This window comes from Metabacillus litoralis (assembly GCF_007994985.1).
GTDB lineage: Bacteria > Bacillota > Bacilli > Bacillales > Bacillaceae > Metabacillus > Metabacillus litoralis.
The window spans coordinates 57,672-115,342 of sequence record NZ_VOQF01000003.1 but is presented as its reverse complement, the minus strand read 5'-3'; the positions used below and the strand labels follow the sequence as shown (position 1 = coordinate 115,342).

63 protein-coding genes (2 of these 63 cut by a window edge) are annotated in these 57,671 nt (G+C 31.7%); 42 read left to right on the top strand and 21 right to left on the bottom strand.

Annotation, left to right across the window (positions count from 1 at the left end; genetic code table 11):
- Positions 1-558: the end of a type I glutamate--ammonia ligase gene (gene glnA, locus FS935_RS05605; RefSeq protein ID WP_146946602.1), read on the top strand. It extends 777 nt beyond the left edge of the window; only the last 558 of its 1,335 coding nucleotides appear in the window; its start codon lies beyond the left edge, outside the window; the stop codon is at positions 556-558.
- A 207-nt stretch (positions 559-765) separates the two neighbouring features.
- Here glnA and lexA read toward each other — a convergent pair whose 3' ends face one another.
- Positions 766-1,386, bottom strand: coding sequence for a transcriptional repressor LexA (lexA, locus tag FS935_RS05600; RefSeq protein WP_146946601.1), 621 nt, complete (start codon positions 1,384-1,386; stop codon positions 766-768).
- Positions 1,387-1,543: 157 nt separating this feature from the next.
- On the opposite strand from lexA, the gene yneA reads away from it, so the two are divergent.
- The 5 genes from yneA to FS935_RS05575 all read left to right on the top strand — a co-directional run bounded on the left by yneA (position 1,544) and on the right by FS935_RS05575 (position 4,164).
- On the top strand, positions 1,544-1,852 hold the full coding sequence (gene yneA / locus FS935_RS05595) for a cell division suppressor protein YneA (RefSeq protein WP_158638549.1): 309 nt from the start codon (positions 1,544-1,546) through the stop codon (positions 1,850-1,852).
- A 54-nt stretch (positions 1,853-1,906) separates the two neighbouring features.
- Positions 1,907-2,572, top strand: coding sequence for a YneB family resolvase-like protein (locus tag FS935_RS05590; RefSeq protein ID WP_146946599.1), 666 nt, complete (start codon positions 1,907-1,909; stop codon positions 2,570-2,572).
- 195 nt (positions 2,573-2,767) lie between these two features.
- On the top strand, positions 2,768-2,998 hold the full coding sequence (locus tag FS935_RS05585) for a DUF896 domain-containing protein (RefSeq protein ID WP_146946598.1): 231 nt from the start codon (positions 2,768-2,770) through the stop codon (positions 2,996-2,998).
- 412 nt (positions 2,999-3,410) lie between these two features.
- The gene (gene sirA, locus FS935_RS05580; RefSeq protein WP_146946597.1) at positions 3,411-3,860 is read left to right on the top strand and encodes a sporulation inhibitor of replication protein SirA; all 450 of its coding nucleotides are present in this window, start codon (positions 3,411-3,413) and stop codon (positions 3,858-3,860) included.
- 85 nt (positions 3,861-3,945) lie between these two features.
- Positions 3,946-4,164: a YneF family protein gene (locus tag FS935_RS05575; RefSeq protein WP_146946596.1), complete on the top strand. Its 219-nt coding sequence runs from the start codon at positions 3,946-3,948 to the stop codon at positions 4,162-4,164.
- A 103-nt stretch (positions 4,165-4,267) separates the two neighbouring features.
- Here FS935_RS05575 and FS935_RS05570 read toward each other — a convergent pair whose 3' ends face one another.
- A complete protein-coding gene (locus tag FS935_RS05570) occupies positions 4,268-4,456 on the bottom strand; it encodes an aspartyl-phosphate phosphatase Spo0E family protein (protein ID WP_146946595.1) in 189 nt (62 codons plus the stop codon).
- A 237-nt stretch (positions 4,457-4,693) separates the two neighbouring features.
- Here FS935_RS05570 and FS935_RS05565 point away from each other — a divergent pair, with 237 nt between their 5' ends.
- The 3 genes from FS935_RS05565 to FS935_RS05555 all read left to right on the top strand — a co-directional run bounded on the left by FS935_RS05565 (position 4,694) and on the right by FS935_RS05555 (position 6,661).
- Positions 4,694-5,401, top strand: coding sequence for a cytochrome c biogenesis protein CcdA (locus FS935_RS05565; RefSeq protein WP_146946594.1), 708 nt, complete (start codon positions 4,694-4,696; stop codon positions 5,399-5,401).
- 201 nt (positions 5,402-5,602) lie between these two features.
- A complete protein-coding gene (locus FS935_RS05560) occupies positions 5,603-5,962 on the top strand; it encodes a response regulator (RefSeq protein WP_146946593.1) in 360 nt (119 codons plus the stop codon).
- A gap of 213 nt (positions 5,963-6,175) precedes the next feature.
- Entirely contained in the window at positions 6,176-6,661 is a 486-nt protein-coding gene (locus FS935_RS05555) for a CcdC family protein (RefSeq protein WP_146946592.1), read from the top strand.
- A 393-nt stretch (positions 6,662-7,054) separates the two neighbouring features.
- Here FS935_RS05555 and FS935_RS05550 read toward each other — a convergent pair whose 3' ends face one another.
- The 4 genes from FS935_RS05550 to FS935_RS24385 form a co-directional block, all read right to left on the bottom strand.
- On the bottom strand, positions 7,055-7,480 hold the full coding sequence (locus FS935_RS05550) for a DUF2621 domain-containing protein (RefSeq protein ID WP_146946591.1): 426 nt from the start codon (positions 7,478-7,480) through the stop codon (positions 7,055-7,057).
- 117 nt (positions 7,481-7,597) lie between these two features.
- Positions 7,598-7,804: a hypothetical protein gene (locus FS935_RS05545; protein WP_146946590.1), complete on the bottom strand. Its 207-nt coding sequence runs from the start codon at positions 7,802-7,804 to the stop codon at positions 7,598-7,600.
- 339 nt (positions 7,805-8,143) lie between these two features.
- Positions 8,144-8,365 (bottom strand): spore coat protein, encoded by a 222-nt coding sequence (locus FS935_RS24390; protein WP_338036901.1) that lies wholly within the window; start codon positions 8,363-8,365, stop codon positions 8,144-8,146.
- A 106-nt stretch (positions 8,366-8,471) separates the two neighbouring features.
- A complete protein-coding gene (locus FS935_RS24385) occupies positions 8,472-8,627 on the bottom strand; it encodes a hypothetical protein (protein ID WP_338036900.1) in 156 nt (51 codons plus the stop codon).
- Positions 8,628-8,778: 151 nt separating this feature from the next.
- On the opposite strand from FS935_RS24385, the gene FS935_RS05535 reads away from it, so the two are divergent.
- Positions 8,779-9,543 carry a DUF3891 family protein gene (locus FS935_RS05535; RefSeq protein WP_146946589.1) on the top strand — a complete coding sequence of 255 codons (765 nt, stop codon included), beginning with the start codon at positions 8,779-8,781 and terminating at the stop codon, positions 9,541-9,543.
- A 73-nt stretch (positions 9,544-9,616) separates the two neighbouring features.
- Here FS935_RS05535 and FS935_RS05530 read toward each other — a convergent pair whose 3' ends face one another.
- The gene (locus FS935_RS05530; RefSeq protein ID WP_146946588.1) at positions 9,617-11,362 is read right to left on the bottom strand and encodes a sensor histidine kinase; all 1,746 of its coding nucleotides are present in this window, start codon (positions 11,360-11,362) and stop codon (positions 9,617-9,619) included.
- Positions 11,362-12,066, bottom strand: a complete 705-nt coding sequence (locus tag FS935_RS05525) for a response regulator transcription factor (protein WP_146946587.1) — start codon at positions 12,064-12,066, stop codon at positions 11,362-11,364. Before FS935_RS05525 ends, FS935_RS05530 begins: the two co-directional genes overlap by 1 nt.
- 149 nt (positions 12,067-12,215) lie before the next feature.
- Here FS935_RS05525 and FS935_RS05520 point away from each other — a divergent pair, with 149 nt between their 5' ends.
- Both FS935_RS05520 and FS935_RS23385 read left to right on the top strand, forming a co-directional pair.
- Positions 12,216-13,397, top strand: coding sequence for a DUF418 domain-containing protein (locus FS935_RS05520; protein ID WP_240050830.1), 1,182 nt, complete (start codon positions 12,216-12,218; stop codon positions 13,395-13,397).
- Between the two features lie 15 nt (positions 13,398-13,412).
- Positions 13,413-13,583, top strand: coding sequence for a hypothetical protein (locus FS935_RS23385; RefSeq protein ID WP_158638548.1), 171 nt, complete (start codon positions 13,413-13,415; stop codon positions 13,581-13,583).
- A gap of 373 nt (positions 13,584-13,956) precedes the next feature.
- On the opposite strand, the gene FS935_RS05515 is transcribed toward FS935_RS23385, so the two are convergent.
- On the bottom strand, positions 13,957-15,726 hold the full coding sequence (locus FS935_RS05515) for an ABC transporter substrate-binding protein (protein WP_158638547.1): 1,770 nt from the start codon (positions 15,724-15,726) through the stop codon (positions 13,957-13,959).
- 155 nt (positions 15,727-15,881) lie between these two features.
- Here FS935_RS05515 and FS935_RS05510 point away from each other — a divergent pair, with 155 nt between their 5' ends.
- From FS935_RS05510 to FS935_RS05465, 10 genes are all read left to right on the top strand, one after another.
- Positions 15,882-17,126 (top strand): MFS transporter, encoded by a 1,245-nt coding sequence (locus FS935_RS05510; protein WP_146946584.1) that lies wholly within the window; start codon positions 15,882-15,884, stop codon positions 17,124-17,126.
- A gap of 88 nt (positions 17,127-17,214) precedes the next feature.
- Positions 17,215-18,411: an EAL domain-containing protein gene (locus FS935_RS05505; RefSeq protein WP_146946583.1), complete on the top strand. Its 1,197-nt coding sequence runs from the start codon at positions 17,215-17,217 to the stop codon at positions 18,409-18,411.
- A gap of 245 nt (positions 18,412-18,656) precedes the next feature.
- The gene (locus FS935_RS05500) at positions 18,657-19,646 is read left to right on the top strand and encodes a beta-ketoacyl-ACP synthase III (RefSeq protein WP_146946582.1); all 990 of its coding nucleotides are present in this window, start codon (positions 18,657-18,659) and stop codon (positions 19,644-19,646) included.
- Positions 19,636-20,802, top strand: a complete 1,167-nt coding sequence (locus FS935_RS05495) for an ATP-grasp domain-containing protein (RefSeq protein ID WP_240050829.1) — start codon at positions 19,636-19,638, stop codon at positions 20,800-20,802. Before FS935_RS05500 ends, FS935_RS05495 begins: the two co-directional genes overlap by 11 nt.
- On the top strand, positions 20,799-21,791 hold the full coding sequence (locus tag FS935_RS05490; RefSeq protein WP_146946581.1) for an NAD-dependent epimerase/dehydratase family protein: 993 nt from the start codon (positions 20,799-20,801) through the stop codon (positions 21,789-21,791). Before FS935_RS05495 ends, FS935_RS05490 begins: the two co-directional genes overlap by 4 nt.
- Positions 21,781-22,632, top strand: a complete 852-nt coding sequence (locus FS935_RS05485) for an MBL fold metallo-hydrolase (RefSeq protein ID WP_146946580.1) — start codon at positions 21,781-21,783, stop codon at positions 22,630-22,632. The genes FS935_RS05490 and FS935_RS05485 overlap by 11 nt, the downstream gene beginning before the upstream one ends.
- Complete coding sequence (locus FS935_RS05480; RefSeq protein ID WP_146946579.1) at positions 22,625-23,965, top strand: F390 synthetase-related protein; 1,341 nt, start codon at positions 22,625-22,627, stop codon at positions 23,963-23,965. The genes FS935_RS05485 and FS935_RS05480 overlap by 8 nt, the downstream gene beginning before the upstream one ends.
- Positions 23,949-25,088, top strand: coding sequence for a hypothetical protein (locus FS935_RS05475; RefSeq protein WP_146946578.1), 1,140 nt, complete (start codon positions 23,949-23,951; stop codon positions 25,086-25,088). The genes FS935_RS05480 and FS935_RS05475 overlap by 17 nt, the downstream gene beginning before the upstream one ends.
- 38 nt (positions 25,089-25,126) lie before the next feature.
- Entirely contained in the window at positions 25,127-26,224 is a 1,098-nt protein-coding gene (locus FS935_RS05470; RefSeq protein ID WP_146946577.1) for a glycoside hydrolase family 18 protein, read from the top strand.
- 128 nt (positions 26,225-26,352) lie between these two features.
- Complete coding sequence (locus FS935_RS05465; protein WP_146946576.1) at positions 26,353-27,333, top strand: aldo/keto reductase; 981 nt, start codon at positions 26,353-26,355, stop codon at positions 27,331-27,333.
- Between the two features lie 44 nt (positions 27,334-27,377).
- Here the strand turns inward: FS935_RS05465 and FS935_RS23380 are convergent, their stop codons facing one another.
- On the bottom strand, positions 27,378-27,524 hold the full coding sequence (locus FS935_RS23380; protein WP_158638546.1) for a hypothetical protein: 147 nt from the start codon (positions 27,522-27,524) through the stop codon (positions 27,378-27,380).
- 177 nt (positions 27,525-27,701) lie between these two features.
- On the bottom strand, positions 27,702-27,860 hold the full coding sequence (locus FS935_RS05460) for a Fur-regulated basic protein FbpA (RefSeq protein ID WP_146946575.1): 159 nt from the start codon (positions 27,858-27,860) through the stop codon (positions 27,702-27,704).
- A gap of 430 nt (positions 27,861-28,290) precedes the next feature.
- On the opposite strand from FS935_RS05460, the gene FS935_RS05455 reads away from it, so the two are divergent.
- Both FS935_RS05455 and FS935_RS05450 read left to right on the top strand, forming a co-directional pair.
- Positions 28,291-28,488: a hypothetical protein gene (locus FS935_RS05455; RefSeq protein WP_146946574.1), complete on the top strand. Its 198-nt coding sequence runs from the start codon at positions 28,291-28,293 to the stop codon at positions 28,486-28,488.
- Between the two features lie 237 nt (positions 28,489-28,725).
- Positions 28,726-30,294 carry a fatty acid--CoA ligase gene (locus FS935_RS05450; protein ID WP_146946573.1) on the top strand — a complete coding sequence of 523 codons (1,569 nt, stop codon included), beginning with the start codon at positions 28,726-28,728 and terminating at the stop codon, positions 30,292-30,294.
- Between the two features lie 138 nt (positions 30,295-30,432).
- Here FS935_RS05450 and FS935_RS05445 read toward each other — a convergent pair whose 3' ends face one another.
- Positions 30,433-30,705, bottom strand: a complete 273-nt coding sequence (locus FS935_RS05445; protein ID WP_146946572.1) for a hypothetical protein — start codon at positions 30,703-30,705, stop codon at positions 30,433-30,435.
- Positions 30,706-30,964: 259 nt separating this feature from the next.
- On the opposite strand from FS935_RS05445, the gene FS935_RS05440 reads away from it, so the two are divergent.
- Positions 30,965-32,296, top strand: coding sequence for a DEAD/DEAH box helicase (locus tag FS935_RS05440; RefSeq protein WP_146946571.1), 1,332 nt, complete (start codon positions 30,965-30,967; stop codon positions 32,294-32,296).
- A gap of 223 nt (positions 32,297-32,519) precedes the next feature.
- Here FS935_RS05440 and FS935_RS24160 read toward each other — a convergent pair whose 3' ends face one another.
- A complete protein-coding gene (locus FS935_RS24160) occupies positions 32,520-32,645 on the bottom strand; it encodes a hypothetical protein (protein ID WP_275669572.1) in 126 nt (41 codons plus the stop codon).
- A 194-nt stretch (positions 32,646-32,839) separates the two neighbouring features.
- On the opposite strand from FS935_RS24160, the gene FS935_RS05435 reads away from it, so the two are divergent.
- Positions 32,840-33,340 carry a phosphatase PAP2 family protein gene (locus FS935_RS05435; RefSeq protein ID WP_146946570.1) on the top strand — a complete coding sequence of 167 codons (501 nt, stop codon included), beginning with the start codon at positions 32,840-32,842 and terminating at the stop codon, positions 33,338-33,340.
- A 275-nt stretch (positions 33,341-33,615) separates the two neighbouring features.
- Here the strand turns inward: FS935_RS05435 and FS935_RS05430 are convergent, their stop codons facing one another.
- Complete coding sequence (locus FS935_RS05430) at positions 33,616-34,179, bottom strand: DUF2179 domain-containing protein (protein ID WP_146946569.1); 564 nt, start codon at positions 34,177-34,179, stop codon at positions 33,616-33,618.
- Positions 34,180-34,703: 524 nt separating this feature from the next.
- Entirely contained in the window at positions 34,704-35,210 is a 507-nt protein-coding gene (locus tag FS935_RS05425; protein WP_193559349.1) for an acyl-CoA thioesterase, read from the bottom strand.
- Between the two features lie 257 nt (positions 35,211-35,467).
- Between FS935_RS05425 and FS935_RS05420 the strand changes: the two genes are divergently transcribed.
- Positions 35,468-35,935 (top strand): SRPBCC family protein, encoded by a 468-nt coding sequence (locus FS935_RS05420; protein WP_146946567.1) that lies wholly within the window; start codon positions 35,468-35,470, stop codon positions 35,933-35,935.
- A 52-nt stretch (positions 35,936-35,987) separates the two neighbouring features.
- Here the strand turns inward: FS935_RS05420 and FS935_RS05415 are convergent, their stop codons facing one another.
- From FS935_RS05415 to FS935_RS05405, 3 genes are all read right to left on the bottom strand, one after another.
- Positions 35,988-36,413 carry an SET domain-containing protein gene (locus tag FS935_RS05415; protein WP_146946566.1) on the bottom strand — a complete coding sequence of 142 codons (426 nt, stop codon included), beginning with the start codon at positions 36,411-36,413 and terminating at the stop codon, positions 35,988-35,990.
- A gap of 101 nt (positions 36,414-36,514) precedes the next feature.
- Positions 36,515-37,288, bottom strand: coding sequence for a YibE/F family protein (locus FS935_RS05410; RefSeq protein ID WP_146946565.1), 774 nt, complete (start codon positions 37,286-37,288; stop codon positions 36,515-36,517).
- Positions 37,285-38,448 (bottom strand): YibE/F family protein, encoded by a 1,164-nt coding sequence (locus tag FS935_RS05405; RefSeq protein WP_146946564.1) that lies wholly within the window; start codon positions 38,446-38,448, stop codon positions 37,285-37,287. The genes FS935_RS05410 and FS935_RS05405 overlap by 4 nt, the downstream gene beginning before the upstream one ends.
- Positions 38,449-38,687: 239 nt before the next feature.
- On the opposite strand from FS935_RS05405, the gene FS935_RS05400 reads away from it, so the two are divergent.
- The 5 genes from FS935_RS05400 (at position 38,688) to FS935_RS05380 (ending at position 43,386) form a co-directional block, all read left to right on the top strand.
- Complete coding sequence (locus FS935_RS05400) at positions 38,688-39,665, top strand: NAD(P)H-quinone oxidoreductase (RefSeq protein ID WP_146946563.1); 978 nt, start codon at positions 38,688-38,690, stop codon at positions 39,663-39,665.
- A gap of 101 nt (positions 39,666-39,766) precedes the next feature.
- On the top strand, positions 39,767-40,675 hold the full coding sequence (locus FS935_RS05395; RefSeq protein ID WP_146946562.1) for a GNAT family N-acetyltransferase: 909 nt from the start codon (positions 39,767-39,769) through the stop codon (positions 40,673-40,675).
- A gap of 346 nt (positions 40,676-41,021) precedes the next feature.
- Positions 41,022-41,408 carry a hypothetical protein gene (locus FS935_RS05390; RefSeq protein ID WP_146946561.1) on the top strand — a complete coding sequence of 129 codons (387 nt, stop codon included), beginning with the start codon at positions 41,022-41,024 and terminating at the stop codon, positions 41,406-41,408.
- On the top strand, positions 41,395-42,033 hold the full coding sequence (locus tag FS935_RS05385) for an O-methyltransferase (protein ID WP_146946560.1): 639 nt from the start codon (positions 41,395-41,397) through the stop codon (positions 42,031-42,033). Before FS935_RS05390 ends, FS935_RS05385 begins: the two co-directional genes overlap by 14 nt.
- Before the next feature lie 414 nt (positions 42,034-42,447).
- Complete coding sequence (locus FS935_RS05380; protein WP_146946559.1) at positions 42,448-43,386, top strand: magnesium transporter CorA family protein; 939 nt, start codon at positions 42,448-42,450, stop codon at positions 43,384-43,386.
- Between the two features lie 417 nt (positions 43,387-43,803).
- Here FS935_RS05380 and FS935_RS05375 read toward each other — a convergent pair whose 3' ends face one another.
- Positions 43,804-43,917, bottom strand: coding sequence for a YjcZ family sporulation protein (locus FS935_RS05375; protein ID WP_146946557.1), 114 nt, complete (start codon positions 43,915-43,917; stop codon positions 43,804-43,806).
- A gap of 562 nt (positions 43,918-44,479) precedes the next feature.
- On the opposite strand from FS935_RS05375, the gene FS935_RS05370 reads away from it, so the two are divergent.
- Entirely contained in the window at positions 44,480-45,130 is a 651-nt protein-coding gene (locus FS935_RS05370; protein ID WP_146946555.1) for a 2OG-Fe(II) oxygenase, read from the top strand.
- A gap of 149 nt (positions 45,131-45,279) precedes the next feature.
- On the opposite strand, the gene FS935_RS05365 is transcribed toward FS935_RS05370, so the two are convergent.
- Together FS935_RS05365 and FS935_RS05360 are read right to left on the bottom strand one after the other, a co-directional pair.
- Positions 45,280-47,814, bottom strand: coding sequence for a heavy metal translocating P-type ATPase (locus FS935_RS05365; protein ID WP_439116621.1), 2,535 nt, complete (start codon positions 47,812-47,814; stop codon positions 45,280-45,282).
- 15 nt (positions 47,815-47,829) lie between these two features.
- Complete coding sequence (locus tag FS935_RS05360; RefSeq protein ID WP_146946551.1) at positions 47,830-48,150, bottom strand: ArsR/SmtB family transcription factor; 321 nt, start codon at positions 48,148-48,150, stop codon at positions 47,830-47,832.
- Between the two features lie 222 nt (positions 48,151-48,372).
- Between FS935_RS05360 and FS935_RS23375 the strand changes: the two genes are divergently transcribed.
- The 9 genes from FS935_RS23375 to FS935_RS05320 form a co-directional block, all read left to right on the top strand.
- Positions 48,373-48,522 (top strand): hypothetical protein, encoded by a 150-nt coding sequence (locus tag FS935_RS23375; RefSeq protein ID WP_158638545.1) that lies wholly within the window; start codon positions 48,373-48,375, stop codon positions 48,520-48,522.
- 139 nt (positions 48,523-48,661) lie between these two features.
- On the top strand, positions 48,662-49,105 hold the full coding sequence (locus FS935_RS05355; RefSeq protein ID WP_146946550.1) for a pentapeptide repeat-containing protein: 444 nt from the start codon (positions 48,662-48,664) through the stop codon (positions 49,103-49,105).
- Between the two features lie 281 nt (positions 49,106-49,386).
- Positions 49,387-50,787: a glucuronate isomerase gene (gene uxaC, locus FS935_RS05350; protein WP_193559352.1), complete on the top strand. Its 1,401-nt coding sequence runs from the start codon at positions 49,387-49,389 to the stop codon at positions 50,785-50,787.
- Positions 50,788-50,844: 57 nt separating this feature from the next.
- Positions 50,845-51,852, top strand: coding sequence for a LacI family DNA-binding transcriptional regulator (locus FS935_RS05345; RefSeq protein ID WP_146946546.1), 1,008 nt, complete (start codon positions 50,845-50,847; stop codon positions 51,850-51,852).
- Positions 51,853-51,908: 56 nt separating this feature from the next.
- Positions 51,909-53,393, top strand: coding sequence for a tagaturonate reductase (locus FS935_RS05340; protein WP_146946544.1), 1,485 nt, complete (start codon positions 51,909-51,911; stop codon positions 53,391-53,393).
- Positions 53,377-54,867 carry a UxaA family hydrolase gene (locus FS935_RS05335; protein WP_146946542.1) on the top strand — a complete coding sequence of 497 codons (1,491 nt, stop codon included), beginning with the start codon at positions 53,377-53,379 and terminating at the stop codon, positions 54,865-54,867. Before FS935_RS05340 ends, FS935_RS05335 begins: the two co-directional genes overlap by 17 nt.
- 412 nt (positions 54,868-55,279) lie before the next feature.
- Complete coding sequence (locus FS935_RS05330; RefSeq protein ID WP_146946540.1) at positions 55,280-56,227, top strand: carbohydrate ABC transporter permease; 948 nt, start codon at positions 55,280-55,282, stop codon at positions 56,225-56,227.
- 1 nt (position 56,228) lies between these two features.
- Entirely contained in the window at positions 56,229-57,065 is an 837-nt protein-coding gene (locus FS935_RS05325; RefSeq protein WP_146946538.1) for a carbohydrate ABC transporter permease, read from the top strand.
- Between the two features lie 187 nt (positions 57,066-57,252).
- Positions 57,253-57,671, top strand: partial view of an ABC transporter substrate-binding protein gene (locus FS935_RS05320; RefSeq protein ID WP_240050827.1) — the start only. 925 nt of this gene lie beyond the right edge of the window; only the first 419 of its 1,344 coding nucleotides appear in the window; the start codon lies at positions 57,253-57,255; its stop codon lies off the right edge, out of view.

Genomic DNA, 57,671 nt, shown 5'->3' with positions numbered 1-57,671 from the left:
GATACAAATGCTGATCTTCAACTAAGTGATACTGCTAGACAATTTATTGCAGGTATTATTAAACACGCACCAGCATTTACAGCAGTTACAAATCCGACAGTTAATTCATACAAACGTTTAGTACCAGGCTATGAAGCACCATGCTATGTTGCTTGGTCTGCACAAAACAGAAGTCCACTTATTCGTATTCCAGCATCTCGTGGTTTAAGTACTCGTGTTGAAGTACGTAGTGTTGATCCTGCAGCAAACCCTTACTTAGCAATGAGTGTACTTTTAGCAGCTGGTCTTGATGGAATTAAAAATAATTTAGAAGCTCCTAAACCAATAGATCGTAACATTTATGTAATGTCTAAAGAAGAGCGTGTTGAAAATGGTATTGTTGATTTACCAGCAACACTTGCTCAAGCATTAGATTTATTAAAAGCTGATAGCACGATGAAAAATGCACTTGGAGAACATTTATTTGAGCATTTCATCGAAGCTAAAGAAATTGAGTGGGATATGTTCCGTACGCAAGTTCACCCATGGGAAAGAGAACAATATTTATCAATGTATTAAAAAGAAAAGACCTTTCGTTTATTTAACGAAAGGTCTTTTCTATGTCAGTAAACTTTTTCTATCGGTTACTAGGTTTTATAATTATAAAATAGTATAAATATTATATTTTTAAAGTGTTGGTGAGCTATAAACCATTATTTTAATATTGAGTGCAAAAAGTATATAATTTATGTTACTAAAAAAGCTTACCCTTTGGGGTAAGCTTTTTTAGTGTATTGAGCGATAAACTCCAATAACTTTTCCTAGTATACTTATATTACGTAGAATAATAGGTTCCATTGTAGAGTTTTCAGGTTGAAGTCGAATATAATCTTTTTCTTTGAAAAATCGTTTGCAAGTTGCTTCATCATCCTCTGTCATTGCGACAACAATATCCCCATTATTAGCTGTTTGTTGTTGTTTGACAATTACTAGATCTCCATCAAGAATTCCAGCTTCAATCATACTTTCACCCATGATCTCCAGCATGAATATCTGTTCTTCTGGTGTTACATATCGATCTGGCAGAGGGAAATATTCTTCAACATTTTCGATAGCTGTTATAGGTAAACCTGCTGTTACTTTTCCGATTATAGGAACGTTAATGACATTGCTCTTAGGAATTATATGTTTATCTTCTTCTAGTATTTCAATTGCACGCGGTTTTGTAGGATCTCTTCTAATTAGACCTTTAGACTCTAGTCTAGCCAAATGACCATGAACAGTTGAACTTGAAGCTAGTCCTACTGCTTCCCCAATTTCACGAACGGATGGTGGATAGCCTTTTTTCTGAACTTCATCTTTTATAAATGTTAATATATCTTGTTGTCTTTTTGATAGTTTCGTCATCCTTTGTGACACCTCGGATCCATGTAATATATGTGTATTATAGCATCATTTACCTATGAGTACAAACATAAGTTCGAGAAAAGCCTTGACTAGAACGTTTGTTCCTATTATAATAAAAGTATCAAAAGGCGAACAAATATTCTATGAGGTGATTATAATGAATAAATTATCAGTATGTTATATCCTAACTTTTATTGTATCTATACTAGCAATTACTTTAATTGTTTCATATACGGGAGCAGACAGTCTGGAAAACTATCATAAAGTTGAAATTAAGGAAGGCGATAGTCTATGGAGTATAGCAGATGAATTTCAGAAAAAGACGGAGATTTCGAAACAGGATTTTGTAAAATGGGTACAAGAAAAAAATAATATTCATTCTACATTAATTAAACCGGGAGATTTGGTAGTTGTTCCAATTGAAAAAACTGATTTTTATCATATTGAGCAAATAGCAAGTGAATAAATGTGAAAGATATAAATGAGAAATAAAGTCTGAATAGTTTGGCGGTGATTGATATTGAAAGCTGTTGTGTATTGCAGAGTAAGTACTAATAAAGAATCTCAAGAATCCTCAATAGAAAGACAAAAAGAAGAATTAAAGAATCTAGCATTATTACATAATATTGAGGTTATTAAAATAATAGAAGAATATCATAGCGGGTATGATGTCGATCGAGACGGAATAATAGAAGCACTTTCAATACTTAAAGACAAGAAAGCAGAAATTCTTCTTGTTCAAGATGATACAAGATTAGGTCGTGGTCATGCTAAAATCGCATTATTACATGAAATTAGGAAGCTTAATGCAAAAGTATTAACTCTTAACGAAAAGGGTGAACCAGAGCTTTCTGAAACTGATATTATGATATTAAGTATACTTTCTACTGTTGAGGAATTTCAACGTAAATTAGTTAACTATAAAATTAGTCGTGGAATGAATCGTGCAATTAGGGATGGATATAAACCACAAAGAAATTTAGGTAATCTAGGACATGGTGGCGGAAAAGAGAAGATACAAGTACCAATTGAAGAAATTATAAATCTCCGTAACAAAAAGCTTACATTTCATGAGATTGCAGCAACATTAAGAGGTGTAGGATATGATGTTAGTAAAGCCACCGTACATAGAAGATATAAGGAGTATACTGAAAGTCAGGTCGTGAGTAGTGAAGAATTTAATTGAAGTTATGTGACTTCAATTTAGCTTATATCAATAAGTTGTTTTTTTTCTCTTCTTTTAGTATTATGACTTGTATGTTCTAGTAATGAGCTAACTTTTATAATCTTTAAGGTTCCATCTACTAGCAGAAGTGATATTACGAATAAGTATTACTTTATACTTTTACTTTAAAAGTATAAAGAAGGGAGAGATATATTGATGTTACCTAAATTAAAAATTGATCGTATAAATGAGTTATCCAAAAAAGCAAAATCAAGTGGATTATCGGAAGAGGAAAAGGTAGAGCAGAAGTCACTTCGAGAAGAATATTTACAAGTATTTCGCTCTTCTATGAAAAATACATTAAAAGGTGTAACTGTTGTAGATCCGAATGGGAATGATGTGACCCCTCAGAAGTTGAAAAATGAGAAAAATAAAAACTTACATTAAAAAGAATGGGATCTAAGTATTTAAGCTAATGATAGACCCGAATTATTTGGTGATTTTCAATTATTTCTTCGCCTAATAGTTCGGGTCTTTTTTTTGCTGTCTGCAATAGATTTTTAAATTTTGCATACTATTGGTCAAATTTTTAAAAACCTACAATTTAGTGGGACAATACTATAATTAAGAACTTACTACTTATTATATACTTCGGAAAAGCTCTTACTAGAGATCAAAAGATTATATTGAAAAACTCAAACAAAATTTCTTTTTTTAACCAAAATAATATAATGTTTTAGTATTAATTTACTAGATATATTATTTCGACAAAACTAGTGGCTTCTTTCTCCGCTTTCAGACAATTATTGCTTTCAATTTCTTTTATAATAATTGTATTAGAATGGATGAGGTGAGAGAAATGGTGAGGCACTATTATATTTATTTAATAGAAGAAGAATTTGCAAGTCACTACTTTGGTCGAGAATCAAAAATCTATCATCTGTTTCAGGACTTTCACTGGACAACAGTTCGATCTAACCATGTAGATACACTTGAAAAACAAGTGAATTATATAACAAAACCTATACCAATATTATTTATTCATCAATTACTTAGTACTCATTTATCGGCTAGACAAGACTATCAGAATTTACATCATATACATAAAATTGAAATTCGTGGTAATAGAGGTAATGCAACGCTAATTGTTAAGGACTCGCATTTAGAGCTTTCTTCTGATGGAAGTTATGAGGCAGAAACTATTTTCTTTGAAGTATTAAGAAAATTTGATCCTTGTTTTTTAGCGATGGATTTACAAGGTGAACGGTATGGATGGTTAAATCCTATTAAAGAAAGAAATTTTGTATAAAAGTGAGGAAATTATACTGCAAATGTTGTATAATGTCATAGGGTTTAGTACACTGTAAGATAGACAACATGAAGGAGGAAATATAATGGAATTATGGGTTGTTATTCTAGTAGGCATCCTAGCATTACTTGCTGGTGTTGCTCTAGGATTTTTCATCGCGCGTAAATATATGATGACTTATCTAAAGAAAAATCCACCAATTAATGAGCAAATGTTAAAAATGATGATGATGCAAATGGGTATGAAGCCATCTCAAAAGAAAATTAATCAAATGCTAAAATCTATGAATGGCCAAATGAAATAAAATCCCGTTTTACGGGCTTTTATTTTTGATATACGAGAGATAGATCGGGTATCGAAAAATAAATGCATAGTAAAAGCACGCAATTATAGCGTGCTTTTACTTTTTAGGAACAAGCTTGTTTGTTTTTTGTTTTTGACGAATTATGGTCATCTCTAATATATTGTGTTAGTAGTTTATCAAGTTCTTGACTATATTTTAATGATATAGTTGAATTTAGCCCATTTTTTAGGACAATGTCAATTAGTTCAGCTCGTTTCTTTTCAATTATTTGGAGTAATTCTTGTTTAGACACGAGAACTTGTCCTTTCTGTAAATAATTTATTGTACATTAATTATACCCTTTATTTGGAATTGGTTCAAAGGAAGATAATGTAACAACAATGAATCTATTATAATGCCTATTTAGTATGTATGAAAAGAGAATATGTAAGTTGTTATTAAATTGACATAAAAGTGTCACAACTTTTAATTATTGATTTATTGGTTAATTTGCTAGAATAGAGAAGACACTCTCTATAGGAGGAATACCATGGCTGATGTAAATGTTTTTTTAGCTTTCGGAGCTGGATTTTTATCTTTTATTTCTCCGTGTTGCTTACCACTATATCCTGCTTTCCTATCGTATATAACAGGAGTTTCTGTTACTGAAATAAAATCAGAAAATGCTCTCTTGCAAAAAAGGAGTTTACTACATACTATCTTTTTCTTGATAGGTTTTTCAGCAATTTTTATTGCCTTAGGTTTTGGTACGTCATTCATTGGAGAGATTTTTCAAAATTATCAGGACCTTATCAGACAAATAGGAGCAATACTAATTGTTGTTTTTGGTTTAATGACTATTGGAATTTTCACACCAAGTTTTTTAATGAAAGAACGTCGATTTGAATTTAAGAATCGTCCAGCTGGATATCTTGGTTCATCTTTAATTGGAATGGCATTTGCTGCTGGATGGACACCGTGTACTGGGCCGATTTTATCTGCTGTTATTTGGATGGCAGCTTCAAATCCAAATTCTGCAATGATTTATATGATTGCTTATATTTTAGGTTTTGCTGTTCCGTTCCTTGTCTTATCGTTTTTTATTGGCAAACTGGGGTGGATTAAAAAGCATAATTTCAAAATAATGAAAGTTGGAGGATACATTATGATCATTATGGGAATTCTCCTATTTTTTGATATAATGACCTCGATCATCATTTTCTTAACGCGAATTTTTGGAGGTTTTACAGGATTTTAGTCCTGAGATAAAAATATTATAAAAAACAATTTTATGCCATATTTACTATACCAAGTGAATATATTTGTTATAATATAAGTATGCGTGATAGATTTTGCTTGTTAGGCTTTTGCTTAATTTGCAACGATCAATCGCCTTCACAAGAAGAAGTTTGACTATAATCATCAGGCTTCCTTTATCATGTTTGAGGAGGAACTAGGCGTGGCTAGAATATTAATTGTTGATGATGCCAAGTTTATGAGAATGACTTTATCAAATATATTAATAAAGGCGAATCATGAGGTCGTCGGAGAGGCTGAAAACGGCTTGCAAGCTGTTGAGCTGTTTGAAAAAGAGAAACCTGACTTAGTTACTATGGATATTACGATGCCTGAGCAGAATGGTATCGAAGCACTGAGGGAAATTAAAAGTCAATACCCAGATGCGAAAATTATAATGTGTTCAGCAATGGGGCAGCAAAAAATGGTTGTTGAAGCGATTGAGTCAGGTGCAAAGGATTTTATTGTAAAACCTTTTGATGAGAATCGTGTATTAGAAGCTATTACTCGTGTTCTAGGTTAATAATAGAGCAAACCATTTAAGTCATACCTTAAATGGTTTTTTATTTTTATTAGTTTTTGAACTATGTTGATTGAGATTAGTAACTTTTTTAGTTGAAGTTTTACTTAATATTATTGTACTACAAAGTGAAAATGCTTAAAGAAGATTATAGGTAATTTAGTAATTTTCGTTTATACTAAGACTATTAGCTGTCTAGTAAAGGAATTGATATATTTGACCACAGTTATTTCATCTATTTTTGCAGTTTTTATGGCCTTGTTTGTCTTATTTATTAGAATGAGGTCAGCTAAAAAGCCTGCGACCGCAAAAAAAATTATACTTCCACCTATTTTTATGAGTACTGGCGCACTTATGTTTATTCATCCATTTTTCCGAGTTTCAGGCTTTCAAGTTATTGAAGCTTTATTAGTTGGTATGTTTTTTTCAATATTCTTAATTAAAACATCTTCCTTCGAAGTTAGGGATGATAAAATTTATCTAAAACGTTCTAAAGCGTTCGTATTTATTTTAATAGGATTATTAATTGTTCGTATTATTATGAAATCAGTTTTAAGTAGTCATATTGATATTGGAGAATTAAGTGGGATGTTTTGGATTCTAGCTTTTGGTATGATTGTTCCATGGCGAATTTCTATGTATCGCTCATTTCAGAAGGTTCAACAAAAGCTGAATGGATCAAATAATAATGTTCTTACTTGAAATATTAAAAGATGCTGGGACATAATTAAGGAAGTCAACCAAAAGACGAATAAATCTAAATTCAGTTAAGCTGAAAGAAACAAGTTCGTTCCATTGCGCTGCAGACACTCGCTTTCCACGGGGAGGAAGCTGAGCCTCCTCGGCATGCCTGCGGGGTCTCAGCCTTTCCTCAATTCCCGTAGGAGTCGAGTGTCTTCCGCTCCATTCCACTAGTTCTTAGAATTAGTATGCAAAATCAAATAATCTATTAATGACAGCAAATAAAATCCCGAACTATTAGGCGAATGATTAATTGATATATCACCTGATAATTCGGGTTTATCATCAGCTTTACCACTTATGTCCCAGCCTCTTTTATTATTAACTAAAATAGATACTATACTATACCCGTAATTAAAATAAGGCTTTGTAAGGAGAGTAATCTATTTGTTTTTCTTTTAATCTTTTCATTAAGAATTTATGATCTCTCTTAGGGGTAGCCATTATATATCCGCGTATAATTAAGTCTAATGTAATTGTTGATGAGTTTTCTTTCAAAGCAAGCTGACCAATTCTGCCTGCTATTTTAGCACGGGCCACATCTCGGAATAACTCTGGAACTGGTTCTACTAAATCCTCTAATAAATCTTTCTCTTGTTGCTTCCATAGATGTTTCGTTTTTTCTAGATAATAGTCTTGCCAGTCTAAATCTGATTTCCCATCTTCTTTAGGTAGTCTTTGTAAAAATTTTCGGAACATGAAAAAACCACCGATTGCAAACATTGAAATAAGGAATACGACCCAAAATAATATAAACCACATAAACCAACCATCTAACATTTTTTATCACCTCAAACAAAAACAGTTTAATAAATCGGTATGGACAGTAAAACATATTTATATTAATAACATAATGATTACTGTTGTAATGAGTAATTGTTTTAAATTAATTAATGTTTATTCGTGATGCCCGAAAGCATGATGTTCTTTAGCTAAAAGGAGTAAGGATTTCTTTACGGCTTCAACTTTCTTTCGGTCGTAAGAAGATGACATTAAACCATTCAACTCGGCCTGAACATGGAAAATAGCGTGCTTGTAATAAATATCTACACGAATGGTACCGACGTCTGTTGGTAAATACAAAAATTCATTTGTATGTAACATAGTAGCTCCTCCTAGAAATACACCATTAATCGTCGTCATTTCAAAACTCAATAATATAATTCATACATACTTTTATAATATCAGAAAAAGTGCAATATCACTATTATTTTAGGAGAAAAACTAAATCTATCATCGTATCTCAAAAAAATTTCAAATAAAAAAGTGACTACACTTAACGTGTAGTCACTTATTATCCCCTTCGACCCGTACATGGTTAAGTGTCCCGCAACAAGCGAATGTTTCGAAGGGGATAATGTTTTAAATCTTAACATGTACAAATCTCTTTGTAAAGCAATAGTCAAGACTAAATAATGGAATTTCCTCAATTTATGTTTTAATCTATTGCATATATTTAGGTTTTTGATTCATTGCTCCACTATTAGATGATGTAGTATATGCATTTAACATTTGGTTCATATCCTGTTGTTGTAATTGTGGAACTTGGTAGTAGTTGTGTTTGTTTTGATATAAGAATATTTCGTGTGCCATTTCAATAAAGTTAGGTACACTCTCAGCTACTACACCACGTAATACAGGGTTAGTAATTTCACACGCTGCCATAGTTAATGATCCTGACATCCTGACATTGACTTACATTGACAAAGCATAAAACCTGAAATGCATTGTTCTGTAAGTTCATTAACAGCTTGGACTGGTTTTTTGGTTGTTAAGGCTTTAAGCCATAGATAATATCATTGCTTTGTTGCATTTTATAGCTTTGGGTTGGATGTGTAGGATCATTACCAGTAGTAAATGCTTCTACCATCACATTGTAACAGTCATTCATAAATGTATGCTGACGTTGTTGGGTTATTTGGTACATAAATATAGTGCGCCTTATATAATAAAATCATGTACACTTAAAATGAATATAAAAAGGGAAAATTACCATTTATTGAAAGTTTTTTTGCAGATTTTATTGATTGGAGATCATAATCTTTATTTTACAAATATAAAAGAGGGAGCTTTAATAGATGATCGTATATGAAACAGCAACATCTTTTGTAATGACTGAGCAACATGAACATGCACTTTTATCAGAAACATTTGCAAAGCATTGGAAAGATGAATTATCTATTTACAACGAGAAGAAAGAAGATGCACTTTTTGCTATTGCACAACATGATAGGTCATGGATTGATATGGATGCATCACCAGTGTGGAATGACAAATCTTCACAACCATATAGCTTTATTGATTTTCCTGAATCAATAAAATTATCATTTTATACAAAAGGTTTGAATGAAATTCAAAATAGCAGTTTATATGCTGCATTAATTTGTAGTATTCATTACGTGAATTTCTTCGATGACTTAGAAGCAGATTTGAGGATAACGAACTTTCTTAATCATGAACATAAAAGGCAGAAGTATATTAAATCAACGATTCAATGTGATGATAATGGAATGAAATTTTATTATGATTTATTAAAATTATGTGATTCTCTTTCTTTATTTGTATGTATGCAGGAAGCTGGTGCAACAGGAAATAAAATTCATAAGTGGTTTCAGCAGGGGATCTCACAACCATTTTCTTTTTTACCAGAGAATAAATTTCAGGTTGTTTGGCATAATCAAAATGAAATAAGTGTAAAACCTTTTCCTTTTAAAAAGGATTTCATAGTTAGAATTCCAATGAGATTTGTACTTAAAAAACATATACAAGAACTCGGAATTATTGAAGCGTTTGCTAAAACACCTATAAGCATTCGCCAAGTTCGAGTTCTTTATGAGCAATAGTTTTTATAAATTTACGTGTTGGAACATTGGTAAATAAACTATTCCAACACGTATGTAATGAAATGGTCTTTTTTTAAGACGGAGGGAAACTTATTTTAACAATTGTTCCTTTATTTAATTCTGTTTCTACATCGATTGTGGCTTTATGTAATTCTGCAATTCCTTTAGCGATGTTCATTCCCAAGCCAGTACCATCGACTTTTTCTTCTGTACTAGTTCCTCTATGATAGCGACTAAATAATTGTTCACGTGTGTTATTATCCATTCCTATTCCATTATCCTTTATAGATAAAATTGTACAGTTTGTAGCAGATTCATACTTTACGGTTACTGTAATCAGAACACCTGGAGGGTTGTGTTTAATACTATTAAATATTAAGTTATCCACCATTCTTTCGAACCATTTTTTATCAATTGCTACATAGGTTGCTTCACAGCTTTGTTGAAAATAAAAAGATGTATTGGTAATAGTTCTATCTTTCTGAAATTTAGTTACTATATTATTTGTTATACAATTTATGTTAGTAAGCTCGATTGTGAGGGGAAGTGCTTTATTTTTTAACTGAAATGTTAGCATAAAATCCTCTACAAGAGTATGCATATAGTCACTTTTTTCAATAATGGTATTTCCAATCTCAATTAATTCCTCTTTAGACCAATCATAATGACCACTTTCAAGGATATGGCCATAACCTTTCATTGAAGAAAGGGGAGTTCTTAAATCATGTGAAATTCCGGTTATCCATTCTTCTCTCGTTTTTTCTAATTGTTGTTTTTCTTTTTCTGAAGCTGATAGTCTTTCTGTCATTTCATAAAATGCGTTTATTACTTCTCGATATAAACGGTACCTTACACGTACTTTACCATTTCTACGGAATATTTTTTTGCGTTCCTTTTCAGTTAATACTTCGTCATACTGTCTGTTACCCATTCGTTCTAGCCAGCTTGTGAAAATTAATAAAGGCTGTCCATAACGAAACCCGTTCCATATAGAAAGTGAGATTGTAAGGGTAAAAACTGTAGCGCCTACTATAACAGTTGCAATAACAAATTGTTCTAAGGTAGTTAACTTAGACGGTTCTTCTTTTTCTTTTGGAGTTATGTGTAACCATATTAAATCTGAAATAGGATCGTGATAAAAAGAGGTTCCTGATAAGTAAAGACCAGGTACTTTTTCTCTAACTAATAAATCTAAAGGTAGGTATTGATCAATATGATCATCCTTGTTCCCGACAGATTGGATAATATCTCCATTACCATTTATAACATGAATTGTTTCATTATTTTTTAGTAATGTTTTATCTATCTCTTGCAGATCCTTTTGTGGAATTTTGCCATTAACACTATAGGTAGAGAAAAGATTTTTTAGTTTTTTTGTTTGTAAATCATCAAAACCGAGTATAAAGTAATAAGGCTCCGCATATGTAGTATCAAGATCAGAAACAGTAGTATATTCATTTACCATTTTTGTTTGATTGATTGTATGAATTTCACTAATTGAATAATATTTTGGAATGTCAGAGGGGGTATTATAACTTTCAATGACACGACCGTTTTTATTAATAATTTGAACCCACATCTTTTTTTTCTTAAGCAATCCTCTCCAATTTTGGGGAATAACAGCTTGATCATTTTTAATTTCTGTTTCAGTTATGATTCCTTCGAGTGAACCTTCAGTAAGATTCATTTTTAACTCTTCGTTTACAATATGTGTTAAAAGTAACATAAATAAAATAACGACAATTAATGCAATAGCAATAGAAATGCAAATGAATTGTAATGAAAAATGAAAGATTAATCTATTTCTAAGTGATTTCATTAGGAAGTCCTCACTAATTTATAACCTAAACCCCTTACTGTAATGAGTAGTTTTGGGTTACTAGGATCTTGCTCAATTCTTTCTCTAATTCTGCGAATATGCACGGCCACAGTATTATCATCACCATAATGATCAAATCCCCAAACAGCTTCAAGTAATTCTGTTTTTGATAAAATTTTATTAGGATGTTTACAAAAATATAATAACAACATATACACTTGTGCAGGACAAAGGACAGGTTGATTCTCAACAAATAATTCTCCTGATTCGGAAAAAAGAATAAAACGACCAAAATCATATTTAGTAATGGCATATTCTTGTAACTGAGTCATTTTTGTTGTTCTTCTTAAGAAAGCTTTTAATCTAGCTACAATTTCTAACGGATTAAATGGCTTTGTTACATAATCATCGCCACCGATTGCAAAACCAGTTAAAACATCCAAATCAGAAGTTTTTGCAGTTAAAAACAAGACATATGCTTGTGATAGTTGTCTTATTTTTGGTAAAGCATCAAATCCACTTTGATCTGGTAGCATGACATCTAAAATAATAATGTCAACAGTATGATTCTGTAAAATTTGTAATGCATCTTTTATACAAAAAGCTTTATTTATTAGTTGAAAACCTTCCTTTCTCAATACTGTTTCCAACATTTTTACGATGGCTTTCTCGTCATCAACAATTAGTATTCTTTTATCTTCCATCTTGTGTCACCTCACAACAATCCTAGCATATGAACCTTACCAGAAGTTAAACAAAATTGTAAAAATTTAACCGCTCGTAATATGGTGGTTTCTTTTACGAAAGCTTGAGAAAGTAAAGTAAATGTATCAATGTGAGAAGAGGGTTGAAAATGAAAACTTCAAGAGTTAAAGCAATAGATGCTTTGAGAGGTTTTAGTTTGTTAGGTATTTTGCTGGCAAATATGTTGATCTTTCAATATGGAATATGGGGAAAAGATGAGCTTCAATATTATTCTGTTTCACCCAACGATAAAGTGTTTTATTATGTTATAAAGATTTTTGTTGAAAGTAGCTTTATGCCAATTTTCACATTTCTTTTTGGTTATTCCATGATAAAGATGAATGAGAGCTTACAGATGAAAGGAATGAAAATAAAAAGGACCTTTATAAAAAGAGCAATCATCTTAGTGGTTCTTGGTTTCCTTCATTCAGAGTTTTTATGGGAAGGAGATATATTACTTTTTTATGGATGTATGATGATCTTTCTTTTAATGTTTTTAAATAGAAAGCCAAAAACCTTATTAATATGGGGGATGCTATTACTTTTTCTCACTTCATTAATAGGTTATGGAGGTGTTATTGAAGAAACTCCTTCAGAAAAAAATCAAATGAAAGAGTATGTTCTTCAAACAATTGATGTTTATGGAAACGGCAGCTATTCAGAGATTAGGCATCATCGAATAACTGAAATGCCACTTGATCTTTCAGATGAGTTATTTTTCATTATTGTTTTACTTATGCCTATATTCTCCGCATCATTATTTTTAATTGGTATGTATGCTGCTAAAAGAAACTGGTTCATGAATTTAGAAAGAGAGAAGATCTATTATTGTGTTGGAGCCTCTGTTTTGTTGCCTATTGGCATTATTTTCAAAAGTGTTTATTTATTTGTTCCAGATGGTTCATGGAGTGGGGTAATGGGGATGCTTGGAGGAAATCTCTTAGCTTTAGGATATATCTGTTTGTTTGCATTATTATATACCATTACTCAAAACTACAAATTAGTTAAAAAGTTTGAAGATATTGGGGTACTCTCACTAAGTAATTATCTACTTCAAACAATAATCTTTACATTTATTTTCTATGGCTATGGACTTGGACAATTTGGAAAGCTTGGACTAATAAATGCTAGTTTGATAGCTCTAGGAGTATTTACGCTACAACTGTATGTTAGCTCGTGGTATCTTAAATATTTTAAAATGGGTCCTGTGGAAAAAGTGTTAAGGTTTGGTACTAATATTACTCTTAAACGAAAAAAAGATCATAATCACGAAAATTCTGTTCAATTATAAAGGGATGGTATTAAAATGAAAAGAATAATAGTAGGCATCATGATCGCATTAATTGGGATGTTTATCACTATTTTTGGTTTGTATATAACATCTAATTTAGATGATAATCGAATTTATCGTATGAGTGGATATGGACTGGTGTTAATAGGAATATTAATTGCTCCTGACTATCAATCAAGAAAATAACAGTTCTCATCGTAATGATTAGAAAATTGCCACTAAATAATTAATGAAAAGAGGCTACCAATTAAATTGCTTTGGATAGCTTCTTTTTGTTTAAGGCTGTTTTCGCAAACTTTGTTGCTATTATATACTCGAGAAATCAGCACAGTAGTCAGTCTAGTTGCATCTTTTCTTCATCAAATGTTAGCTTTATATGTGAAAATACACTGTAACTACTGTAAATTTTGGTTACATAGCAACAATCTTTCAGAAAAGAGCCTTGATTAATCAAATGAAATTGTTCTACGCATTTCATTTTAAAATACATTTTTGCTTTTGCTCTTATTATTCTTCCAATTAATGCAGTTTATTATCTAAATGTTCTCAAAAAAACTTATCATAAAAAATCAGGTTGAATCCAAATCTTTTTGAAATCTATTAAACCATATGAATTAAATTCCATTCCTTTTACATGAGATTGATAATTTAGTGTATTAGTTGAATGGTACAAAAAATGAAGAACTAAGTTTTCCTTTAAATAACTTTCGATTTTCAGTAATGATTGATATCTTTCGTTTGTATCTTCACTTCGCTTAAAAAATCTTAATTGGTTGTCAATATATTTCTTTACTTCTTTTGGTAAATAAGGTCTTATAAAAGAGAACTCACTTTCGAAAAGCGTTAATAAGCTTAATTCAGTGTCTTTACTTAATATAGATGAAAAAAGGATAAAATCAGCATGACTGTTCACCTGAAGCTTAGGAATTGCTTCAGGTGAAATTGGATTAATATTGATTGATAAACCAATGTATTCTGCTTGCTTTTTTATCCATGAAGCAGTTTCATGACCTTCGTTTAAATGAAAATAAAATAGTTGTAGGGTTTCCCCAGAATAATTACTTTCCTTTAGAAAATTCTTAGCTCTTTCTATAGAGAAGTTCTTCGTTTTACTATTTACACTAATCTTTGGTAGAAAACTATTCGCTATTGAGATGCGATTGCCACCTAGTTCTTTAATCATTGTTGTAGGATTGACTAAGTTTATGAGTGATAGACGAAGATTTTTATCTAGAACTGGACATTTTTTCACAGAATTAAAAATCAAAAATCTACTACCTAATAGTTGTTGGTGATGTGTTATGTCTTCTGTCTTAGATTCAATAGCTGTTGTTTCTAATTGCGACATATTATTAGGTATCTGTTGTGAAAATTTATCCATCCAAATGTCTACTTGGTCTATTAGTGCTCTTTCTTGGAAATAAAACTGAAATGCTTCTAATTGAATAAATTGCTGATCATGTTTTTTTACAAAAAAAGGACCTGTGCCATTTGGCTTATCTCTATGATCATAGAGATGATGTAAAATGGCACATTGAAAAGACGAAATGACTCTTGGGAAAAAGTAATTTACTTCTGTTAGATGAAACCTAATAATATGATCACTTAGAATTTCTACTTCCTTAATATCTTTAATTAAGGAATGAATAGTAGAACAGGGAGTATTAAGTAGTTTATTAAAAGTAAAAGCTATATCCTTTGACGTAAGAAAATCACCACTATGAAACTGCACTGACTTTCTTAAAAGAAAAGTCCACTTCTTTCCACCTTCCTTTGGTTGCCAATCATAAGCTAGTGAAGGCAACAGTTTCTCTTGCTTTTCATCGAATATAACAAGGGTATTGTATATTTGACTTATTAGATGTGCCTCTGAGTACAATTGCACATTTATGGGATCCAAAGTTGATATTTCTTGTGGAATCAACAGTTTTATTCTGCTAGTAAGCTCTGAATCTTTTATTTCTATTTGTGGTCCAAGTGATTGATGTAGGAGGCGGTAAATCTCGTGTAGTCCGTCTTCTGATAAATATGAATTGGCAAAATTGATGACATCTTTTACTTTATTTTCAGTTACCATTTCCTTAACATACAAGCTAGCAACCTCTGTAAAGGTCAGAGAAAATATAAGTGAAGACCGATTTCCTCTACCTTTTCCAGGAATCCATTTAAGATAATTCATGAACATGAAATTTTTTATCAAGTAAATTGTATTTCTGTCTGAAGTAGATAAAATACTTGATAGTTCCTTAGAAGTAACCTTAATTTCTTCGTTATTTTTCCTCATGATAAACTCATTTCTTAATAACAATAAATACTCAATTTTTTTCATGATTTTCTCCATTCAAATAAAAGGTGCAAAAACTATAAATTTTTTTCACTTTTATTCATTTTATTTCAGTATTACATTTAATACAACGGATATCTGAAATGCGATAGAAACTGCAAATATGTTTGCTAGTAAAATCCTAATAAGGAGGTAAATACATGCTAACACTTTTAAAGGATAAAATTTATATACGCTATTGGTTGGCGGTTGTCGTTTCTTTTTTAGGAGATGTTATGACTTTAACTGCTGTGTTATTTTTAATTGGAACAACAACAGCTAGTCCGTTTTTGATCAGCTTAGTGTTCGTAGCGCAATTGTTACCAGGTGTTATTCTTGGACCTTTTGTTGGACCGCTCATTGATAAATTTTCAAGAGGATGGGTGATGTTTTATGCTGATATTTTCAGGTGTTTTATTGTGTTTTGTATGATGGCTTTTATTGAAAGTCCAACTTTATTGATTGTGCTTGTTTGTCTTCAGGGAGTCGGTACCGCTATCTTTGAGCCTGCAAGGATGGCTTCTATCCCTACTATCGTAGGATTTCACCGTATACCTGAGAGTATTGCGTTGTTTCAAACAACACTAGCTGTTATAAAGCTAGCAGGACCAATTATTGCCGGTGTTTTACTAGCTTTTCAATCTATTACAATCGTATTATTTCTTGATGCGATCTCTTATATCGTTTCAGCAACATTAATCTTGAGCCTAACTGTTATTAGAAAGCAAGAAGTTTCCACCCAGAACCATTCTTATGTGAAACAGTTACTCATAGGTGTTTCTGAAATGTTCAGAGTACCAATTTTGCTCTTTTTAATGATTTTATTATTACCAGTTTTGATTTCAGTAGGAATGTTTTTAACGAATTATAAAGCGGTACTTCTACAAGTATTTCAACTTACAAATCTTGAGTTTGGCTTAATGGAGGGTGTATATGCTTTCGGAACTGTAGTAGGAGCAATAATTAGTTCTGTTTTAATAAAAAAATACACTCATTATAAATTTTTATATGCTTCAATTGTTGCTCTAGGTCTATGTAATATGTTCGTGTTCGTTGTTGAGAAAGTCTTCTTTTTAGAATTGCAAATATATCTTGGGATATTGATAGTTTGGTGCTTGTTCCTTGGACTTACCAATGCACTATTAATAATTCCGACTAGCACTATATTTCTGCAGAATATACCTGAGATGATTAGGGGGAGAGGAACGGCAATCTTTTATTCCTTTTTTAATTTATATATATTAACAGGAACACTAATAGGTGGATTAGTTGGTACTAAATTAAATGTCATTTTAACAATGGAATTATCTGGTATTATATTACTTTTGACAGCTATAACGTATCCGTTTTTCGCAAGAAGTACTTTTATGAAAAAGATCCAAGCACAACCTGCATATAATAGATAAAAAATAGCATTCTATTCATTAACGTTGACATTATATGTTATAATTACTGACATGTGAATGAGTTTATTATTTTGTCGGAGATGATTAGGTGAATGCATTAGATATCATAACAGATTTGAGTAAAGTAAAGCCTTATTATCAGGCCATTTTTAGTGCAGACAGTCATATGGTTATAGGCTATGAAGTTTTAGGGAGAATTGAAACAAATAATGGAATAAAGAGTCTTGGAGCATTTTTCCATGATCCAACTGTACCTATAGAATTTAGTTTGCAAGTGGATGGATATATACAAACAGTAGCATTAGAATATCTTTTAAAGCACAATGAGAAAACACTTTTATTTATTAATGTTAATGTTAATCATATTTTAATAGATCAAGATGAGAGTCTCCTATCTAGACTGATCACATATAAAAATAAGGGCTTAGATCTTTCTCAAATTGTCATAGAAGTGACAGAGCATAATGTTAAAGGGGTTATGCACAAGGTTGTAACTCTTTGTAAAAAGCTTAAATCGATGGGTGTGAAAATTGCGATTGATGATGTAGGAATTGGGGCTAGCAATCTTGATCGAATAGCAATGCTTGAACCAGATATTCTTAAAGTTGATATTCAGGCACTTAAAAATCATGAACATTCAACCTCATATGATGGTGTTTTATACTCATTAGCATTATTATCCCGAAAAATTGGTGCTGAATTGCTGTTTGAAGCAGTAGAAGATCGTGAACAGTTTCACTATTCTTGGAAAAATAATGGTCGTTATTACCAGGGATATTTCTTAGCAAAACCAGATTCTTCATTCTTAGAGAAAAAAACCTTTAAAGATCGCTTTAAAAAGGATATTTATAATTTCATCCAGTTAGAAAGGAAGAAATATCAATCTGAGTATCGTCTTGCTTATCATTTAAACTTTGAAGTAGAGAAATTAATTAAGGAATTACCAATGGAAGATGTATTTGATTTGGATAGTTGGACTATAAATGTTGCTGGAAAATTAGATTCCTTTTGTATAAGAATATATATTACAGATGATCATGGCTATCAAATTTCTTCAAACGTAACGAGAAATAATGACGTTTGGATTCTGAACAATGATTATAAAGGAAGAAATTGGAGTTGGAGACCATTCTTTATTGAAAACTTAGTGCGAATGGACGAAGAATCAAAAGGTATTCTATCTGATACGTATAGTGATATTGAATCAGGTGAGGCTGTTCAGACCTTCTCTTATCCAATTACTGAAAATGCCTATCTTTTTATTGATATTCTTGTAAGTGAATAAATTTCTACATCCTAGGGTTTTAATTAACTCTAGGATTTTTATTTTATTATAGCTAAAAGATAGTATTTTCCAAATTAGAAATAAGAGGTAAAATAACATATGAATATCTTCCTATTACATTTTCACTGTTTGATAGCTTAAGATCAGGGGTTTTTAAAAGTAAATCTTATTTCAAAGGATTTATCTTACAGGTTCAAAAGAGCTAATATAATAATAGAATAAGAAATATTTCTGAGGTGCTAGTAATGAAACGTCATATAAAAATAATTGGTATTGGTTCGTATGTTCCAAAGAGAACGGTCCATTCCGACGAGATAGATCGCAAAATCTCTGCTCCTAATGGTTGGTCCGAAAAAAAGTCAGGTGTAAAGAAACGGTATTTTATAGAAGAAGAAACAGCTTCATATATGGGGGCTCATGCAGCAATTAATGCATTAGATCAGGCAGGTCTTACATTTTCTGATATTGATTGTATAATCAGTGCGAGTGGGACGGTTGAACAGGCAATTCCTTGTAATGCTTCATTAATACAAAAACAGCTAGGTCTTGAGCAATCTGGCATTCCTTGTTTTGATGTAAACTCTACATGTTTAAGCTTTGTAACTGCTTTGGATATGATCTCATACCCAATTGACGCAGGCAAATATAAAAATGTGTTACTAATCTCTTCAGAAATATCTTCTGTTGGCTTGGATTGGTCTCAAAAGGAAAGTAGTATTTTGTTTGGGGATGGTGCAGTTGCTGTTGTTTTAACGAAATCCACTACTCAATCTGGAATAATTAGTTCGCATATGGAAACGTATAGTGAAGGTGCACATTTATCGGAAATAAGAGGAGGAGGAACTAAAATCCATCCGAGACTTTATGATGAAAATACAGCTGGGGATTTTCTTTTTAATATGAATGGCAGAGGGATCTTTAAATTGTCATATAAATATTTACCAGCTTTTTTAGAGCGTTTATTTAAAAATACAAGTTTATCAATGTCTGATATAAACCTTGTTATTCCTCATCAAGCGAGTGCATCCGCAATGAAAATCATTCGAAAAAAACTGGAAGTTCCAGAAGAGCGATTTATGAGTATTATTGAGAACTATGGAAACATGATTGCAGCGTCAATTCCTATGGCTTTATATGAAGCGGTAAAGCAAGATAAAATTAAAAGAGGAGATTATGTCTTATTACTAGGAACGTCTGCTGGTTTATCTATTGGAGGAATAATTCTTGAGTATTGAATTATCAAAGCCAAAAAAGATATTAATTACAGGTGTAAGAGCTCCAGTAAGTCTTCATTTATGCAGAATGTTCAAAAAAGCAGGATATGAAGTATATGCAGCAGATAGTGTTTCATATGCAATATCGAAAAAGTCGAATAGTATTTTGGAATTCTACCTTTTACCGTCACCTAAATATAAAACGTTAGAATTTATTAAAGCATTGAAGAAAATTATTAAACAAAACAATATTAATCTACTCCTACCAACATGTGAGGAAATTTTTTATATAGCACAATATCGGAAGGTGCTTAGTGAAGATTGTGAAGTTTTTGTTGATGATATTCAAAAGCTACTAGTGCTCCATAATAAATATAAGTGTATCAGTTTGCTCAAGAACCTAGGATACAAGGTTCCTGAAACCTGGTTACTAACAAATAAAACGATTTTGAAAGATTTGGAGAATAAAGTAAAAGGAGAATTAGTTGCAAAAAGGGTTTTTTCAAGGTTTGGAGATTCTGTTTTATTTATAAACTCTATTAACGAATTACCAGACGATGTTTCTTTTGATTCAACATGGCTTCTTCAAGAAAAAATAACGGGAGAGCAATATTGTTCTTATTCAATTGTGAAGCAAGGGATAATTGTAGCACATACTGTTTATAAAACTGAATTTCCTGCTGGTATAGGTGCCGCACTTTCTTTTGAACACCATGATAGAAATGATATTGAATTGTTAGTTGCAGCTATCGTGAAAAAACTTTATTTTACCGGGCAGATTTCATTTGATTTTATTATTGATGAATATGACCGTGCTATTCCAATTGAATGTAATCCGAGAGCAACCAGTGGTTTACACTTATTCGATCATGAATTAACTGATGTTATCACAAACGAAAATAAACAATTGATATATCCCAAAAAGAATAGTAAGGAAGCAATAAAGCTAGGCTTACTTCTGTACGGAACAAAACAAATAAAATCTCTAAAAACATTTAAACGCTGGATGTATATTCTGATTTTCTATAAAGATATCACTTATCGAAGTTATGATAAGACCCCCTTTTTTTATCAATTCGTTAGTATTTTCCAACTGTGGACAGAAAGTAGAAGAAATAAACAAAACATACTTACACAATCAACAAGTGATATCAGCTGGGATGGTGAAATTCTTTGAACGTTTTAGTAACAGGTGCTACCGGTTTTCTAGGTCAAAAATTAGCACTGCGACTTGTATCATTAGGCTATCATGTTACAGGAGTTGGTCGTAATTCTGATATTGGTAGATTTCTATCAACTAAGGGTATACATTTTAAAAAGGCAGCCTTAGAAAATAAAGAACAAATTCTTCAGTTGTGTCAGAACCAACAATTTGTTTTCCATTGTGGTGCTCTTTCATCACCTTGGGGAAGATATAAAGATTTTTATTTAGCGAATGTTGAGGGAACCAAAAATGTGATTGAAGGTTGTAAACAAGCAAATGTAAAACGACTTATTCATGTTTCAACACCAAGTATTTCATTTTATTATGATGAAAGAGTAAATGTGAAGGAAACAGATTCCTTGCCAGAGAGGTTTGTGAATCATTATGCAAAAACAAAATATCTTGCAGAAATTGAAGTGGACAAAGCATTTCAAGAAGGACTTCCAACAATCATCATTCGACCTAGGGCAATATTTGGACCAGGTGATAACGCAATATTACCAAGGTTAATTAAAGTTTGTGAAAAAGGTATGTTTCCAAAGATCGGTAGTGGCAATGTAGAGATTGACTTAACGTATGTTGAAAATGTTGTCGATGCATTGCTTTTATGTATGAATTCGAGTAATGAAACATTAGGAGAAAAATACAATATAACAAATGGAGAACGAGTGAATTTATATAGCATTTTAGAAGATGTTATGAAACAGCTAGAAAAGGAATTTACATATAAAGAGATTTCCTACAAACAGGCTTTTCTTATTGCACAATTGTTAGAATATAGCTCAATGATTTTCTTAGGTGGAAAAGAACCAATTCTCACAAGATATACAGTTAGTGTGCTTTCACAATCGCAAACACTAGACATTCAAAAAGCGAAAGAAGAATTAGGTTATAAACCAGCAGTAACGATAGAAAAAGGCACACAGAAATTTACCGAATGGTGGAAACGATATGCCAATTAATTCATTAAAAATATATGAGTGCGGATATTGTACACATCCAGAAAAAGTCGTAAATCCGAGAAAGTCTCTCAAAACAATTACATTTTCAGCTACTGCTGCATTATTAAAACATCCTAAAAAAGGATATATATTGTTTGATACAGGATATGCTTCTTATTTTTTACAAGAAACAAAAAAATTTCCTTATTCCATTTATTCGAAATTAACACCTGTATACTTTGGGGAGCAACAGTCGTTAAAAAATCAATTGGAGTCTGATGGGATAAGTGCTGACGAAATTTCAACGGTTATCTTGTCGCATTTTCATGGTGATCATACAGCAGGCTTAAAGGATTTTCCTAAGGCAAATATTCTAACATCTAAAGAAGCGTTTACAAATATCAGTGGATTAACAAACCTACAGGCTCTGATGAAGGGCTGTTTATTAGAGATATTACCAAAAGATATTGAAAAACGAATAAAGTTCATTAATGATTGTGATCTAATAAAGTTAGACAATAGCTATGGACCTTTTTATGAAGGAAGAGATCTTTTTGGTGACAATTCAGTGATTGCAATTGATTTAACTGGACACGCAATTGGTCAATGTGGACTTTTTGTTCAGCTTGATAGTGGTAAAAAAGTATTACTTTGTGCTGATGCCGTTTGGGTAAGTGAAGCATACGAAAACGCTATTTTTCCTCATAAAATTGCAAATTTATTAATTGAAGATGTCAATTCTTATAAGAATAATGTATTGAAGCTTCATGAATTATCAAAACAAGCACCAGAAATTGATATCTTACCTACTCATTGTAAAAAAACTGCGAATCTTGCAAAAGAAGGATATATTTATGAATAAAATAGAAATAATGAAGCATTATTTTAAAACAAAATATCTAAGAAAATTTAAGACGCGTAAACAATTAGAGCATTACCAAAAAATACAAATAAAAAGGCATATGGCTTTTGTTTTTAAGCATTCAGCTTTTTATAGGGAGTTTTATCAAGCTAAGATAACGCATTTTGATGGTAACTTGGAGCATCTCCCGATTATTTCTAAACGTGAAATGATGGAAAATTTCAATACGTTAAATACGGCTAATATCAATAAAGATCAAGCCTATCACCTTGCATTAGAAGCTGAAAAGACAAGGGATTTCTCACCAAAGCTTAACGGTATTTCAATGGGTCTTTCATCAGGTACTAGTGGAAACAGAGGGATATTTCTTATCAGTGATAAAGAATCAGCAAAGTGGGTTGGAACAGTATTAGCTAAATTACTTCCAGGACATTTATTTGAGCATCATAAAATAGCTTTTTTTTTAAGAGCAAATAATAATTTGTACTCATCAACAGAGAATGGAAGAATAACATTCCACTATTTTGATTTACTAGATGAGTTTATAGCACATCAAAAAAAGCTAAATGATCTTCAACCTACAATAATCATAGGTCCTCCTTCTTTTTTAAGATTACTTGCAGAGTGGCAGGAGCAAAAAATAATTAACGTAAGTCCAAGTAAAATTGTTTCAGTTGCAGAAGTGTTAGAGGATATAGATAAATATTATATTGAAAAGATTTATAATCAAAAGCTTCATCAAGTTTATCAAAGTACAGAAGGATTTTTAGCGGCTACTTGTTCACATGGAACTCTTCATATGAATGAAGATATTGTCATGATACATAAAGAATATTTAGATGAAGAAAAAGGAATATTTGTACCGATAATATCTGATTTTACCAGAACAACACAGCCTATTATTAGATATCGCTTAAATGATATTTTAATTGAAAGCAAAGCACCATGTCCCTGTGGATCTCCTTTTCTTGCCTTGCAAAGAATTGATGGTCGTTGTGATGATCTTTTTTTAGGGTTAAAAAATACAAGTACTGATAGATGTACTCTTTTTCCAGATTTTATTAGAAGAGCTATAATGTTTGCTTCAGATAAGATTGTTGAATATAAAGTAATACAAGTTGATATGCTGAAAATTAATATTCACTTAAAAGTGAATGGACAACTAGAGGAAGTGAAAGAGGAAGTGAGGGCAGAAATGGTCAAGCTTTGGAAATCATATGAATTAATTATACCTTCTTTTTCTTTTCTTCCTTACGACCTAAAACCTTCTGATCGGAAATTAAAGCGAATTGAAAGTCTTTTAAAGGAAAATCATCATGATCAAAATGTATGATGAGCTCACAATGGATGAAATTGATTGGGGAAGTATAAAAGATGGTAGGTTGATAAAACAATATTTCGAGCCATTAATGAAAAATGGGGTATCTAAATTCATTGAAAATGTTAAAGCTGATCTTTACTTAGTTGAGATTGATGATATTATCCTTCCACTTTCAGTTAACGATACTGAGTTTACCAATTCATATGTAGCGTCACCTTTTACTCACTATATAAGCTATGCAAAGGAAGAGCTATGGGAGCTTCATAATAAACCCCTTGAAAAGCTTTTAGGAGCTATTATTGACGGTTTGGGTTTTGTTTTACAAAAAAGTAATATCAATAAAGTAGTTGTTGTGAATAATTGGTTTTTATCAACAAATTTACTAGAACCTTCACTTTCCTTTGACCAATTGCAGAGGTTAACGCTCTTTTTAACGGAGAAATTTAAACAACATACAATTCTTTTTCGATCTATAAACAATAGTTTACACCATAACTTAAGTAAGTTTCTACAAGAAATAGGTTATCAAAACGTAATGTCACGCTCCATCTATTTATTTAATCTAAATCAAGACAACCAGCTTACTGCTAAACAAAAAAAACTTCTCAAACAAGATGAAAAGATAATTTTAAATAAGAACTATCAAGTGAAACAAGTAGCTGAAGTGGATATTGAAAGAATTCGAGAGCTATATAATTCATTATATATACAAAAATACTCTGCTAATAATCCTCAGTTTACATTGGACTTTTATCGAAATATCTATTTAAATCAATTATTTAGCTTTAAGCTTATCTGTAAAAATGACATTGTCTTAGGAATTGTAGGCATGTTAATCAGAGGTAATGTATTAACAACACCTATTTTAGGGTACGAAACAACAAGAGAGAAAAGCGATGGCTTATATAGGGTTCTTTCGTTTCTTATTACTCAACAGATTATGGGTCACCATTATATAGGACATCGTAGTGCTGGTGCTGGTGAATTCAAAAGAAAACGTGGATCTGTTCAAGAAATTGAATACACTTATTTTTATCAAAAACATTTATCTTTAAGCAAGAAGTTGTCGTGGAAGATCATTAAATTGATAATGGATAAAATTGTAGAGCCTCTTGCGAAGAAAAAAGGGTTTTGATGTTGGGAAGAATATGATGCTAAGGGGGTGAGTTGTGATTGCAAAATAAATACTTGTTATTTTCTATTACTTTTCTTGTTTTTGTTGGAGGATTTGTGCTTGGGACCTATTTTACAAAGTTTCATGAAAAATTAGAGAGTGAACAAAATTCAAAGAATTATATCATGACAAAAGAAGCACCTGAAATTGGTGGAACAAAGATTATTGGATATGTGCAGGATTTTCGTGATCCTTTAGTAATCAATTTAAAAGGGCTTACTCATGTTATCTTTTCATTCGCACATCCTACCAAAGATGGAAAGCTACTGATGAATGGAGAAGCAGCAATGGCAAATTTACAAACTATTAAAGAAAAGGCAGAACAAGATAACACTAAGGTATTTCTAGCAGTTGGGGGCTGGTATCATATTCAGGGAGGTACGTCTTATGAATATTTTAAAGAGGCGATATCACGGGAATTCTCCCGCGAAAATTTGATCAATGAAATAATGAAGATAACAAAGCAGCAGGCTCTTGACGGCATTGATATCGATTTTGAGCATCCACGGACACAAGAGGATTCAGAGGCATTGGTAGCGTTTATCCAGGAGTTAAGCAAGCAACTTCATAAAGAATCAAAGGAGCTTTCAATTGCAGTCTATTCAAAAGTACATAGTGTAACAGGTGAGGAAGTTAATAGCATTGTATATGATACAGAGATGTTTAAATATGTAGATCATGTAAATATTATGGCGTATGATGGGCAATGGGATGATCAATATGATGCAGCTTTTTTATCACCTTTTTCCTTCACACGGGATATTGTAGATTATTGGGTAAATTTGTTTGATTCTCTTGATATTCCAAGAAATAAACTTGTATTAGGTGTTCCTTTTTATGCTCAGCCAGAGGAAGAAAATGAGGCTCAATTAGCTTACAATGAAATCATTAAACATAACAGTACAAATTCAGAACGAGATCGGGCAATTATTAATCAAGTTATATATCATTATAATGGTATAAAAACCATACAAAGAAAAACCAAATTAGCTAGTGACAATGGCTTAGGTGGGATGATGATATGGGAAATTGGTCATGATGCTCCTGGAGATCAAAGTTTAATCAATGTGATTGCAGAGGTGCACGATAAAAAGTAAAGGGTCTTTTTTTGAAAATATCTATTAGAGATCATATTATACAACTACTTTTCTTTGAAGATTAATTAGTATAGTCTATTAAATGTATAAACGGAACAAGTTAATCTAAATATTAGAGGAGGATTGTAATGAAATCAATTATGCCGTTACAAAAACGTGAAATTACAAGTAGTCGTCTTATTTTAGGATGTATGGGCTTTGGTGGTGGGTGGAATTCAGATCCCATTACAAGTGAAGATATTCTTAAAGCAGAAAAAGCAATTGATGCAGCTCAAGCTATTGGGATTACTATGTTTGATCATGCAGATATCTATACAATGGGAAAAGCAGAAAAGGTGTTTGGAGAAATACTAAATACTCGACCATCATTACGTGAAAATATGGTTATTCAATCAAAATGTGGTATCCGCTTTCAGGATGAATTAGGACCACAACGATATGATTTTTCAAAAAATCATATATTGTCATCTGTTGACGCTATTTTAGGTCGATTACATACAGAGTATATAGATATATTGCTTTTACATCGACCAGATCCACTAATTGAGCCAGAGGTAGTAGCAGAAGCATTTGAAGAATTGAAAACTTCCGGAAAAGTTCGTCACTTTGGAGTCTCCAATATGAGTTCTGCACAAATAAAATTAATTGAAGCATACAGCTCTGAGCAAATGATTGTGAATCAACTTGAAATGAGTTTAAGAAGAAATGATTTTGTGGAGCAAGGGATATTAGTGAATCAAAAAGCTGGTAACAGTGTAAACTTTGCAGATGGAATAATGGAGCATAGTCGTTTGGAGAATATTCAGCTTCAAGCATGGTCTCCTTTAGCAAATGGTATGTATACTGGGCGCAAGTTGGATAACTTATCAGAAGCTGATCTAAAAACGATTGAATTAGTAGAGAAGATGGCTAATGAAAAAAATACGACGAAAGAAGCGATCGTTCTTGGTTGGTTAATGAGACATCCTGCATCAATTCAGCCTGTTATCGGGACGACAAATCCAGAACGTATTTCCAATTGTGCTGAAGCAGTACATCAATCTGAGGATATGACTCGTGAGGAATGGTATTCATTATTTACATCAGCTCGTGGACAAAAAATGCCGTAAGTCTACCGCAAAATGGACTATGTGCAATGAAAAAGACAATGGGATTATTGAATCTCATTGTCTTTTTCATTAAGATCATTTTCTTCTCTCATTCGTTCAACTTCTTCTGTCACACAAATTCTTGTAATTTGTTCATTTAGCATATGACTTATGTAATCTTCTTCTTCAATGCAGTTTTCTTCCTTTTTCATCTCAGAAACCTTCTTTCTTAATAACTTGTTTTAGTTTTTCTCATAATGAAAAGATTTATTAATCAAAATCATTATTTTCTAATCAAAGAGTTATGTTGAGAGACAGTAAGAAAAGGAAACCTGCTTTATTTATAAGGGGGTTAGATTCAATTATTGGATCTAACCCTTAGTGAGTATTTAGTGTTCTTGCTCGTGAATATATAGAACGTCTGCTAGTTCTTCCTCTGATGCTTCATAAAATTGTCTTCCATCAGGCATTTTATAAATATTATTAAGTAAAAGAGCATCGATGATCTTTACTTTTGATGTATTAATTAAATTTGAAACATTATACATACCATCACCTCTAATTTGTAAGCGTTTACAATATAATGATAAAGAATTTACTGGAAAATGTCAATGTAGATGATTTGAAACTATTGTCACAATTAAATTTTCACTTGAGAAATATAAGCTTATCTAAAATACAAAGAAAAATATTTTTTTGAAAAGTTTTTAATAAAAATAATTGAACAAATTCCAATGATTCCAAAATATAATTCAATCACTCAAAGTTGCTTTTTATAAAAAAGTGATAAAGTCAATCGTATTATCAAAATTTATTTTATTCTATTAAATTTATTAATTTTGACAACCAAATATTATTATTAAAATTTAAAATCATTAAATAATCTATGTTCATAATGTTTATAATTTTATGTAGGTGTTAAAATCTTTAATATATATTATAATGAATAAAGAGATTTGATATAAAAGGAGATTAATCATGGAAAAAAATGATCAAAATACATCAGAAAAAAAGAAGGTAAGTTTGCAAGAGCTTATGAAACAACAGCTTGCTAATAAGAAGTCAGCTCAAGAAAATGGTAATCAATCAAAGAATAAAGGGCTAGGTGCTAATCAAAAAATGAAAAGCCAACAATCGAAAAAGCCTTCTAATACTCGAAGAAAAATGGGTAGTTAAGCTGAGCCTGAGTGAATCCTATAGGATTCAACTCAGGTTTTTTTGAATTTTTTTATAGTTTTACTATCGAATAATATAAGATTCCGTCACGAAGTTGAAAATCTGTGTAAGAAAAAATTAAGCTAACGGAACTTTTTTAAAAAACAAGGAATTTCATTTCTAGGCTAGAAATAAACATATACAGAGCCTAAGTTAAATTACGATGTAACCGCTTTCTTAGTAAAGGGAGGAATGTGTGTGTACTTAACAATCGGTGAATTATATGAACAAACAGTGTTGAAATTCGGTAACAAATTAGCTCTAGTAGATCGTTCTAGAAATATTCGTTGGACTTATAATCAGTGGAATGAGCAGGTAAATAAACTTGCCAATGCTTTATCTTCTGCAGGAGTTAGGAAAGGTGATAGGGTATCAACATTGTTATTTAATACGTATGAACTAGCTACAGTGTATTTTGCGACAGCAAAAATTGGGGCAATTCTTAATCCAATTAATTTTCGTTTAAAAGCTGAAGAAATAGCTTATATTTTAAAAGATGCTGCACCTAAGATAATTGTGTTTGAGAAAGCTCTCGAAGATGAAATAACAAAAGTTCATGCACAATTTCCAAATATGGCATTTTGGTCAATTGATGAACCAATCCCTTCCTATGCTTCAAGCTATCATGAAATTACCCAGCTTGCTTTACCTGCCAATCCTACCTCATTAGATCTGTCCGAAAATGATACCTATGCTATTATGTATACTAGTGGAACAACTGGTCGTCCTAAAGGTGTGATGCATCGACATCGCGATATGGTTGAACAAAGTTTAATTTGTATAAGTTCAATAGGTATTAAAACTGAAGATGTGGGCTTAGTAACTGCACCTATGTTTCATTGTGCTGAACTTCATTGTAGTTTTTTACCGCGTGTTCATGCTGGTGCTACAAATGTGATTATCCATCATTTTGATCCGAACAAAGTTCTTGAAGAAATAAAAGAGGAACGGATAACGATGTTATTTGCTGCACCTACTATGTGGAATATGCTACTTCAAGAAAAACTTGATGATTATGATATATCTTCATTAAAGATAGGTTTATACGGAGCTGCCCCAATGGCGCCAATTTTGGTTAATGCCTGTAAAGAGAGGTTAGGAATAGACCTTGTACAAGCATACGGTATGACAGAGATGGGGCCGGCAATAACTTTTTTAGGTAAAGAAGAGCAGCTTACAAAAGCAGGATCAGCTGGAAGAGCTTGTTTTAATCACGAAATTCGAATTGTTAAACCGAATGATAATGGACCATCAGAGCCAGAGGATATACTACCAGCAGGTGAGGTTGGTGAAATTATAGTAAAAGGTCCTTGTATGATGATTGGGTATTTTAATAGAGAAGAAGCAACTGAAAAAGCATTATATAAAGGGTGGTATCATTCTGGTGATTTAGGTTATGTAGATCATGATGGATATTTATATGTCGCAGATCGAGTTGATGATATGGTTATAAGTGGTGGAGAAAATATCTATCCACGTGAAGTAGAAGATTACCTCTATGAGCATGATGGAATATTAGATGTTGCTGTTCTTGGAGAGCCTGATGAACTTTGGGGTGAGCGTGTAATTGCTATTGTGGTGAAAAAGCGACAAAATGTAACAGCTGTGGAACTTGAATTGTTTTGTAAAAATTCTGAGAAACTTGCTCCTTATAAAAGACCAAGACGATATATTTTTGTAGAAGAATTACCGCGAAATGCTAGTGGTAAGATTCAGAAGTTTTTGTTACGTGAGCATTTACACCATGAGGAAGTAAAAAAACTTTAAATTTTATAATGTGCCCTAAGTGCTAATTTACTCAGATAAAACAACAGTTTATTTTTTCTTATTCAGAGAAAATTAATTTAGAGCCTTCATGAACAAATAGAAGGCTCCCTATGTTATTTAATTAATATTCAATGTATTTTATTTGTTCTTTTTAAATGCTTTATCAGTTACATTTTTAAATACTTTTGAAGAACTATCAACGGTTTGACCAATTACATTATTACCTGTGTCAGAGATTTTTTTTACAATTCTTCCTGAAGAGTCAACAGTTTTCCCTACGAGACCACCTTCACCAGAAACTGATTTCACAATTTTTCCTGAAGTATCTAAGATGTTGTGAACAAAATCATTAGCTTCATTTGCTACACCTTTAATTAATCCATTATTTCTTTCATCATTATTATTCGTCATTGAAAAAAACCTCCTTTTAAATTAAACCACCTTAAAGGCTATGTAGGACAACTATGTAATTATGTATTTAAAAATGAAGTTGTTACGAATAGTCTTGCCTGATACAAAAAAACACGGAATTTACAGGAGTTAAATTTAGAAGTTTAATAAAAATGTTATATGATAAATATAATCAATCTGTAAAATACTATTTAATATGCTATAGTTATTAAGCATTTGTCAAAAACAAGAATTAAAATAGAAAAGAGATGTGATCAGCTTGCCAGATTTTTTACAATTAGGAATTCAAAAACAAATTAATCATACATTAAAGTCTTTAGGACTTATAAATCCTACACCTATTCAGGAAAAAACGATACCACTTGTTCTTGAGGGAAAAGATATAATTGCTCAAGCACAGACTGGTACAGGGAAAACACTAGCCTTTGTTCTCCCGATATTAGAAAGAATTGATGTTGAAAGCTCAGAAGTTCAAACGTTAATCTTAACTCCTACACGTGAATTAGCACAACAGATTTCAAAAGAAACAAAGAAAATGATTGAAAACCTTGAAGGTGTTAACGTACTTGCTGTGTACGGTGGACAAGATGTTGAGCAACAACTGAAAAAACTAAAAGGCTCACAGCACATAGTTGTTGCAACACCTGGGAGATTACTCGATCATATTAGACGCGGAACAATTGATCTTTCTACTGTAAGAATGTTTGTGTTAGATGAAGCAGATCAAATGTTACATATGGGCTTTTTACCTGAAGTTGAGAATATTATTTATGAAACACTTTCATCAAGACAAACCATGTTATTTTCAGCAACGATGCAAAGTGAAATACGTGCTTTGGCTAAGAAATATATGAACAATCCAGAAACAATTCAAATTAAAGCAAAGAAAGTAACTGTTGAAGAAATTAACCAAATTGTCATTGAAACAACAGATAGACGAAAGCAAGATACGTTGATTCATCTTTTAAAAGAGCAACGACCATTTCTAGGGATTATTTTTTGTAGAACTAAAATTAGAGCTAAAAAGCTCCAAGAGGCACTCATTGCAAATGGATTTGAGTCAGATGAATTACACGGTGACTTAACACAAGCTAAAAGAGAAAAAGCAATGAAACGATTTCGTGACGCAAAAATTCAATTTTTAGTTGCGACAGATGTAGCTGCTAGAGGTTTAGATGTTGAGGGAGTAACACATGTATTTAACTATGATATCCCTCATGATGTAGAAAGCTATGTTCATCGAATAGGACGAACAGGCCGTGCAGGTGGAGAGGGTGTTGCGTATACATTGGTCGCTCCTAAAGATGTTGAATTTCTTCAAATGATTGAAAAAGGCATAAATCAATCTTTAGAAAAGCAGGTAATCAAAGGAATTAGTGTACCTGATCGTGAGGATTATGCTCAAGAACGAAAAAACGAAATAAAAAAATCCAGACGTCCTAATACTACTGTTGGAAGAAGCAATAGTGGAAGTAGCAGTAGAAGAAACCAAGAAGAAAGAAACACTCCATCTAGAAATAAGCAAACAGGAGATAATCAAAAGAGAAGCGGAAGAACATCATCAGGTAGAGACAATAGAAGAGGTAGATAATATAAGTTAAAGTGATAACCCAAAGTAAAAGGTCAGCATCTCCATGTGAAGAGGTACTTTTACTTGGGGTATTTCATGTGAAAAAAATCACAAAAAAATAGTAAGTTATAGTGTTTAGCTTAGGGCAACATAGACTTGTGGGGAAAACCATTGCTCCCCCTAGGTTATAAGCCAAATAGGAATTGGAAACAAGATCATTTCCTATTCCTATTGACTTATGCTTTTATTTACCTAAATCTTTTTTTGTTATTTCGCTTCTTATATTAATCTCTTTAGATATTTCTGCATCCTGCTTTTTATTGTTTGGATATTTGTTTTTACGTTCTCTATTATCGTTTTTATTCGTCATTTTAGATTTTCCTCCCTTCGTTTTTCTCAAAGATATTGTGCTCATTTATAAAAAAATTATTTTGAAACTTTGGTTATATGGGAGTGGGAAGAGGTTGGTAAGAATATGATTGTATTGTATACCAGTTTTTTACAACATTTCTTACTGATGTATTGCTCATACTAGATCTTGAATCTATATCTAGGAGAGAAATTATGGACAAAAAGTTATTTGAATTTATTAACAAAATGGCAGGGAAAAGTGAAGTTGTAGATAAAGGTATGATCTACGCATCAAATGAAATGAGATATATTTATCCTTTAGCATTCATTTTCTTATTGATCTCTGAACCGAAGAAAATAAGAAGAGATCTATTTCTTAATGTGGTATATACAATTATAGTTAATCTATGTTTGAACTTTCTTGTGAAAAAAGTGAAATATCGTCCTAGACCATTTATTATACGTCACGTAAATGTTTTACTTCCTTCGAAGCTTGATTCTTCCTACATAAGTAAGCATTCATTGTTAGCATTTTCTCTTTCAACATGTTTTTTTCTATATAATAAAGTATTAGGGAAATTTATGTTTATTTTATCAACAGTTATGGGGATTTCGCGTGTTTGGGTAGGTGCTCATTATCCTCTTGATGTAGTGAGAGGGGGACTATTAGGCAGTGTTGCTAGTTTCATTATCAGTGGAGTAAGAATGAAGTAATAAAATTAATCAGGAATAATCACAAGTCTTAAAATTGATTTACACTCAATTTGTATTGTATTGTTTAGTATTACGTTAAAGAAGTAGCTTTTGTTTAGGGGTAATATTGGATTACCGATAAAGCCATATTAGAATAGTGATAACAGGCGTTTTTTTAATGTGCTGTGACAAGAGTATTTAAGCTAATAATAAACCCGAATTATTAGGTGATATTACAATTGATCCTAATAATTCGGGTCTTTTATTTTGTATGAAGTTATCCTGTAAACGAGTTATTATTGTTGAGCTTCGTTGTTTTTCTTTTTTTTGAAAAAACTGACTGCTCTTTTTTTCATTGACTTTGTTAAATACCCACCTTTAAATGATCTAATTTCATAGGACATTAAAAAGGCCTTTTCTTCATAACTTTCAATAATTTCTAGCAGTTCATCTTCTCTTGAACGCTTTGCTACAATATCCAGACGATATCTTGGTGTGTTAATACCCTCACCTGTAAAAACAGTAACACCAAAACCAGCAGTTCGAAGTGCATTAACAAGATCCATATTTTTATCTAGAATATTAGCTTGGTATGTTATATAACCAATTGCTAATTTTCGCTCAAGTGCTCCGCCTAGAAGCAGTCCTACACTGAAACCAACTATATATGCAACGATATTATAAATGTTAGAAAGATCTTGAAAGACAAAAATTAAACTAACAATATAAATTATCCCTTCTAATAAACCAACACCAGCTGCACTTTTTGTTTGATTTTTAACTAGAAGTATTGTTCTCATCGTAAGTACTGGTACATAGATCAGTTGAAGAACAAAAATTAGTAAAGCTTGTAAAAGCATGTTGAAAAATCTCCTTCTATTAAAGTAATAACGAAATCATACCATATTTTCTAATAGGGTATATGTGAAGAAAGTAATTTTTTATGTGAAAATAATGTAAATAATAGCATCTTCTATATATATAGTTCACATAAATAAGTATATGATAAAACTTCTTTAAAAAACCTCAGCCTAATTCAAATTTATTATGAAACTTTTTAGATTATTTTAAGCTCTTTGTTGATTGTGAAAGGCATGAAACTGAATTCTTGTAAAAGAAATCAATATTAACAGCACTAATTTAAAAGGAGTGTAAGTAGTTTTTTTGGTAAGTTTTATAAAAATAGATTTAGTTTATTGTTATCACAATGTAAATATAAATATCATATAATAATTCTCTTTTGTGTATGAAAAAAATTTTTAAGTTGGCTTAACTAGGCAATACAGAAAAAACACAAACCATATTATTGGTTTGTGCCTGTTTGTAGAAATAGTATATTTACAAGCCCTCAGACTGATTAATCTAAATAGGTGTTTATATTTAATTAAAGCTTAACTACATTAGCAAAGGCTTCACTATGTTCACGGCGTTCTTTTCGAACCTTTACCCTTTGTGGTGCAGTGTTAAAGAGCATTACTTCTTCATCTGATTCAGGAACAACGTTTGGTACAACAACAGGTTTCCCTTCTTGATTCAACGCAACAAATGTTAAAAATGAGGTTGCTGCTAATTGACGTCTACCAGTAATTAAATCTTCAGTAATAACTTTTACAAATACCTCAATTGATGATCGTCCTACAGATGACACATAAGATTCAAGGCTAACTGATTCACTTGTGCGGATTGGGACTAAAAAATCTACAGAATCTGTAGATGCAGTAACAACATCACAACGGGAGTGCTTTGCTGCAGAAATTGATGCAACATCATCGATATAGCTCATTAACTTTCCGCCAAATAAGGTATTATGATTGTTTGTATCAATTGGAAAAACCCGGCTTGTTTTTATAACAAGTGAATCTACGCATTTCTTTTCATCTCTTTTATCCATCATATTCTCTCCTGACTATTTAAACGCTAGGTTGTAGGTTAATTTATTGTTTTATTATTCTCTTTTTTAAACATAACGTCAATTTCTTTGTTTTATTTTCTTACCGAGAAGAAATCATTTTAGTGTGTACCAACAGACTAATTGATTACTTCATCTAAATTAAAACTGAAGAAGGAAACAGTGAAATCTCTGTTGTTTAATAATAGAAAACATTATATTATAAGTTTAGTAGATTTTTCTAGAAATGAGGATCGTAAATGGAAGAAATAGTAGTTTATCGTTACGATGAGTATATAGATGCACCAATAGATATTGTATTTTCGTATGTGAATGATGATGATAAAATTAAACAGTGGAACACTATGTTTATTGAAAATATCTACGAGTCTGCTGAAGATCAGCATATGTATAAAACAGGCGTCTCCTTTAAAACTGTTCAGAAATTAGAGAAAAAAACCATCACAGTTGAAACACAAATTGTTGAATATGAAGCGCCCTATAAAATTATTATGCATTCAACATCGAAGGAAGGAGTAAGTATTTCAAAATACTTACTAACACGAGAATATAGTGGTACTAGATTGGTTGTTGAAGCAAGTTTAATACCAAGTAATATATTTTATAAAATAATGACAAAGATATTTGGAAGGTTTAGTAAGTTTATTTATGAAGAACAATACAATAATTTAAAAGAATATGTGGAAAATGAAGTTCAAGTTTCCTAAAAAAATGAGCGTACCAACAAATGATACCCTAATTGTTGATACGCTCATTTTTTTATTTCTTTTCAGCTTCTTCAGCTGCTATTTTAGCAACAGCTTCGTCATAATCTTCGTTAAACCAGAGCGGATCATCATTATCGACTTCACCATTATAGTTTATTAAAATCTCTTCTCCGGCTTTTATATCTCTATAAGCAAAAAAATCAAAAGTATGATTTGGGAAATTAATATCATATGTTGCATTTGGTTCATAAGAATGATTAAACATCATCCCATAACCTAAAAGTATACATGTATGATTTATACCATACTCAAATGCATAATCAGCTAATAAAGTTTGCTCGATCAACTCATGTTGTTCATTTGGATATGCTATAACAGGAGCTTCATGTAAAAGCTCACCTTTTGCAATATCTCTTGTTGCAAATACGCCTCGAGTAAATTCTCCTGTACTAAGTGTTGAATTTTTTACTTCAATCATGTGGTCACCATTTACCTTTCGTAAAAAACTATATCCTCTTAATTCTGGCAGTTCAATTCAAGGAAAGCAACCTTTAAATTGTATAAACATTACTTTTTTAGTTATATCATGTTATTTTTATCTCTGGCCTTTACGAAAAAATAGGCAGTTATCCAAGATGCTATTGGAATAACAAGTGCAACGCCAATACCAGCACAAAGGATCGTAATCAATTCTGCGCTAAATACTTTTGAATTGATAACTTCTCCGAAGGAATATGATAAATCTTTAAACCATATAAGTAACCCTAAATAACTTCCAAAGAAGGCAAAAAATAAAGTGTTTGTATTTGTACCTAAAATATCTCTTCCGATCGTAATACCAGATTTAAATAATGCTCTTCTTTCCATTAAAGGGTTATGAATTAACATTTCACGCATTGGAGAGGAAATTGAAATGGCAACATCAATAATTGCCCCGATTGTACTCATTATGATCATTGAAGCACCTATCTTTACAAAGTCCACGCCTATGTAAAGTGAAAATGCTCCAAATTCGCCTGTTTCTTCTTCACCAAATCCCTGAGTCATTGTGTATTTTGTTACCAAAGTAATAAGTAACAGTAAAATTGATAGTGTAAGAATTGTAGAGAGAAATGCAGTTTTGGTTTTATCGTTTACTCCATTAATATAGAATAAATTGATACAACTAATAAATGCACTAGCTATTATTGTTAAAATAATTGGATCCGCATTGGGATCTGTCATAAATAGAGTGGTTAGAAAAAGCACAATAAAGTTTAGAAATAAGCCAATGAAGGAACGAGCTCCCTTTTTCCCACCAATAGCTACCATTAAAATAAATAAAATTGCGCCTAATACTAGTAGTACATTCATATTTTTGCCCTCATTCTATTAATGAAAAAAAGAGATGTGTATAAGCCTAATGGAATCGTTAAAACAATTCCAATACCACCTGCTAAGGCCCGAGTTAGTTCTAAAGAGAGATTCATGGATAAAGTATAGCCCAAGGGCGAAGCATTTTTTAAAAATAAAACGAGCATTGGAATGGAACCACTAACATAAGCGAAAAACAAGATATTTGTCATCGTACCCATTATATCCTTTCCAATTTCTAAACCGGATTTTTTTAGAGCTTTAATTGATATTTTATTATTCTCTTCAAATAATCCAAAAATGGAAGATGACATGGTTATTGCGACATCCATTACCGCTCCAAGAGATCCCACTAAAACTCCTGCCATAAACACAATTTGAGGCGGTTGAGTAAGAAACTGCATTTCTTCATAACGTAATCCCTTCTCTGACGTTAGAAACATAACTAAAATAGTTATAATAAGTGAACTAGATGTTCCAAGTAAGGTAGCAATTATTGCTGCATATGTTTTCCCATTTAAACCATTAACAAGTAATAAAGAAATAATTGTAAATAATATCGCACTTATACTGCAAAGAAATAACAAACTAATTCCTGAGGTATTCAAATAAATATCTAATGCAAAAGATAATAGTGCAGCATTGACAATTAAACTTATGATTGAAAGAAGTCCTTGTTTTTTCCCAACAATAAGTAAAACAAATATAAAAATCCAGGAGATAAACAGTATGTATTTATCACGTTTTACATCTCTGATCGATCCAGATAAAGTAGTACTATCTTCCGTGGAATCTATTGATACGAACAACTCATTTCCAACATGGTACTCTTGGTCATACGCACCTGATAATGAATACTCATTCGTTAAGGAGATCAGTTCTCCCTTATTTTCTCCATTTTTTAATTCGGCTATAATATTTTGCGTGAATAGCTTATCCTCATTTCCATGAATATCTGTCACATCAACTGTTTCTTGTAGTTTTGCTTCTTTGACTTTTGCAATGGAACGTTCATAAAATAAATGATTATTATGTACAAAAACCATGGAGAAAATAAAACAAAACCCAATAAAAAAGTAAAATCCTTTATGTTTATTTGATATTTCTTTATACTTTTTAACTAACCAATTCAAACAAAATCCTCCTAATGAACATATCATAGAGATGATATCATATTTAGTAGTTTTCTATGAAGAAAATTGGGATTATTGGTTTCTAACAAGTACATAGTGAAATATAAATATTGAAGTGAAATAGAGGAAAGAGAATAGATTTTCTTGAAAAGGAATGTATGAATAATAAAAGAATTATCATGTTAGTGAAAGGTTAGATGTCTGGCTTTGGATACTTTAAACTAACTTTAAATAGAGGTTTTTATGCCTTGAAAGGAGAAAGAAATATGAAAGCAGTAATAGTAAAACAACCTGGTGGTGCTGATCAATTAATAGTAGCGGATTATCCAATGCCTACACCAAAAAACGGTGAAGTTGTAATAAAAGTAAAAGCATCTGCAATAAATCGTTCAGATATTATAGCAAGAGAAGGGAAAGCAGGGTATTTGGAAAATCCTATATTAGGTATTGAGGTTGCAGGAGAAGTAGTTGAAACAACAGAAGAAGCAAAAATTAAGATAGGAACTAGGGTTATGGGACTTGTAAATGGTGGTGGTTATGCTGAGTATGTCACAATGCCTGCTAACCGGATAATGATTGTTCCAGATCACCTATCCTTTGAACAAGCAGCGGCAATTCCAGAAGTCTTTTTAACTGCTTATCAAACATTATTTTGGTTAGGGGAATTAAAGGATGATGAAACAGTCCTTATACATGCTGGAGCAAGTGGTGTAGGAACAGCTGCTATTCAACTAGCTAAAAAAATGACGAAAGCAAAAATAATAGCCACAGCAGGTTCAACCGAAAAAGTTAATTTTTGTTGTTCACTTGGTGCTGATATATGTATCAATTATAAAGAACAAGCTTTTGAGGAAGAGGTATTAAAGGCAACAAATGGAAAGGGTGTTGATGTCATATTAGATTTTGTAGGTGCCTCTTATTGGGAAAAAAATTTAAAGAGTATGAACACAGATGGTCGCTGGATTTTAATCGGAATCTTAGGTGGTCCAGTAGTTGAAAAAGTAAATTTAATGAATTTACTAATGAAAAGAATTCAATTAAAGGCAACACTTCTTACTCCGAGAAGTGACGAATATAAAAAACAACTAACAGAAGAATTTGAACAAAAAGTTGTGCCACTTTTTATATCAGAACAAATTAAACCTATTATTGACAAAGTCCTGCCACTAGAAAAGATTAAAGAAGCCCATGAATACATGGAAGGTAACAAAAATATTGGGAAGATTATTTTGAGTGTAAAATAGTTTATTTTGTTATACCTGATGTAATTAGAATAATGAAGTACATAAGAATGCATAGAAATTATTAAGTCATTTCCTAATTGATAAGGAGAAAAGATTAATAAATGAAGATCCAACAACCGAGTATAAAATTAAAAAGTCATTTAACCCAAGAAGATTATGAAGACATAAAAGATCTTATGAAATATTGTTTGGAAGAAGATATAACATTGAAGCTTGAACTTGATTATAAAATGAAATCATCTGTAAAATCAGATAACACAGAAAGAATTAATGAATTTATGTTTTATGATGACAAAACTCTAATAGGCTATATTGGTATTTGTCAATTTAGTGGTGAAGCCTTAGAAGTAAATGGTTTGGTTCATCCTCATTATAGAAGAATGGGTGTGTTCAATCGGTTATTTTCTTTAGTAAAAGATGAGTGGCACAAAAGAAAAATACAGGATATGCTTTTATTAAGTGATCATAACTCCTTTTCAGGGATAGAGTTTATCAAGCAAACTAGCGCACAGTATGATAACTCTGAATATGAAATGTTTTTAAAGAAAGAGTTAATAAAAAATGAATTTGAATCAGATGTATTAACATTTAGAAAAGCAACTAATAAAGATGCTTTGGAAATTGCAAGACAAAACGCAATTTATTTCGATATGATTTTAGATGCTACTGACCTAATTTCTCCTGAAGAAGAAGCGAGGCGAGGTGTTGATATCTATATTGTAGAGCTAGGTGAGGAAGTTGTAGGAAAAGTGCAAATAGGTGTTGATGATGGTATAGGTGGTATTTATGGATTAGGAGTTTTGCCGCAATATCGAAGAAAAGGTTTTGGAAAAGAGATAATATTAAAGGCAGTAAATAAATTAAAAGAAAAACAGGTTAAGGAAATCATGCTTCAAGTGGCTGTTAAGAATAAAACCGCTTTAAATCTCTATAAATCTTGTGGTTTTGTTGAACAATCTAAAATGGATTACTATAAGTTAACTAAAAGTAATAAAATCATAAGTATTTAAGCTAATAAAAACTCGAATTATTAGGAATTAGTTCACTTAATCTTTTGCCTAATAGTTCGGGTTTATTTGCTTTTTTCAATAGATTCTTTATTTTAATACTATTTTTAAGAACTAGTTGAAAGTAATCGTCTTTTGCATAATGGAACGGACTAACTTTTCCAGATTTACTGATTTTGAGTAAGCATTATTATCTATTTATTAGTTTAGAATTATATTTGATTATTCGACTTTATGGGTGATTTCTTTATATATGTTCAGCGTCTATTTAGTGTAAATAGAATAAATCACTACAATTAAAAGTTTGTTGACCAATTGTATACATTTGTATACATAAGGAGTGATTTTCATGAAGGAAGATTTGGAAAATCATAAAAACAAAGAACATCTTAGGGGAGATCGGTTTAAAGGAAAAGGACATCCTTCACATCACCGAGGACCTAAAACGTTTCGAAGAGGAAGAGCACTAGCTTTTTTAGAAATGATGAATGTTAAAAGATCAACAATAAAGCAACAATTAGATCAACCAGAATTTCAATCTATTCATCAAGTTATAGTAGGTGAATTAAAAGCGATTGATATGGTCATCAACGAGTTTACACAATTATTTGAAATTCAAGAAGGTGAGTCACTAGAATCATTCAAAAAGGGCAAAGGATATTCTTCTGAAAAAAGTAAGGGTGAGAAGCTATTAGAATCTAACCAGAAAGGTCTTGATTTTAATGAAGAAAATTAATCGGTATATAGATTCAATATTTACAAAACAAGACACTATTTTGGAAGAAGTTATTTTATCAATAGAAGAGAATGAAATGCCTGCTATATCGGTTTCTCCGTCATCTGGAAAACTTTTATCTATGCTGATATCAATTTCAGGAGCTAAAAATGTGTTGGAAATTGGGGCTCTTGGAGGCTATAGTGGAATTTGTCTTGCAAGAGGATTTACAAGTGAAGGGAGAATAACTTCACTTGAATTAGAAGAAAAGTACGCAAAGTTAGCACATACTAATTTATCTAAAGCAGGTTTTGGTGCTCAAGTTTCATATATTACAGGTGAAGCACTACATAGCTTAGAAAAGCTATTAATAGAAAAACAAAGGTTTGATTTTTGCTTTATAGATGCTGATAAAATTAATTATGACAACTATCTAGAATACTGTATTAAACTTGCAGAATTAGGTGCGTTAATCGTTACTGATAACGTGCTTGTCCGTGGCAGTGTTGCAGATGATGATGTTCAACCAAAGCCATATACTGAAATAATGAAAAAATTCAATGAAAAGGTTGCTAATCATCCACAATTGGAATCAGTCCTTATACCTATAGGTGATGGTATGACTGTTTCGAAAGTGATTAAATAGAATTGTTTTTATCTCATCCCATTTCTCTTCAAGTCTCGATCTCTTTGAGAGACTTAACGCTCATTCTTTAATTAAATTGAATCTAAATCTCTTATATATATTTTTTTTAGTCCAAGGCATATTTAATAAAATGAGATGTGTCTTGTTTTTACTTGGTTTCAATTTTAAATAAGAAACGGTTTGTTTCGTTTAGTTACAAAATAGAAAACTTAAAGTACAATAGGATAATAAAATGATTAGTTAAATAAAGGAGTTGAATTTTTATGAGTAGTTATAACTTGAACGAACCAGAACCAGATTCATCAAATAGGATAGTCAATAAGGAGTCATTTCTTAAGAGTATGGATACAAGTAAAAATTCACTTTTTTTATGGCGTTTTTTTTGACTTTCTCACAAATAGAGGAGGTTTAATTATGTTAAAAATTTTAGTGTCAAATGAAGAAGGACAATTAAGAGAAGATAATCAAATTTCTTCTGGATGCTGGGTGAATTTAATTTCACCTAATGAGCTAGAAATCCAGAAAGTTTCATCAGAATTAGATATAGTTCCTGAGTTTTTAAGAGATCCTTTAGATGAAGAAGAGCGTTCTAGAATTGAAAAAGATGGAGAGAATATATTAATTATCGTAAATATCCCTTTATTATCTGTGGATGAAAATGATCAATCTATTTATGATACAATTCCACTTGGAATAATTATTGCTAAAAATTGTTTTGTTACGGTTTGTTTAAAGGATAATCCAATTTTTCATGCTTTTTCAGAAGGTAAAATAAAAAACTTTCACACATATAAACGAACAAGATTTGCTTTTCAAATTCTATATTTAATGTCAACTTCATATTTAAGATATTTAAAACAAATCAGTAAAAAGATCGATAAAATTGAAAATGAGCTTCATCAATCGATGAGAAACAAAGAACTTTTTTCACTTTTAAATTTACAAAAAAGCTTAGTTTATTTCACAACCTCTTTAAAATCAAATAATATTGTTATGCAAAAAATGTTAAAAAGCAATTATTTAAAAATGTATGAAGATGATCAGGAATTATTAGAGGATGTTATAATCGAAAACCAGCAGGCAATTGAAATGGCTGAAACACATACCTCCATCTTAAGTGGTATGATGGATGCATTTGCATCTATTATTTCCAATAATGTGAATATTGTTATGAAATTTTTAACATCATTTACTATTATTTTATCCCTACCAACAATGGTAGCAAGCTTCTATGGAATGAATGTATCTATCCCGTTTCAAGAATATAATTATTCATTCTTAATTGCTATTACTATTTCATTTCTATTATCCAGTGTTACTGCCATTATATTTTGGAGAAAAAGATTTTTTTAATCGAGTTTTTTTCGTAAGTTATGGCTAGGATGTAAGATTTTAAAAAAAGACCAAATACAGTAAAAAAGCGTATATAAAGTCAAGTAATATTGGTGTATAAGTTCCATATGGGATTTATACACTTTTTTGTTTTTCTAATAAATCTTTTGTATACATATAGGCTATGTTAAAGTTTAATGTTGATTTTTAGCATATTGTTGATTGGAGTGGAAGGCATGAGACTCCTGCGAGAGAAGCGTGTCATAGGGAGACCCCGCAGGCGCGCAGCTTACGAGGAGGCTCCCGGACCGCCCGCGGAAAGCGAATGCCTGTAACGGAAATCAACAACAAAGTTTAACAGAGCCTACATATAAAATGACCTGTTAAAAGATCAGAAGCAGACTACTTTATAGTAATAAAGTAGTCTGCCAAGCTTATTTAATAACCACCGTATCCACCACCGACATATCCGCCAGCACCAACGATGATTAATAGGATAAATAGAACTACGATTAAAGCAAATCCAGCTCCTGCGTATCCACCTACACTCATATTTTACACCTCCCTTACGATGAGGTTAATTTATAATATGATGATAATTAATAGATTGATTGGACGTTTTGAACAACAAATCAACACAGAAAAAAAGTAAAGGACACTCCTGAGAATGTCCTATATAATGAGGAAGATATAATTGTTACTGCTGAGGTGTATGATAGTATATGCGTAATCGATAAATTTGCACTGGACAAAAGTATAAATGTGGAGCTATCTAAGAGAAATATAACCTTTTAAATAGAATTTGTCATAATAACCTGAAGGAGCTGTTTTGTTTAAGTAAGTGAAGAAATTGTTAAAATTGACATTTACTGTTTTATCATATAAAAAATAAAATAGTAGTCACAATCAAATGCTAGGTGTAAAATTATAAAAATGCATTTAAATAGTAGAAAGAGTAAGATAGATCTGTAACAAATGAGGAACTAAGTATATAAGCCTGCTTATGTTTCCAAGGATGGTACATAACAACCTTAACATGATCAACTTGATCAAAAGCGATTGGCTTAATCTACAATTAACTATTAAAATTTAAAGAGGTTGATGAAAGTTGACAATGGATGATAAAGAATTACCAATTAAAGAACAAACAATATTCAATCATGATGGTAATGTAATCCAAACAGAAGACAGAGAAATATCAATTATAGCTAAAATAGAAGAGCCGTTAATCGTTGTGTTAGGTAATGTATTGAGTGATGAAGAGTGTGATGATCTTATTAGCTTGTCGAAAGATAGAATTCAACGGTCAAAAATAGGTAATTCACGAAGTACAGAAGAATTGAGAACAAGCAGTAGCATGTTTTTTCAGGATGGAGAAAGTGAAGTTGTCACGAGAATTGAAAAGAGGTTATCACAGATTATGAGTATGCCCTTTGACCATGCTGAAGGACTTCAAATTTTAAATTACAAAATTGGTCAGGAGTATAAAGCTCATTTTGATTTTTTTTCGTCAACAAGCAATGCTGTTAGTAATCCTAGAATTAGTACATTAGTTATGTATTTGAATGATGTAGAATTAGGAGGAGAAACATATTTTCCTAAGCTTAACTTTTCTGTTTCAGCTAAAAAAGGGATGGCAGTTTATTTTGAGTATTTCTATAATGATCAAACGTTAAATGAACTTACTTTACATGGTGGTGCACCAGTTTTAATTGGTGATAAATGGGCTGCAACACAATGGATGAGAAGAAAAGCTGTTAGATAAGATATGATAAATTGTGATAGGGAAGCATCCAGATGTTTCTCTTTTTTGTTTTTAAAAGTGGAGTGATGGTTGCTTGTAATTTATTAAGGCTCTTTCAAAAAAGAGCCTTAATAAATAGAATAACGGCATTTTAGAGCATTTTCGATTATTTATTGTTTAACTTTTAAGAGACGTAATGCATTCAAGATCACAATTATAGCTGCACCGGTATCACTTAAAACAGCTAACCACAGTGTTAGCCAACCTGGGAATATGAGGGCCAATGCAATAAATTTAATGATCAATGAAAACCAGATATTTTGTTTGATAATGGTTAATGCTTTTCTACTTAGCTTCATTGTATGAGGAAGTTTTTCAAGGTTATCTGCCATAAGTACAATATCAGCAGTTTCCATCGCAGTATCTGTACCAGCTCCACCCATAGCAATTCCTAAATCTGCTGTAGCAAGTGCAGGAGCATCATTAATTCCGTCTCCAACCATTGCAACCTTTAGACCTTCATTTTGTAATTGTTTAATAACACTTACTTTATCCTCAGGCAATAGCTCAGAAAAATAACGATTAATATTTGCTTCTTTTGAAATTAATCTAGCAGTGCCATCATTATCACCTGTTAACATAACAACTTGCTTCACACCTATTTGCTTTAATGAGTTCAAAGCGTGTACAGTGGTTTTCCGAATTGTATCTGAAACAGATATCAATCCTTTTATATCATGTTTTGTACCGATAATGACTACTGTGCGACCGAGATTTTGAATACTTTCAACATCTTTCTTAACATGATCTAAAGCTATATTCATATCTTCAAATAGTTTTAGATTACCAGCATAATATACATTTCCTTCAACGGTAGCTTGAACACCTTTACCAACAATACTTTTATACAAATCACCTTTTTTAGAAGAAATACCTTTTTCTTTTACATAATTTACAATTGTTTTGGCGATTGGATGTGAAGAGTGTTCTTCTAATGTTAAAGCAATTGATAAAAGTTCATTATCTGTCATATTATATGGTTTAATTTCAGTTACAGCTGGTTTTCCTTCTGTTAATGTCCCGGTTTTATCAAAAGCTATTGCATTAATTGATCCTGCAGTTTCTAAGAATGTACCACCTTTAATTAACACACCGTTCCTTGCCGCATTGCCGATTGCAGATACGATAGCGACTGGAGTAGAAATAACTAAAGCACAGGGACATGCAACAACTAATAATTCCAAACCCTTATAAAACCATTCACCCCAGGAACCAAGAGTGAGAAGAGGGGGTATTATCATTACTAGTAGTGCTAAAATAAACACAACCGGAGTATAAATACTTGCAAATTTATCTACAAAAGCTTGTGTTGGAGCTTTTTGTTCTTGCGCTTCTTCAACTAGGTGAATAATTTTAGCTATTGTTGTATCTTCAACTAATTTAGTTACTTTTATTTCAATTGAACCATTTTCATTAATTGATCCTGCATAAACGGAATCACCAATATTTTTATCAACTGGAATAGATTCTCCGGTTATGGGTGCTTGATTAACACTTGATTCGCCAACGATAATTTCACCATCTAACGGTATTTTATCGCCTGGTTTTACAATAATGATTTCATCGATTGAAATGTCTTCAACAGGCTTTTTTGTTAAAGTCTCTCCAACTCTAACCCAAGCTTCTGCTGGAGCTAAATCCATTAAGTTACGAATAGAATTCCTCGTATGCTCTATTGATTTGTTTTGAAGTGTTGTACCTAGAGCAAATAACCATACCACTGTTGCACCTTCTAGCCATTCACCAATCAGAGCAGCTCCAATTGCTGCAACTGACATAAGAACATTCATATCTAATGAACGACTTCTTATCGAATAAAAAGCACTTTTTACAGGCTTATAGCCACTTAAAACCATTGCGAAAGCATATAAGAAAGTTGACATCATAGGAGAAATATCTGTATACGAACCAATAAATCCAAGTGCAATTAATACTCCTGAAACAATAATTGATCCAAATTCATTATTTTTTTTGGGAGTTTGGCTGGTGTTCCCTTTTGTCTGTAACGTCGCCTTAAACCCTATTTTTGCTACTTCTGAGATGATTTCATCGACACTATTTTCATGATCGAGCTTCATTTTGCCAGTAGAAAAGTTTACTGAAACACTTTTTACAGACGAAATGGTATTCAGATGATTTTCAATGCTTTTAGCACAGCTCCCACAATCCATGCCTTCAATATTATAGGTTTGTAGGTTTTTATTTTTTGTCAGTGCTTCTATTGTAAATCCAAGTTGCTTTACTTGATTTTCTATTTCAAAAGCGGAGTTTCTATGAACAAGTACATGGAGTTTGGCCGTATTATAATTCACTTTTACTTCTCGAACAGCCTTTAATCTATTTAACCCTTTTTCTATGGTTAGGGCACAAGAGGGACAATCCATACCATGTATAAGGTATTCGAATTTATCTAATGATTCTTTGTCAGTACTAAAAACTGTGCGATTAATATCAACCTTAGATTGACGATATTCTTCTTTTGTGACATTACAGCAAGTTTGCTTTACTTCCTTTTTTTCTTCAATTTTATTTGCATGGTCATTACTACAACAATTTGTGTTAGAAGTAAGATCTTTCATATTGGTATTACAACAAGCTTGATCATTTTCCACTGACTTATTTGTATCACAACATTTATCTGACATAATCATCACCAACTCCTAATCAAGATGACGCTCACAACAGGCTACTTGATTTTGAACATCTCCAAGTACTACATCAAACATCGTTAGTAATTCTCGGATTTGTTCACTAGCTAGGCTATAAAAAACATATTTTCCTTCTTGTCTACCAACAATCAAACCACAGCCTTTTAAACAGGTTAAATGTTGAGAAATATTAGATTGATTCCCGTTTAATTCCTTTACGATTTGAGATACGGTTTTTTCTTCAGTTTTTATAGCTTCAAGTATTTGAATACGTGTTTTATCTGAAAATCCACGTAGAAATTTAACTTTCATATCAACATCTATTTTTTTCATGTTTACCTCCGTTATATTAGTAATTACTAATATATATTGATATCATATTAACAATAGCTAATATGTGTGTCAAACAAATTTCTTAAGGTGGAAATAGTAGTGAGTAAGGATATACTAGTTTTAAGACAGAGAAATATATAGTACATAATAATCACCATCAAATATTGTTAGTGAATTATTTATTTACTTTACGAAAAAATAGAAAGGGTGAGAAATTTTAATATGAAAAAAGTTCTATCAAAATGGTGGGTTTGGTTACTATTTATTTTATTTATCGTTATTAATATTTTAATAACAAATTTAGGTAGCTCTGATGTTGATAATGATTCAAATAAAAGTAGGATATTAGAGGGGAATATTGACACACATTAAAAAATCTCTAGAAGAATTTGAAATTCTATTTTGAATTAATTAACATTAATTTACAAAAAAATAGAAGGAGATAACTAGATCTTGTAGAATTTTTTATATTGTATTTTAAATAAATATAATATAAAGGAGGATTTTACAATTGGCTTTAAAAATCCAAAAATTAGATTTGCAATCGACAGATATTTCAGGATCTAAGTGGAATGAAGTAAATGCTGAGTCTCTCGACATAGACAATGTTAGTTTGGCTAAAACAAAAATTAATAATGTGAATATGATAGACATGGTATTCAATGATGTGAATTTATCGGGAGCAAAAATTCAGCATGCAAATTTTACATATGCTTCTATTAACTCTGTTCATTTATATGGAACTGAATTTCATAATATTGTTCTTCCCATCGAAGGTGAAGCAAATTACCAGGCAGATGGTCAATATGATCCGATCAGTTTTAAAAATTGTGATTTGGCAAATGCTCAACTTAGAAAATGTAATTTATCGAATATGGAGATTGAAGATTGTAATATTACTGGTTTGAAAATAAACGGTGTTTTAGTTGAAGATTTACTAAAGAATAGAACATAATATTATAAGTTTTATATAAAAGGCACATTTCTTAATGGATGTGTCTTCTTTTGTCATGATTAGGACACAATGTACCGGAACATCAGAAATTATATAGAATGACAGCTAATGAGATGAAGAATTGTTTAAAATGTTTCGCGTCAAGTTAATACTATGATACTAAATAATGTAAAGTTAATTCAGGTAATACATTGATTATTCGGAAATTATGATTTATCATTAAATTGTAATGTTAACGTGTGCATAAAACATTCAAAGGGGAGAAAAAATTGAATACTTTTATGGGAGAAAATTTCTTATTATCAAATAAGGTAGCAGAAACACTTTTTCACAACTATGCTAAAAAAATGCCTATTATTGATTATCACTGTCATCTTAGTCCTAAGGAGATTTACGAAAATAAACAATTTAAGAATATAACAGAAGCATGGTTATATGGTGATCATTATAAGTGGCGAGCTATGAGAGCAAATGGTATTGAAGAAAAATACATTACAGGTGATGCAAGTGATTATGAAAAATTTATCGCTTGGGCAAAAACAGTGCCTATGACGATTGGGAATCCTCTTTATAATTGGACGCACTTAGAGCTGCAGCGTTATTTTGGTATATCTGAGATTTTGAATGAGCAAACAGCACCAAAAATATGGGAGAAAGTAAATACGGTGTTGTCACAGAAGGATAACACTGTAAGAGAATTAATAAAAAAGTCTAAGGTTGAGGTTATTTGTACAACAGATGATCCTGTTGATTCATTGGAATTTCATCAAAAATTAGCTGAAGAAAATGACTTTCATGTAAGAGTATTACCAAGTTTTCGACCTGATAAAGCATTAGAACTTAATAAAGATACATTTAGGGATTGGATTGAAAAACTATCTGTTATCACAAAAACAAAGATTGAAAATTATTTGGATCTGCTACATGCACTAGAATCTAGAATTGAATTTTTTCATGCATTAGGTGGTAGAGTTTCGGATCATGCAATAGATACCATGTTATTTGCTGAAGCTACTCAAATTGAGGTGAATAATATTTTCAAAAAAGCATTACTGGGTGAGAAGGTATCTATAGAAGATGAAGCTAAGTATAAAACTTTTACATTAGTATTCCTAGGTAAAAAATATGCTGAATTAGGTTGGGCAATGCAGTTACATATTAATGCATTGAGAAATAATAATACGAGAATGCTAGAATTTCTTGGTCCTGATACAGGCTTTGATTGTATGAACGATGAACAGATTGCAAAACCACTTTGTCAATTACTAGATGTTTTAGATAAAGAAAATAAACTGCCGAAAACAATTCTTTATTCACTAAATCCTAAAGACAATGAATCCCTTGCAAGTATAATTGGCAGTTATCAGGGTGGTGGAGTTCGCGGCAAAATGCAATTTGGAACAGCATGGTGGTTTAATGACCAAAAAGAAGGTATGTTAAATCAAATGAAGACATTAGCTAGTATTGGTTTATTTAGTCAATTTATTGGTATGTTAACAGACTCGAGAAGTTTTCTTTCGTATACAAGACACGAATATTTTAGAAGACTGGTTTGTCAGTTGATTGGTGAATGGGTCGAAAATGGAGAAGTGCCAAATGATATAGATATGTTAGGGGAAATTATCCAAGGGATTTCTTATTATAATGCAAGAGATTACTTTCTCTTTGATTCTGCATTGTAACCTAAGAATAAGCTATGATATTCTAGCTTAAATAGGTGTTGAAGGTAGGTTGTTTGAGTGGGAGTTACGATAAAGGATATTGCAAAGCTAGCTAATGTTTCACATACTACTGTTTCAAGAGCACTAAACAATAGTCCGCTATTGAAAGAAGATACAAAACGGAAAATTAAAGAAATTGCACAACAGTTAAACTATGCTCCTGATGTAAATGCGAGAAGTTTAGTTTTGCAAAAATCTTATACAATCGGATTGTTTCTAACTAGTTTAACAGAGGGAACTTCGTCAAGTTTTCTTGCTGAAACGATTAAAGGTGTTACCAATCAAATTGATGATCATTATAGCTTAATTATTAAAGGAATTGAAGAATTAGAAGATTTTAGTTCGATCAGCCGGAAAAGATTTGATGGAATAATTGTTATGAGTCAGAGTGATGTGGATAATTCATTTATTTACCATGTTCGAAAACAAGAAATTCCACTTGTTATTTTAAATCGTCTTGTTGAAGATCAATCGATTGTAAACATTTTATCAAATGATCGTGAAGGGGCGTATGAGGCAGTAAATCTTCTTATACAACACAATCATAAAAGAATTGCAATTATTGAAGGCACTCCACATTTTCGCTCAACAATAGAACGTAAACAAGGATATTTGGATAGCATGATTGAGCACAAGCTGACGATTTCACAACAATATATGATTCAAGGTAATTATGATATGGAAAGTGGATATAAAGCAATGAATGAATTAATCTCATTAAAAGTAAGACCAACTGCGGTTTTTTGTTCAAATGATGATATGGCTATAGGAGCCATGAAGGCTATTACTGAAGCAGGATTATCTGTACCAGATGATTTTTCGATTATCGGTTTTGATGATATCGGTTTTTCTAAATATACAACACCAGCACTGACAACTGTAAAAAGACCAATTGAACAAATAAGTACTGTTGGAGCAAAACGATTATTAAAGTTAATGGAAGGTAATGCTGTTCAACGTTCAGAGCTACTATTATTAAAAACGGAATTAGTTAATCGACAAACTGTTGATAGGGTAAAAAATTGATTTCGGGGTCTGACCCCGAAATCCATTGTTAACGTGTGCATAAAGGGGGAGATGTAATGGAACGACTATCAAAGTCCTTATTGAATGTTGAGCATGAGTTTCCTGAAAAAGTTCTTCAATTTGGAACTGGTAATTTTTTGCGAGCATTTTGTGACTGGCAAATTCATGAGATGAATAAGCATGGACTATTTAAGGGTAGTGTTGTTGTGGTTCAATCTACCGAGAATGGTGCAGTGGATTTAATCAATGAACAGGAAGGGTTGTATACCTTATATTTACAAGGAATGATGAATAATACTTCTATTAATGAGCATGAGGTTATTCAGTCAATAAGTAGAGGAATTAACCTTTTTAATGAATATGAAAAATATTTGAACATGGCTAAAAATCCTGATTTGCGATTTATTATATCGAATACAACTGAAGCTGGGATATCGTATGTTCAAAATGACACATTAACAGATGTTCCTCAGAAAAGCTTTCCAGCAAAATTAACTGCTTTTTTATACGAAAGATATCAATATTTCAATGGTGATGTTTCAAAGGGTTTAATCATTCTTCCTTGTGAATTAATCGAAGATAATGGCATGAAATTAAAAACCATTATTCAAAAGCATGCTAAAAACTGGCCATTACCTAAAGAATTTAGTGAATGGTTAAATGCTGCAAATACCTTCTGCAATACATTGGTTGATCGTATTGTGCCAGGCTTTCCAAAGGATAGTGTAAAAGAAAAAACGGAAGAATTGGGTTATAGAGATGACCTCATAGTTGTGGGTGAAAAATACCATCTGTTTGTTATAGAAGGTCCAGAGTTGTTAAAGGAAGAATTTCCTGCTCATAAGATTGGCTTGAATGTTCATATAGTCAATGATTTACATTCTTACCGCCTAAAGAAGGTGAGAATATTGAATGGTGCGCATACATTAATGACACCTGTAGCCTTTTTATCAGGTTTGAACACTGTTAGAGAAGCTGTAACAGCAGATGTTGTAAAAGATTATATACAGACAGTAATCAATGAAGAAATAATACCAAGCATGAATTTTCCTCAAGAAGAAATGAGGCAATATGCAAACGATGTAAGTGATCGATTTAAAAATCCGTTTATTCATCATTATTTATTAAGCATCTCGTTAAACTCTATTTCAAAATTTAAAACAAGACTTTTACCAACTTTAATGGATTATGAAAAGAAATTTAACATGCTACCAAAAGGAATTGTTTTTTCACTAAGTTCATTGATTTATTTTTACCGTGGATATCGAGGAGAAGAAAAAATAAATCTTATAGATGATCAAGATATTATCGCTTTATTTCAAAAGCTATGGAGTAACTGTAATGAAAGTGATAATAGCATAAAAAATTTGGTAAAAAACATTTTATCAGAAAAATCCATTTGGGGTTACGATTTGACTGAAATTAAGTATATGACAAATTCTGTTACAAAGCACTTAATAGATATCAGTAAATATGGGATGGTCGAGGCTTTACAACAGCTTTCTACTACAAAGGGTGAAGCAAATGAAATCATTCATTAAAATCCACAAAAATGATAACGTCGCTATCTCTATTCGTAACTTAACCAAAGGAGAAATTATTGAAAATGAAGATCTTACACTAACTTTAAAGGAAGATATACCAAAGGGACATAAGTTTTCTTTATATGAGATAAATGGTGATGAGAACATAGTAAAATATGGTTTTCCAATTGGTCATGCCACCGAAAAGATCGAAGAAGGATTCTGGGTACATTCACATAATATGAAAACAAATTTGTCTGGTGTAGAAGAATATGAGTACAAACAAAAGCAACGACCATTAACCTATAAACAAGAAGGATTAACTTTTAAAGGATATCGAAGAGATAATGGTCAAGTAGGAATAAGAAATGAGCTCTGGATCGTGCCAACAGTAGGTTGTGTGAATGGTATTGCTGATCAAATCATCCAAGAATTTAAAAATCAGGTTGGGAATTCTATGCCTTTTGATTCTATTCAAGTTTTAAAACATAATTATGGATGCTCACAGCTTGGTGATGATCATGTAAATACACGAACGATTTTAGGAAATGCAGTAAAACATCCTAATGCTGGTGGAGTTTTGGTATTAGGTCTTGGTTGCGAAAATAATGATATAGACGAATTTAGAGATTCTTTAGGAGTTATTAATGAGCACCGAATTAAGTTTTTACGTTCACAAGAGGTAGCAAATGAAATTGATGAAGGTTTAAAGCTTTTACTTTCAATTTATGAAAGTGCTAAAAAAGATAAAAGAGAAGATGTTCCAATATCGGAACTGAAGGTAGGACTAAAATGTGGTGGATCTGATGGGTTTTCGGGAATTACTGCAAATCCTTTATTAGGTAAACTATCAGACTATTTAATTGCCCAGAACGCAACAACTGTCTTAACAGAAGTTCCTGAAATGTTTGGAGCAGAGAAATTACTTATGGAACGTGCTGTTAATGAAGAAGTATATAGAAAAATAGTATCTTTAATTAATGATTTTAAGCACTATTTCCAAAGCTATAATCAACCAGTTTATGAAAATCCGTCACCTGGTAATAAAGCTGGAGGTATAACAACTCTTGAGGATAAATCCCTTGGATGTACACAAAAAGCAGGATCTGCTCCAGTGGTAGATGTGTTAAAGTATGGTGAAAGAATTAAGTCAAGGGGGTTAAACCTGTTAAATGCACCTGGAAATGATTTAGTAGCTTCAACAGCTTTAGCAGCTTCAGGTTGTCAAATGGTTTTATTTACAACAGGCCGTGGAACACCTTTCGGGTCATTTGTTCCTACGATGAAGATATCAACGAATACAGAAATCTATGAAACAAAGCCACATTGGATTGATTTTAATGCTGGAACAATTATTGAAGATCAAGAGCCTGAGACTTTATTAAGAAGTTTCATCGACTATATTATTAAGGTTGCTAGTGGAGAATTAGTAAATCATGAGAAAAATCACTTTCGTGAAATGGCCATTTTTAAAAACGGTGTAACGTTATGAAATGCGACTGGGACATAATTATTTAAGCTAATGTTAAACCCGAATTATTAGGAGATTTTTTAATTAATCGCCAAATAGTTCGGGTTTTTATTTGCCATCTTCAATAGAGTTTTTGATTTTGCATACTAATTTAAGAACTAGTTGAAAGCGAGTGTCTGCAGCGCAATGGAACGAACTCATTTTTTTCAAATTAACTGAATTTAAATTTATTCGTCTTTTTGTATGACTTCTTTAACTATGTCTCAGACTCTATTTCTGGTTTTGTAAATACAAATAATATTATTATGTAAACTAAAATATTTGGAGAAATTATAATGTTCTAAAGATATCAAACAAACATCGAAAGATTTTTAATTATTAATGTTAGCGTTTTCATATACAATTATTTTAGAAAGGGGGAAGGTGATATAACATGAGTGTTCAAAGTAAAGTAGATCTCTCCACATATCCTAATCATGGAAACAAGGTAAAAAGAAAATTGAATTTATCAAGAATGGTGCCGTACCTTTTTATTGCACCTACAACATTTATCATCATAGCTTTTCTATTTTATCCAATTGGTACTGTATTTTATTATAGTCTACAAAACTATGATTTATCTGCTCCATATTATAATGGATTTATTGGTTTGGAAAATTTCGCAAAGATCTTTACAGAAGATAAGCTATTTATTCCTAGCTTAGTAAATACATTAAAATGGGTTGTCTCACAGGTTGGTTTACAGCTTGTTTTCGGAATCATTGTTGCTCTATTATTGAATCAAAAATTTAAGTTCCGAGGATTTTTTAGAGCTGCTGCCTTTATTCCTTGGGCGATATCAGGTGTTTTGGCTGCTGTAATGTGGTCTCTTATGTATAACGAGCATATGGGTGTAATTAATGATTTATTAATGCGATTAGGCATTATTAATGAAAGCAAGGCGTGGTTAGCTGATACAACAACAGCATTTGGAGCTGTTATTATAGCAGAGCTTTGGAGAGGGATCCCGTTTTTCGCTATTACTTTATTAGCTGCTTTGCAAAGTATTCCTGAAGAGCTTTATGAAGCTGCAAAAGTAGATGGAGCAGGAAGATGGAAATCCTTTCTTCACATTACGTTACCACAGTTGAAAAATACGATTATCTTAACAACTTTGCTACGAACAATCTGGGAGTTTAATAATGTTGATTTAATATTCAATTTAACTGGTGGAGGACCTGCACATGATACAACAACATTAACAATGTATATTGCAGAACAAGCTGTTCACGGAAGTAATTTTGGATACGGTTCAGCATTAACCGTCATATCATTTGGAATTCTCTTACTATTTGCGATGTTTTATCTGAAAATTACCCGTTTTGAAAGAGAGGAGGGATAACATGAATTCTTCGCAAACCAAACTTGATCGTTTGATCACATTTCGTTTACCGCTAGCGATCATGATTGCTTTTACAATGTTTCCATTCTATTGGACGATTAACACGGCATTTAAGTATGATGGAGACATTATTAAAAGACCATTAGAATATATTCCATCTTCACCAACAATTGAAAATTTTGTTATAGCATGGAGTAATGTTGGATTTTCAACCTACTTTAAAAATAGTTTACTTATCGGTTTATGTACAGTTGTAATTGTTATTATTTTGTCGACATTATCTGGTTATGCTTTAAGTCGATATAAATTTAAAGGAAAAAGAGCATTTCTTTTGATGTTACTTTGCACACAATTTATTCCTAGATCGATGCTAATTATTCCTTTGTTTATCATCTTCAAAAATTTAGGTTTAATTAGTAGTCCTCTTTCGTTAATTATTACGTACACAGCTGTTGAGCTTCCTTTTACAACAGTGTTGATGAATGGTTTTATTTCTAATGTTCCTAAACAACTAGAAGAGGCTGCTATGATCGATGGTTGCAATCGCTTGCAAGCGATAAGATATGTTATTTTTCCATTACTTGTCCCTGGTATTGTTGCTACAGGTGTTTTTACCTTCATTTATACATGGAATGAATTTTTACTAGCCTTAATGCTTACCAATCAACAGCATATGTTCACATTGCCAGTTGGTTTAAGTTATATGATGGGTGAATTTAATGTAAATTATGGTGCATTAGCAGCTGGAAGTGTAATTGCTTTAATTCCTGCTATTATCTTATTCTCATTCGCACAAAAGCATCTTGTAAATGGCTTAGGCGGGGCTGTAAAAGGTTAAATTAGAATGAATGATAATATACGTACTGGTTTAAGAGTTTGAAAGTGGCTTATATCTACTAGGGATGATGGTCTGCAAAATTTTGATGTTTTAAGCTAACACACGGGGTAATTTGTGAAATTGTCTATAAGGTATAAAACAATCTTCTAGACAATTTTTCTTTCTAATAACAAAGGGGGTTTAATTTATGAGGTATCAAAAAATATTGGGGACTTTAATGACTTCTGCTTTAGCGATTTCATTGGTATTAAGTGGTTGTAGTAGTAAAGAAACAACAGAAGTAAAAGATAGTGGTGGGAAAACAGATAGCTCAGATCAAAAAGTAACTCTTACATTTTGGGATGAAAATGCAGGTCCACAACGTACTCCAATATGGGAGGAGTTAATTAGTAGATTTGAAGCGAAGAATCCAGATATTGATGTTGAATACGTGGGCTTACCAAAGGATTCTGCAAAGCAGAAGTTAGACGCAGCCATTGCAGCAGATGATATGCCAGATGTTGCGAGTCTACAAACAAGCTGGCTGCCTGAATTTTCATTAAGAGAAGCATTACTTCCATTGGATGATTATTATAGTCAGTGGAATGAAAAAGACAAAATTAATAA

Bases quoted from the DNA above. Each gene is read 5' to 3' on its own strand.
- FS935_RS05425 (WP_193559349.1), bottom strand. From the start codon at position 35,210: ATGGATAAAAGAGATGAAAAGAAATGCGTAGATTCACTTGTTATAAAA.
- FS935_RS05500 (WP_146946582.1), top strand. From the start codon at position 18,657: ATGAAACGTCATATAAAAATAATTGGTATTGGTTCGTATGTTCCAAAG.
- FS935_RS05415 (WP_146946566.1), bottom strand. From the start codon at position 36,413: ATGATTGAAGTAAAAAATTCAACACTTAGTACAGGAGAATTTACTCGA.
- FS935_RS05435 (WP_146946570.1), top strand. From the start codon at position 32,840: ATGGACAAAAAGTTATTTGAATTTATTAACAAAATGGCAGGGAAAAGT.
- yneA (WP_158638549.1), top strand. From the start codon at position 1,544: ATGAATAAATTATCAGTATGTTATATCCTAACTTTTATTGTATCTATA.
- FS935_RS05565 (WP_146946594.1), top strand. From the start codon at position 4,694: ATGGCTGATGTAAATGTTTTTTTAGCTTTCGGAGCTGGATTTTTATCT.
- FS935_RS05340 (WP_146946544.1), top strand. From the start codon at position 51,909: ATGGAACGACTATCAAAGTCCTTATTGAATGTTGAGCATGAGTTTCCT.
- FS935_RS05460 (WP_146946575.1), bottom strand. From the start codon at position 27,860: ATGTATAATGTTTCAAATTTAATTAATACATCAAAAGTAAAGATCATC.
- FS935_RS23380 (WP_158638546.1), bottom strand. From the start codon at position 27,524: ATGAAAAAGGAAGAAAACTGCATTGAAGAAGAAGATTACATAAGTCAT.
- FS935_RS05515 (WP_158638547.1), bottom strand. From the start codon at position 15,726: ATGAAAAAAATTGAGTATTTATTGTTATTAAGAAATGAGTTTATCATG.
- FS935_RS05480 (WP_146946579.1), top strand. From the start codon at position 22,625: ATGAATAAAATAGAAATAATGAAGCATTATTTTAAAACAAAATATCTA.
- FS935_RS05405 (WP_146946564.1), bottom strand. From the start codon at position 38,448: ATGATATGTTCATTAGGAGGATTTTGTTTGAATTGGTTAGTTAAAAAG.
- FS935_RS23385 (WP_158638548.1), top strand. From the start codon at position 13,413: ATGAAAAGAATAATAGTAGGCATCATGATCGCATTAATTGGGATGTTT.
- FS935_RS24385 (WP_338036900.1), bottom strand. From the start codon at position 8,627: ATGTACCAAATAACCCAACAACGTCAGCATACATTTATGAATGACTGT.
- FS935_RS05520 (WP_240050830.1), top strand. From the start codon at position 12,216: ATGAAAACTTCAAGAGTTAAAGCAATAGATGCTTTGAGAGGTTTTAGT.
- sirA (WP_146946597.1), top strand. From the start codon at position 3,411: ATGGTGAGGCACTATTATATTTATTTAATAGAAGAAGAATTTGCAAGT.
- FS935_RS05385 (WP_146946560.1), top strand. From the start codon at position 41,395: ATGAAGAAAATTAATCGGTATATAGATTCAATATTTACAAAACAAGAC.
- FS935_RS05485 (WP_146946580.1), top strand. From the start codon at position 21,781: ATGCCAATTAATTCATTAAAAATATATGAGTGCGGATATTGTACACAT.
- FS935_RS05475 (WP_146946578.1), top strand. From the start codon at position 23,949: ATGATCAAAATGTATGATGAGCTCACAATGGATGAAATTGATTGGGGA.
- FS935_RS05455 (WP_146946574.1), top strand. From the start codon at position 28,291: ATGGAAAAAAATGATCAAAATACATCAGAAAAAAAGAAGGTAAGTTTG.
- FS935_RS23375 (WP_158638545.1), top strand. From the start codon at position 48,373: ATGAAAAAAGTTCTATCAAAATGGTGGGTTTGGTTACTATTTATTTTA.
- FS935_RS05335 (WP_146946542.1), top strand. From the start codon at position 53,377: ATGAAATCATTCATTAAAATCCACAAAAATGATAACGTCGCTATCTCT.
- FS935_RS05575 (WP_146946596.1), top strand. From the start codon at position 3,946: ATGGAATTATGGGTTGTTATTCTAGTAGGCATCCTAGCATTACTTGCT.
- FS935_RS05395 (WP_146946562.1), top strand. From the start codon at position 39,767: ATGAAGATCCAACAACCGAGTATAAAATTAAAAAGTCATTTAACCCAA.
- FS935_RS05585 (WP_146946598.1), top strand. From the start codon at position 2,768: ATGTTACCTAAATTAAAAATTGATCGTATAAATGAGTTATCCAAAAAA.
- FS935_RS05545 (WP_146946590.1), bottom strand. From the start codon at position 7,804: ATGTTACATACAAATGAATTTTTGTATTTACCAACAGACGTCGGTACC.
- FS935_RS24160 (WP_275669572.1), bottom strand. From the start codon at position 32,645: ATGACGAATAAAAACGATAATAGAGAACGTAAAAACAAATATCCAAAC.
- FS935_RS24390 (WP_338036901.1), bottom strand. From the start codon at position 8,365: ATGGCAGCGTGTGAAATTACTAACCCTGTATTACGTGGTGTAGTAGCT.
- uxaC (WP_193559352.1), top strand. From the start codon at position 49,387: ATGGGAGAAAATTTCTTATTATCAAATAAGGTAGCAGAAACACTTTTT.
- FS935_RS05420 (WP_146946567.1), top strand. From the start codon at position 35,468: ATGGAAGAAATAGTAGTTTATCGTTACGATGAGTATATAGATGCACCA.
- FS935_RS05390 (WP_146946561.1), top strand. From the start codon at position 41,022: ATGAAGGAAGATTTGGAAAATCATAAAAACAAAGAACATCTTAGGGGA.
- FS935_RS05375 (WP_146946557.1), bottom strand. From the start codon at position 43,917: ATGAGTGTAGGTGGATACGCAGGAGCTGGATTTGCTTTAATCGTAGTT.
- FS935_RS05325 (WP_146946538.1), top strand. From the start codon at position 56,229: ATGAATTCTTCGCAAACCAAACTTGATCGTTTGATCACATTTCGTTTA.
- FS935_RS05410 (WP_146946565.1), bottom strand. From the start codon at position 37,288: ATGAATGTACTACTAGTATTAGGCGCAATTTTATTTATTTTAATGGTA.
- FS935_RS05400 (WP_146946563.1), top strand. From the start codon at position 38,688: ATGAAAGCAGTAATAGTAAAACAACCTGGTGGTGCTGATCAATTAATA.
- FS935_RS05330 (WP_146946540.1), top strand. From the start codon at position 55,280: ATGAGTGTTCAAAGTAAAGTAGATCTCTCCACATATCCTAATCATGGA.
- FS935_RS05365 (WP_439116621.1), bottom strand. From the start codon at position 47,814: ATGTCAGATAAATGTTGTGATACAAATAAGTCAGTGGAAAATGATCAA.
- FS935_RS05430 (WP_146946569.1), bottom strand. From the start codon at position 34,179: ATGCTTTTACAAGCTTTACTAATTTTTGTTCTTCAACTGATCTATGTA.
- FS935_RS05510 (WP_146946584.1), top strand. From the start codon at position 15,882: ATGCTAACACTTTTAAAGGATAAAATTTATATACGCTATTGGTTGGCG.
- FS935_RS05525 (WP_146946587.1), bottom strand. From the start codon at position 12,066: ATGGAAGATAAAAGAATACTAATTGTTGATGACGAGAAAGCCATCGTA.
- FS935_RS05530 (WP_146946588.1), bottom strand. From the start codon at position 11,362: ATGAAATCACTTAGAAATAGATTAATCTTTCATTTTTCATTACAATTC.
- FS935_RS05380 (WP_146946559.1), top strand. From the start codon at position 42,448: ATGTTAAAAATTTTAGTGTCAAATGAAGAAGGACAATTAAGAGAAGAT.
- FS935_RS05370 (WP_146946555.1), top strand. From the start codon at position 44,480: ATGGATGATAAAGAATTACCAATTAAAGAACAAACAATATTCAATCAT.
- FS935_RS05550 (WP_146946591.1), bottom strand. From the start codon at position 7,480: ATGTTAGATGGTTGGTTTATGTGGTTTATATTATTTTGGGTCGTATTC.
- FS935_RS05360 (WP_146946551.1), bottom strand. From the start codon at position 48,150: ATGAAAAAAATAGATGTTGATATGAAAGTTAAATTTCTACGTGGATTT.
- lexA (WP_146946601.1), bottom strand. From the start codon at position 1,386: ATGACGAAACTATCAAAAAGACAACAAGATATATTAACATTTATAAAA.
- FS935_RS05445 (WP_146946572.1), bottom strand. From the start codon at position 30,705: ATGACGAATAATAATGATGAAAGAAATAATGGATTAATTAAAGGTGTA.
- FS935_RS05535 (WP_146946589.1), top strand. From the start codon at position 8,779: ATGATCGTATATGAAACAGCAACATCTTTTGTAATGACTGAGCAACAT.
- FS935_RS05465 (WP_146946576.1), top strand. From the start codon at position 26,353: ATGAAATCAATTATGCCGTTACAAAAACGTGAAATTACAAGTAGTCGT.